70 protein-coding genes and 1 tRNA gene (2 of these 71 only partly in view) are annotated in these 55,519 nt (G+C 37.8%); 45 read left to right on the top strand and 26 right to left on the bottom strand.

What is annotated here, in order from left to right; all coding sequences use genetic code 11:
• Both AC27G3_RS06590 and AC27G3_RS06585 read right to left on the bottom strand, forming a co-directional pair.
• A protein-coding gene (locus tag AC27G3_RS06590; RefSeq protein ID WP_487119926.1) for a porin crosses the window boundary here: on the bottom strand, positions 1-1,103 show its 5' portion. The gene continues 7 nt to the left of window position 1, outside the view; only the first 1,103 of its 1,110 coding nucleotides appear in the window; it begins with the start codon at positions 1,101-1,103; the stop codon falls past the left edge of the window.
• Between the two features lie 178 nt (positions 1,104-1,281).
• Entirely contained in the window at positions 1,282-1,737 is a 456-nt protein-coding gene (locus tag AC27G3_RS06585; RefSeq protein WP_487119924.1) for a methylglyoxal synthase, read from the bottom strand.
• Positions 1,738-1,863: 126 nt separating this feature from the next.
• Here AC27G3_RS06585 and AC27G3_RS06580 point away from each other — a divergent pair, with 126 nt between their 5' ends.
• On the top strand, positions 1,864-2,799 hold the full coding sequence (locus AC27G3_RS06580; RefSeq protein ID WP_487119922.1) for a glucosaminidase domain-containing protein: 936 nt from the start codon (positions 1,864-1,866) through the stop codon (positions 2,797-2,799).
• Positions 2,800-2,885: 86 nt separating this feature from the next.
• Positions 2,886-3,941 carry a zinc-binding dehydrogenase gene (locus tag AC27G3_RS06575; protein WP_487119920.1) on the top strand — a complete coding sequence of 352 codons (1,056 nt, stop codon included), beginning with the start codon at positions 2,886-2,888 and terminating at the stop codon, positions 3,939-3,941.
• Positions 3,942-3,994: 53 nt separating this feature from the next.
• Here the strand turns inward: AC27G3_RS06575 and ybaK are convergent, their stop codons facing one another.
• A complete protein-coding gene (gene ybaK / locus AC27G3_RS06570; RefSeq protein ID WP_487119918.1) occupies positions 3,995-4,471 on the bottom strand; it encodes a Cys-tRNA(Pro) deacylase in 477 nt (158 codons plus the stop codon).
• A 39-nt stretch (positions 4,472-4,510) separates the two neighbouring features.
• Positions 4,511-4,726 carry a dodecin gene (locus AC27G3_RS06565; RefSeq protein WP_487119916.1) on the bottom strand — a complete coding sequence of 72 codons (216 nt, stop codon included), beginning with the start codon at positions 4,724-4,726 and terminating at the stop codon, positions 4,511-4,513.
• A gap of 148 nt (positions 4,727-4,874) precedes the next feature.
• On the opposite strand from AC27G3_RS06565, the gene sbcD reads away from it, so the two are divergent.
• The 8 genes from sbcD to AC27G3_RS06525 all read left to right on the top strand — a co-directional run bounded on the left by sbcD (position 4,875) and on the right by AC27G3_RS06525 (position 13,667).
• Positions 4,875-6,182, top strand: coding sequence for an exonuclease subunit SbcD (gene sbcD / locus AC27G3_RS06560; RefSeq protein ID WP_487119914.1), 1,308 nt, complete (start codon positions 4,875-4,877; stop codon positions 6,180-6,182).
• Positions 6,179-9,937 (top strand): AAA family ATPase, encoded by a 3,759-nt coding sequence (locus tag AC27G3_RS06555; RefSeq protein WP_487119912.1) that lies wholly within the window; start codon positions 6,179-6,181, stop codon positions 9,935-9,937. Before sbcD ends, AC27G3_RS06555 begins: the two co-directional genes overlap by 4 nt.
• Before the next feature lie 88 nt (positions 9,938-10,025).
• Positions 10,026-11,423, top strand: coding sequence for an alanine/glycine:cation symporter family protein (locus tag AC27G3_RS06550; RefSeq protein WP_487119910.1), 1,398 nt, complete (start codon positions 10,026-10,028; stop codon positions 11,421-11,423).
• Between the two features lie 163 nt (positions 11,424-11,586).
• Positions 11,587-12,027 (top strand): SRPBCC family protein, encoded by a 441-nt coding sequence (locus tag AC27G3_RS06545; protein ID WP_487119908.1) that lies wholly within the window; start codon positions 11,587-11,589, stop codon positions 12,025-12,027.
• 16 nt (positions 12,028-12,043) lie between these two features.
• Entirely contained in the window at positions 12,044-12,583 is a 540-nt protein-coding gene (locus AC27G3_RS06540) for an isochorismatase family protein (protein ID WP_487119907.1), read from the top strand.
• A 3-nt stretch (positions 12,584-12,586) separates the two neighbouring features.
• A complete protein-coding gene (locus AC27G3_RS06535) occupies positions 12,587-12,964 on the top strand; it encodes a PAS domain-containing protein (protein ID WP_487119906.1) in 378 nt (125 codons plus the stop codon).
• A 124-nt stretch (positions 12,965-13,088) separates the two neighbouring features.
• The gene (locus tag AC27G3_RS06530) at positions 13,089-13,337 is read left to right on the top strand and encodes a DUF3297 family protein (protein ID WP_487119904.1); all 249 of its coding nucleotides are present in this window, start codon (positions 13,089-13,091) and stop codon (positions 13,335-13,337) included.
• Positions 13,338-13,418: 81 nt separating this feature from the next.
• Positions 13,419-13,667, top strand: coding sequence for a DUF1272 domain-containing protein (locus AC27G3_RS06525; protein WP_487119902.1), 249 nt, complete (start codon positions 13,419-13,421; stop codon positions 13,665-13,667).
• A gap of 661 nt (positions 13,668-14,328) precedes the next feature.
• On the opposite strand, the gene AC27G3_RS06520 is transcribed toward AC27G3_RS06525, so the two are convergent.
• From AC27G3_RS06520 to AC27G3_RS06505, 4 genes are all read right to left on the bottom strand, one after another.
• Positions 14,329-14,405: transfer RNA gene (locus AC27G3_RS06520), tRNA-Val, on the bottom strand.
• A gap of 171 nt (positions 14,406-14,576) precedes the next feature.
• Positions 14,577-15,944 carry an MATE family efflux transporter gene (locus AC27G3_RS06515; protein ID WP_487119900.1) on the bottom strand — a complete coding sequence of 456 codons (1,368 nt, stop codon included), beginning with the start codon at positions 15,942-15,944 and terminating at the stop codon, positions 14,577-14,579.
• 148 nt (positions 15,945-16,092) lie between these two features.
• Positions 16,093-16,299 (bottom strand): CPXCG motif-containing cysteine-rich protein, encoded by a 207-nt coding sequence (locus tag AC27G3_RS06510; RefSeq protein WP_487119899.1) that lies wholly within the window; start codon positions 16,297-16,299, stop codon positions 16,093-16,095.
• 154 nt (positions 16,300-16,453) lie between these two features.
• Positions 16,454-17,188: an SRPBCC family protein gene (locus tag AC27G3_RS06505; RefSeq protein WP_487119897.1), complete on the bottom strand. Its 735-nt coding sequence runs from the start codon at positions 17,186-17,188 to the stop codon at positions 16,454-16,456.
• A 343-nt stretch (positions 17,189-17,531) separates the two neighbouring features.
• On the opposite strand from AC27G3_RS06505, the gene AC27G3_RS06500 reads away from it, so the two are divergent.
• Entirely contained in the window at positions 17,532-18,749 is a 1,218-nt protein-coding gene (locus AC27G3_RS06500) for a tyrosine-type recombinase/integrase (RefSeq protein ID WP_487119895.1), read from the top strand.
• Here the strand turns inward: AC27G3_RS06500 and AC27G3_RS06495 are convergent.
• The 17 genes from AC27G3_RS06495 to AC27G3_RS06415 form a co-directional block, all read right to left on the bottom strand.
• Positions 18,746-18,937 (bottom strand): hypothetical protein, encoded by a 192-nt coding sequence (locus tag AC27G3_RS06495; protein ID WP_487119894.1) that lies wholly within the window; start codon positions 18,935-18,937, stop codon positions 18,746-18,748. The two genes, AC27G3_RS06500 and AC27G3_RS06495, sit on opposite strands and share 4 nt — an antisense overlap.
• A gap of 176 nt (positions 18,938-19,113) precedes the next feature.
• Positions 19,114-19,851 (bottom strand): hypothetical protein, encoded by a 738-nt coding sequence (locus AC27G3_RS06490; protein WP_487119892.1) that lies wholly within the window; start codon positions 19,849-19,851, stop codon positions 19,114-19,116.
• A 124-nt stretch (positions 19,852-19,975) separates the two neighbouring features.
• On the bottom strand, positions 19,976-20,314 hold the full coding sequence (locus AC27G3_RS06485) for a hypothetical protein (RefSeq protein ID WP_487119890.1): 339 nt from the start codon (positions 20,312-20,314) through the stop codon (positions 19,976-19,978).
• A 140-nt stretch (positions 20,315-20,454) separates the two neighbouring features.
• A complete protein-coding gene (locus tag AC27G3_RS06480; protein WP_487119888.1) occupies positions 20,455-20,697 on the bottom strand; it encodes a hypothetical protein in 243 nt (80 codons plus the stop codon).
• A 121-nt stretch (positions 20,698-20,818) separates the two neighbouring features.
• The gene (locus AC27G3_RS06475) at positions 20,819-21,112 is read right to left on the bottom strand and encodes a hypothetical protein (protein ID WP_487119886.1); all 294 of its coding nucleotides are present in this window, start codon (positions 21,110-21,112) and stop codon (positions 20,819-20,821) included.
• 96 nt (positions 21,113-21,208) lie between these two features.
• On the bottom strand, positions 21,209-21,388 hold the full coding sequence (locus AC27G3_RS06470; protein ID WP_487119884.1) for a hypothetical protein: 180 nt from the start codon (positions 21,386-21,388) through the stop codon (positions 21,209-21,211).
• A 70-nt stretch (positions 21,389-21,458) separates the two neighbouring features.
• Positions 21,459-21,728 carry a hypothetical protein gene (locus tag AC27G3_RS06465; protein WP_487119882.1) on the bottom strand — a complete coding sequence of 90 codons (270 nt, stop codon included), beginning with the start codon at positions 21,726-21,728 and terminating at the stop codon, positions 21,459-21,461.
• A 14-nt stretch (positions 21,729-21,742) separates the two neighbouring features.
• Positions 21,743-21,982 (bottom strand): hypothetical protein, encoded by a 240-nt coding sequence (locus AC27G3_RS06460; RefSeq protein ID WP_487119880.1) that lies wholly within the window; start codon positions 21,980-21,982, stop codon positions 21,743-21,745.
• A 19-nt stretch (positions 21,983-22,001) separates the two neighbouring features.
• Positions 22,002-22,562, bottom strand: a complete 561-nt coding sequence (locus AC27G3_RS06455; protein ID WP_487119878.1) for a 3'-5' exonuclease — start codon at positions 22,560-22,562, stop codon at positions 22,002-22,004.
• 119 nt (positions 22,563-22,681) lie between these two features.
• Complete coding sequence (locus AC27G3_RS06450; protein ID WP_487119876.1) at positions 22,682-23,023, bottom strand: hypothetical protein; 342 nt, start codon at positions 23,021-23,023, stop codon at positions 22,682-22,684.
• Between the two features lie 44 nt (positions 23,024-23,067).
• The gene (locus tag AC27G3_RS06445; protein WP_487119875.1) at positions 23,068-23,292 is read right to left on the bottom strand and encodes a hypothetical protein; all 225 of its coding nucleotides are present in this window, start codon (positions 23,290-23,292) and stop codon (positions 23,068-23,070) included.
• 9 nt (positions 23,293-23,301) lie between these two features.
• Positions 23,302-23,895, bottom strand: a complete 594-nt coding sequence (gene ssb, locus AC27G3_RS06440; RefSeq protein ID WP_487119873.1) for a single-stranded DNA-binding protein — start codon at positions 23,893-23,895, stop codon at positions 23,302-23,304.
• 34 nt (positions 23,896-23,929) lie between these two features.
• Positions 23,930-24,193: a hypothetical protein gene (locus AC27G3_RS06435; protein WP_487119871.1), complete on the bottom strand. Its 264-nt coding sequence runs from the start codon at positions 24,191-24,193 to the stop codon at positions 23,930-23,932.
• Positions 24,193-25,224 carry a hypothetical protein gene (locus AC27G3_RS06430; RefSeq protein ID WP_487119870.1) on the bottom strand — a complete coding sequence of 344 codons (1,032 nt, stop codon included), beginning with the start codon at positions 25,222-25,224 and terminating at the stop codon, positions 24,193-24,195. The genes AC27G3_RS06435 and AC27G3_RS06430 overlap by 1 nt, the downstream gene beginning before the upstream one ends.
• Positions 25,224-25,817, bottom strand: coding sequence for a DNA N-6-adenine-methyltransferase (locus AC27G3_RS06425; protein ID WP_487119868.1), 594 nt, complete (start codon positions 25,815-25,817; stop codon positions 25,224-25,226). Before AC27G3_RS06425 ends, AC27G3_RS06430 begins: the two co-directional genes overlap by 1 nt.
• Before the next feature lies 1 nt (position 25,818).
• Complete coding sequence (gene rdgC, locus AC27G3_RS06420; protein WP_487119866.1) at positions 25,819-26,745, bottom strand: recombination-associated protein RdgC; 927 nt, start codon at positions 26,743-26,745, stop codon at positions 25,819-25,821.
• Positions 26,746-26,772: 27 nt separating this feature from the next.
• A complete protein-coding gene (locus tag AC27G3_RS06415; RefSeq protein ID WP_487119864.1) occupies positions 26,773-27,009 on the bottom strand; it encodes a hypothetical protein in 237 nt (78 codons plus the stop codon).
• A gap of 240 nt (positions 27,010-27,249) precedes the next feature.
• On the opposite strand from AC27G3_RS06415, the gene AC27G3_RS06410 reads away from it, so the two are divergent.
• Both AC27G3_RS06410 and AC27G3_RS06405 read left to right on the top strand, forming a co-directional pair.
• Positions 27,250-27,468, top strand: coding sequence for a hypothetical protein (locus AC27G3_RS06410; protein ID WP_487119863.1), 219 nt, complete (start codon positions 27,250-27,252; stop codon positions 27,466-27,468).
• A gap of 15 nt (positions 27,469-27,483) precedes the next feature.
• Positions 27,484-28,062, top strand: coding sequence for a hypothetical protein (locus AC27G3_RS06405; RefSeq protein WP_487119861.1), 579 nt, complete (start codon positions 27,484-27,486; stop codon positions 28,060-28,062).
• A 308-nt stretch (positions 28,063-28,370) separates the two neighbouring features.
• Here the strand turns inward: AC27G3_RS06405 and AC27G3_RS06400 are convergent, their stop codons facing one another.
• Positions 28,371-28,871 (bottom strand): hypothetical protein, encoded by a 501-nt coding sequence (locus tag AC27G3_RS06400; RefSeq protein WP_487119859.1) that lies wholly within the window; start codon positions 28,869-28,871, stop codon positions 28,371-28,373.
• A gap of 86 nt (positions 28,872-28,957) precedes the next feature.
• Here AC27G3_RS06400 and AC27G3_RS06395 point away from each other — a divergent pair, with 86 nt between their 5' ends.
• From AC27G3_RS06395 to AC27G3_RS06240, 32 genes are all read left to right on the top strand, one after another.
• Complete coding sequence (locus AC27G3_RS06395; protein ID WP_487119857.1) at positions 28,958-29,173, top strand: hypothetical protein; 216 nt, start codon at positions 28,958-28,960, stop codon at positions 29,171-29,173.
• A 280-nt stretch (positions 29,174-29,453) separates the two neighbouring features.
• The gene (locus tag AC27G3_RS06390) at positions 29,454-30,005 is read left to right on the top strand and encodes a hypothetical protein (protein WP_487119855.1); all 552 of its coding nucleotides are present in this window, start codon (positions 29,454-29,456) and stop codon (positions 30,003-30,005) included.
• The gene (locus tag AC27G3_RS06385) at positions 29,995-30,213 is read left to right on the top strand and encodes a hypothetical protein (protein ID WP_487119853.1); all 219 of its coding nucleotides are present in this window, start codon (positions 29,995-29,997) and stop codon (positions 30,211-30,213) included. Before AC27G3_RS06390 ends, AC27G3_RS06385 begins: the two co-directional genes overlap by 11 nt.
• A 93-nt stretch (positions 30,214-30,306) precedes the next feature.
• Positions 30,307-30,456, top strand: coding sequence for a hypothetical protein (locus AC27G3_RS06380; RefSeq protein WP_487119851.1), 150 nt, complete (start codon positions 30,307-30,309; stop codon positions 30,454-30,456).
• The gene (locus AC27G3_RS06375) at positions 30,453-31,268 is read left to right on the top strand and encodes a hypothetical protein (RefSeq protein WP_487119849.1); all 816 of its coding nucleotides are present in this window, start codon (positions 30,453-30,455) and stop codon (positions 31,266-31,268) included. The genes AC27G3_RS06380 and AC27G3_RS06375 overlap by 4 nt, the downstream gene beginning before the upstream one ends.
• A complete protein-coding gene (locus AC27G3_RS06370; protein WP_487119847.1) occupies positions 31,255-32,649 on the top strand; it encodes a replicative DNA helicase in 1,395 nt (464 codons plus the stop codon). The genes AC27G3_RS06375 and AC27G3_RS06370 overlap by 14 nt, the downstream gene beginning before the upstream one ends.
• A 75-nt stretch (positions 32,650-32,724) precedes the next feature.
• Entirely contained in the window at positions 32,725-32,949 is a 225-nt protein-coding gene (locus tag AC27G3_RS06365) for a hypothetical protein (RefSeq protein ID WP_487119845.1), read from the top strand.
• Positions 32,950-32,951: 2 nt separating this feature from the next.
• Positions 32,952-34,199, top strand: coding sequence for a tyrosine-type recombinase/integrase (locus tag AC27G3_RS06360; protein WP_487119843.1), 1,248 nt, complete (start codon positions 32,952-32,954; stop codon positions 34,197-34,199).
• 60 nt (positions 34,200-34,259) lie between these two features.
• On the top strand, positions 34,260-34,739 hold the full coding sequence (locus tag AC27G3_RS06355) for a phosphatase domain-containing protein (protein WP_487119842.1): 480 nt from the start codon (positions 34,260-34,262) through the stop codon (positions 34,737-34,739).
• Positions 34,740-35,147 (top strand): antiterminator Q family protein, encoded by a 408-nt coding sequence (locus AC27G3_RS06350; protein WP_487119840.1) that lies wholly within the window; start codon positions 34,740-34,742, stop codon positions 35,145-35,147. It abuts the gene before it with no gap.
• On the top strand, positions 35,144-35,377 hold the full coding sequence (locus AC27G3_RS06345) for a hypothetical protein (RefSeq protein WP_487119838.1): 234 nt from the start codon (positions 35,144-35,146) through the stop codon (positions 35,375-35,377). Before AC27G3_RS06350 ends, AC27G3_RS06345 begins: the two co-directional genes overlap by 4 nt.
• A 6-nt stretch (positions 35,378-35,383) precedes the next feature.
• Positions 35,384-35,689, top strand: a complete 306-nt coding sequence (locus AC27G3_RS06340; RefSeq protein WP_487119836.1) for a hypothetical protein — start codon at positions 35,384-35,386, stop codon at positions 35,687-35,689.
• Positions 35,690-35,826: 137 nt separating this feature from the next.
• Complete coding sequence (locus AC27G3_RS06335) at positions 35,827-36,300, top strand: hypothetical protein (RefSeq protein WP_487119834.1); 474 nt, start codon at positions 35,827-35,829, stop codon at positions 36,298-36,300.
• Positions 36,301-36,907: 607 nt separating this feature from the next.
• Positions 36,908-37,330 carry a hypothetical protein gene (locus AC27G3_RS06330; protein WP_487119832.1) on the top strand — a complete coding sequence of 141 codons (423 nt, stop codon included), beginning with the start codon at positions 36,908-36,910 and terminating at the stop codon, positions 37,328-37,330.
• Between the two features lie 68 nt (positions 37,331-37,398).
• The gene (locus AC27G3_RS06325) at positions 37,399-37,833 is read left to right on the top strand and encodes a M15 family metallopeptidase domain-containing protein (RefSeq protein ID WP_487119830.1); all 435 of its coding nucleotides are present in this window, start codon (positions 37,399-37,401) and stop codon (positions 37,831-37,833) included.
• A 2-nt stretch (positions 37,834-37,835) separates the two neighbouring features.
• Positions 37,836-38,102, top strand: coding sequence for a hypothetical protein (locus AC27G3_RS06320; protein ID WP_487119828.1), 267 nt, complete (start codon positions 37,836-37,838; stop codon positions 38,100-38,102).
• A complete protein-coding gene (locus AC27G3_RS06315; protein WP_487119826.1) occupies positions 38,095-38,679 on the top strand; it encodes a hypothetical protein in 585 nt (194 codons plus the stop codon). Before AC27G3_RS06320 ends, AC27G3_RS06315 begins: the two co-directional genes overlap by 8 nt.
• A 4-nt stretch (positions 38,680-38,683) precedes the next feature.
• Positions 38,684-39,001: a hypothetical protein gene (locus AC27G3_RS06310; RefSeq protein WP_487119824.1), complete on the top strand. Its 318-nt coding sequence runs from the start codon at positions 38,684-38,686 to the stop codon at positions 38,999-39,001.
• Between the two features lie 49 nt (positions 39,002-39,050).
• Positions 39,051-39,554, top strand: coding sequence for a DUF1441 family protein (locus AC27G3_RS06305; RefSeq protein ID WP_487119822.1), 504 nt, complete (start codon positions 39,051-39,053; stop codon positions 39,552-39,554).
• Positions 39,554-41,614 carry a phage terminase large subunit family protein gene (locus AC27G3_RS06300; RefSeq protein ID WP_487119820.1) on the top strand — a complete coding sequence of 687 codons (2,061 nt, stop codon included), beginning with the start codon at positions 39,554-39,556 and terminating at the stop codon, positions 41,612-41,614. The genes AC27G3_RS06305 and AC27G3_RS06300 overlap by 1 nt, the downstream gene beginning before the upstream one ends.
• A gap of 30 nt (positions 41,615-41,644) precedes the next feature.
• Positions 41,645-41,884 carry a hypothetical protein gene (locus AC27G3_RS06295; RefSeq protein ID WP_487119818.1) on the top strand — a complete coding sequence of 80 codons (240 nt, stop codon included), beginning with the start codon at positions 41,645-41,647 and terminating at the stop codon, positions 41,882-41,884.
• A complete protein-coding gene (locus AC27G3_RS06290) occupies positions 41,881-43,377 on the top strand; it encodes a phage portal protein (protein ID WP_487119816.1) in 1,497 nt (498 codons plus the stop codon). Before AC27G3_RS06295 ends, AC27G3_RS06290 begins: the two co-directional genes overlap by 4 nt.
• Before the next feature lie 74 nt (positions 43,378-43,451).
• On the top strand, positions 43,452-44,486 hold the full coding sequence (locus AC27G3_RS06285) for a head maturation protease, ClpP-related (RefSeq protein ID WP_487119814.1): 1,035 nt from the start codon (positions 43,452-43,454) through the stop codon (positions 44,484-44,486).
• Positions 44,480-44,836 carry a head decoration protein gene (locus tag AC27G3_RS06280; protein WP_487119812.1) on the top strand — a complete coding sequence of 119 codons (357 nt, stop codon included), beginning with the start codon at positions 44,480-44,482 and terminating at the stop codon, positions 44,834-44,836. The genes AC27G3_RS06285 and AC27G3_RS06280 overlap by 7 nt, the downstream gene beginning before the upstream one ends.
• A gap of 115 nt (positions 44,837-44,951) precedes the next feature.
• On the top strand, positions 44,952-45,944 hold the full coding sequence (locus AC27G3_RS06275; protein ID WP_487119811.1) for a major capsid protein: 993 nt from the start codon (positions 44,952-44,954) through the stop codon (positions 45,942-45,944).
• Between the two features lie 29 nt (positions 45,945-45,973).
• Entirely contained in the window at positions 45,974-46,276 is a 303-nt protein-coding gene (locus AC27G3_RS06270; protein WP_487119809.1) for a head-tail joining protein, read from the top strand.
• Positions 46,266-46,808: a phage tail protein gene (locus tag AC27G3_RS06265; RefSeq protein ID WP_487119807.1), complete on the top strand. Its 543-nt coding sequence runs from the start codon at positions 46,266-46,268 to the stop codon at positions 46,806-46,808. Before AC27G3_RS06270 ends, AC27G3_RS06265 begins: the two co-directional genes overlap by 11 nt.
• Positions 46,809-46,815: 7 nt before the next feature.
• The gene (locus tag AC27G3_RS06260; RefSeq protein WP_487119805.1) at positions 46,816-47,247 is read left to right on the top strand and encodes a hypothetical protein; all 432 of its coding nucleotides are present in this window, start codon (positions 46,816-46,818) and stop codon (positions 47,245-47,247) included.
• Positions 47,248-47,340: 93 nt separating this feature from the next.
• The gene (locus tag AC27G3_RS06255) at positions 47,341-48,060 is read left to right on the top strand and encodes a phage tail tube protein (protein WP_487119804.1); all 720 of its coding nucleotides are present in this window, start codon (positions 47,341-47,343) and stop codon (positions 48,058-48,060) included.
• Positions 48,061-48,164: 104 nt separating this feature from the next.
• The gene (locus tag AC27G3_RS06250) at positions 48,165-51,884 is read left to right on the top strand and encodes a tape measure protein (RefSeq protein WP_487119802.1); all 3,720 of its coding nucleotides are present in this window, start codon (positions 48,165-48,167) and stop codon (positions 51,882-51,884) included.
• Between the two features lie 25 nt (positions 51,885-51,909).
• A complete protein-coding gene (locus AC27G3_RS06245; RefSeq protein ID WP_487119800.1) occupies positions 51,910-52,302 on the top strand; it encodes a hypothetical protein in 393 nt (130 codons plus the stop codon).
• Positions 52,303-52,336: 34 nt separating this feature from the next.
• Positions 52,337-55,519, top strand: the 5' portion of a protein-coding gene (locus AC27G3_RS06240) for an autotransporter outer membrane beta-barrel domain-containing protein (protein WP_487119798.1). The gene runs 420 nt beyond the window's last position; 3,183 of the gene's 3,603 nt are visible here — the first part of the coding sequence; its start codon is at positions 52,337-52,339; its stop codon lies beyond the right edge, outside the window.

Raw genomic sequence — 55,519 nt, 5'->3', positions numbered from 1 at the left:
TAGCTACGAAAAGCTAACGTTACTCCCCAGCCATTATATTTTCCGCCATCATTTGCTGTGTCTTTCATTTGAGTATACTGCGCTCCTAAATGAACTTTAAGCTTGTGTTGGTTAATTAAGTAATTCATTCCGGCATAAATTTCACGGTAGTTATCGCCTTTTCCTGCGATATTTTGATTTTCATACTTTCCCAGTCTAATACCATTAAGGTGCTGACTATCTAGGTAGGTATATCGCATTACCCATTGTATTTCTTTGGTGTGTTGATAATAAGGCATGACGACAAGCCCCCATAAATCACTTTGTTCTAAATCGCCTTGACCATAAGAAGCATCGTTCCACATATGCCATTTGCCAAAGTTTAATTTGCTTGAAAAACTGACTACATGACTAAAATCACGGGTATTGCCTTGTTCATCTACATCGTTATATACATAATCTAGAGTCACTTGCGCTTTTTGCCATAACGGCGTTTTATTATAATTAGCCGTTAATGATAAAAGGGCAAAGTAACTAGCGCCTGTTAGGCCAATTTCGTTAGAATCATCACTCGAAAATATACCGCCTTTATACGACATATTGTTATCAAACCCGCCTTGTATACTAATACCAGTGAAGTACTCAGCGGTAAACCATAAATTATTCGTTAAGTTATTTCTTTGCGGTGTTAAAAGTTTTTTTGATGACGTCCTGCCATCTAAAGTAAAGCCAGCCGAGTGTTTTAGTACTGTTAACTTCATGTTTTTGTCGAGTAACCAGCTTAAATTTGCGTCGGTGAGGCGTTCATATTTTGCGCCATTATTAAGGTCTAAACTGGCTTCTAAATCTGCATTAATATGGCCATATTTTGCTTTAAAACCAAAACGAAAGCGTCGCCACAGTGTGTCGCCATAGTCATTGTTGTGATCATCAAAATATGCGGCATCGCCTTGAAGTCGTCCAGAGAGGTTTAAAAAATTACCTTGTTCATTTTTGTATAATTGCGCATAACGCCAATATTCATCTAAGTTATAGTCTTGAGCAAGTAATGGTGAAGATAATGCTAATGATAGTGTTGTTGTTGCAAAAAATTTAGGTAAAAATGCAGGCGTTTTATGGTTCATTTTTTGAATGATAAATACATGGTGGTATAAGTTATTAGTGAGTATAACAAAGACTTGGGGTATGTTAATAATAAAACCTTATTTGAGTCGATTTAGCGATTATCGAGATATAAAAGGTTTTATTATTTAAAGGCTGACTAGCGTTTTCTTCTTAAAAAAGGAGAGCGCTAGCAAATAGTTATTTCCTAGCTTCAAGGTAGTTATGGTAATCGGGTATCGATTTCTCAAACGTTTGATCAAATAAAGAAGAGTTAATAATAAAATCAGCGGTTGAATGGTTACACGCAACAGGGATATTCCAAACAGCGGCTAAACGCAGTAGGGCTTTTACATCGGGATCATGTGGTTGTGCTTCTAACGGATCCCAAAAGAAAATTAGCATATCTATTTTTTCTTCGGTAATTAATGCACCTATTTGTTGATCGCCGCCTAATGGACCGCTAATGAGTTTATTCACTCGTAATGTGGTTTCTTGCTCTATTAAAGCGCCTGTGGTGCCAGTTCCAAAGAGTTTATGGTTGAGTAATTTGTCTTGGTATTCTAAGCACCATGAAATTAAATCAGCCTTCATATTATCGTGCGCCACTAAAGCAATAGACTTTTGCTTAGCAGAAGTAATCGTTTTGTATTTCATGTTCGTTGTATCGTTAATTAAGAGTAATGTACTTTTTGCAGTTAATTTACAGTAAGTTTATTATTTGTAAAGGTGAATAAATTAAAGCAGTCAATTTAAAGCAATCAATTTTAATTAGGGGTTCTAGTGCTAAAATTATCAACAAAAATTTGGTGTCTAACTGGCGGTCTTGGCTTTTCAATGCTCGGCTTTGAAGCTCAAACAAATGAGCAAGTGGTTTCAAAAAGCTCGACCAGTGCTCATCAGACTAAAGGAAAAGTTCTTCATGTAAAAATTAATACCTTAGACGATATTAATGATTTGTTTCAATCACTCAATTACACTGATAAAGATTGGCAAGAAGGCAACAGAGAAGTACCAAGAATTACTTTTGACTCTGTTGGAGAACGATGGCACCACTCTTCAAAAAATCTACCAGTTAACGTTAAAAAAGAAATTTTTTTTCGTGTAATGGGACCATTAGTTTTAATGTCTAATGAAAATATCCTCAAAGAACGAGTATTGGTTCGTGAAGCAGAGCTTGACTCACCTGTACTTAAATTAACCGCTATAAAATATCATGTACTTAAAAGCGATAATCAAAAAATGACTGAAACTAAGCGAAAAGCATTATTGAACAGAGTTGATATAATGCCGCCTTCGTTAGTGTTAGCTCAGGCTGCTAAAGAAAGTGGTTGGGGAACATCTCGGTTTACGATTGAGGGTAATGCCTTTTTTGGACAATGGGATTTCAGTGGTAAAGGGATGAAGCCTAAGAGACAACGCAAAGCATTAGGTGATTATGGTTTGGCACGATTTGAAAGCCCGTTAGCGTCGGTAGAAGGGTATATGCTGAATATTAATACGACAGGGGCATATAAAAAGCTTCGTCAATTAAGAGAAAAGCTACGCGATAACAAAAAAGAAATAACCGGATTAGTGCTTGCAGATACCTTGGATAAATACTCAGAGCGTGGTCAAGCATATATTGACGAAATTAAATCTATGATTCGATATAATAAATTACAGTTGGTAGATAATGCTTACCTTTCAGATAATAATATTATTCATCTAATTCAATAGCTCATTCATTTTATTCACTTTAAAGTTAGCAACTAAGGCAATTATTTGTGTTAGTCTGAGGGCACTTGAATTTCTTGGAAGTAACTATGACTGCGATAATTAATAACGCAACTGAAATGGTAAATAAAGGTTTTTCACTCAAGCTTTTTGATGATGCCGAAGCCCCGTCTTCTGAGCGAATTAGCTTAATCAGCAAATCAATTCCGGCACTTAGAAAAGGTCAGGTATTGGTAAAAATGTTGTCTGCGCCTGTTAACCCATCCGACTTAGTTTATTTGTTAGGAAAATATGGTTTACCACCGCAAGATGGTGCTTTCGTTGGCTTTGAAGGCTGTGGTGTGGTTGTTAAAGCAAATGCTGGTATTTATGGAAAATACCTTGAAGGAAAACGTGTTGCACTTTCTGCTCAACCTGGAATAGATGGTGTTTGGGCTGAATACGCCATTACCAAAGCCAATTTCTGCTTACCTGTTAGAAAAGAGCTAACTGACGATCAAGCGGCAACTATTATCGTTAACCCTTGTACTTCAGTGTGTTTGATTGAACGGGCCATTGAGCTTAAAGCAAAAGCCATCGTTATTAATGCCGCAGCGAGTCAAGTCGGAAAAGGTGTAATTCGTTACGCTAAAATGAAAGGCATTAAAACTATAGCAACAGTACGAAGTGCAACAAATGTTCAACCGTTAAAGTCTTTAGGGGCTGATGCTGTGTTGTTAACGACCGATGAAGAATACAAAGCTAAATTGAAAGAAGTTTGCTATCAATTTAATGCAACGGTTTTACTTGATGCCGTTGCTGATAAAGACACCCCAGAAGTATTAAATGCGATGCCGAATAACTCCACCGCGATTGTTTATGGTCGATTAACCGACACTCATAATCCTATTGGCGGCATGTTTGGTGTGGCGGATGTTATTTTTCGAAATGTAAAAGTAGAGGGCTTTTGGTTGGCTAAATACATTGGAGATGCTACTCCTTGGCAAGTATTATCGTTAAGCCGAAAGGTGCAAAAATTATTTGCTCAAGGGATTTTTCAAACAGATATATATGCCAGTGTTGGCTTTGATGATTTTGCTAAAGCCATTGATCATTACGCGAATAATAAAAGTGATGGCAAGGTGATATTAAAACCTAATGGCTAAATTATATTGAACTAACTAACAGTATTTATTGATTGAACAGTTAACTGTCTCGGTTAACTTGCTAAGTCGGCAAATGTCGCTTGAGTTACTTTTGCTAAATCATTTGCCGATAATTCGATCTCTAAACCGCGTTTTCCACCACTAACAAAAACAGTGTTAAATGATGTACTGCTTCGATCTATGATAGTTGTTAATCGCTTTTTTTGTCCCAAAGGGCTAACACCACCAAGTACGTACCCTGTAGTGGTTTCAACCCGTTTAGCATCGGCCATTTTCACTTTTTTAGCCTTTAACGCTTTAGCCATTGCCTTTAAATTCAATTGATTTTCAACAGGAACAATAGCAACAGCAAGTTGTTCGCCATGGTTTGTTACCGCATTAACGACTAAGGTTTTAAATACTCTACTTGCATCAACGGCTAATTTTTCAGCTGCTTCTAGTCCAAAAGAACTCGCGTTGACATCGTGAATATAACTATGAAGTTCAAAAGCAATTTTTTGCTTTTTTGCTTGGTTAACCGCAGGCGTCATCTATTTTCCTTAATACAATGTATTGGCAAGTTAATCTTGTTAACTTGCCTCAACTCTAAAACCAATTTTTAATGTTACTTGAAAATGTGCCACCGTATCATTAACGATATGACCACGTGTTTCAACTACTTCGAACCAATCCATGTTTTTAATGGTAATTGCACACTCTGAAATTGCACTTTGAATAGCCTCCTCAATACTATTAGGAGAAGTACCAACAATTTCTAATTTTTTATAGGTGCGATGATTAGACATATTTTATTCCTTACTGAGTAATTATTGTATTTTTTAAAGATAGTTGAGTGCACTGTTTTAGCCAGTAAATAAATATAAAAGTCATTATTATTCAGTTAGAATAGCCGGCAATATAAAAAATAAAATAGCTTAGGTTTTAGTGGTCAATATGCGCATTATTCATACTTCTGATTGGCACCTTGGTCAAAATTTCTATGGAAAAAGTAGAGCAAAAGAACATCAACAGTTTCTAACATGGCTGTTAGAGCAAGTTAAAACTCATCGTGTTGACTGCGTTATTGTGGCTGGAGATATATTTGATACAGGGACACCGCCAAGTTACGCAAGAGAAATGTATTTTGATTTCGTTGTTAGTATTCATCAACTCAACTGTCAGTTAGTTGTTTTAGCGGGTAATCATGATTCTGTTGCTATGTTAGCAGAGTCTAAAAAACTGTTGAAAAATTTATCAACTACTGTAATTCCTAATGCACAATCTATTGATAGTCATACGAGTAGTACCCTAGACGAACAAGTTTTTTATTTAACAGATCACTTAGGTAAGGCACAAGCTGTTATTTGTGCTATTCCGTTTATCAGACCTCGTGATATTTTAAAAAGCCAAGCGGGGCAGTCAGCAAATGATAAAAATCAATCGCTGCAACAAGCCATAAAAGATCATTACCAAGGCTTGTTTAAACATGCACAAAGACTTGCCAGTAAAGCAGGAGAAAAAGTATTACCCATAATTGCTACTGGGCACTTAACGACAGTAGGTGTTACCTTAAGTGAGTCTGTTCGCGATATTTACATTGGCACTCTTGAAGCATTTCCAGCGAATGCGTTTCCTGATGCTGACTATATTGCGTTAGGTCATATTCATCGCAGTCAAAAAATAGCTAAAACTGAGCACATTCGTTATTGCGGCTCACCAATCCCATTAAGTTTTGATGAAGCAACTCAAACGAAGAAAGTGTTAATGGTCGACTTTAACCATAACAAACTCGAGAAAGTAACCGAGCTTGAGATTCCAAGTTTTCAAGCCATCATGATGATAAAAACTCGTTTGAATGATTTGGTCGACACTGTAGTTGAACATATCAAACAATTTGAAATGCCAGTGAATGCTAAAACTGCTCAATCGCACGAAGCAAATAATAAACCAGAAGATCAACAAAAAATTTGGTTAGACATTGAAATTGAAAGTAGCGACTACTTGCAAGATCTACAAAATAGAATAACTCAGCTTATTAGTGATTTACCCGTTGAAATTTTGTTAGTAAGGCGCAGTAAAAAATCTCGTTCAGTGATGCCAAATAATCAGAAAAAAATCACGTTAAATGAGCTTACCCTTACCGATGTTTTTAATACCCGTCTCGAGCAGGAGAGCTGGCAAACAGAGGAGGAGTTGGCTCGTAAGTCTCGTTTAAAGGTTTTGTTTCAACAAGCTGTTTGCGATGTTGAGGGGCAATCATGAGAATTTTAAGCCTCAGATTTGAAAATATTAATTCTCTTAAAGGCCAATGGAAAATTGATTTTAGGCAATCGCCTTTTGATAATTCGGGTTTGTTCGCTATTACAGGTCCCACAGGCGCGGGTAAAACCACAATTTTAGACGCTATTTGTTTAGCGCTTTATCATCAAACGCCACGATTAACGATATCAGATAAACAAAATCAATTAATGACGCGCCATACTGCAAATTGTTTAGCGGAAGTTGAGTTTGAAGTTAAAGGACAAGCTTATCGTGCTTTTTGGAGCCAACGACGAGCAAAAAATCAATTAGAAGGTAACTTACAAAAACCAATTGCTGAGTTGGCCCTTATCAATGACGAAGATTGCGATCAAATTTTAGCAACTAAGGTTTCTCAAGTCCGCAGTGAAATTGCCCGCATTTCGGGTTTAGACTTTTCACGATTTACTAAATCGATGATGCTATCTCAAGGGCAGTTTTCAGCTTTTTTAAATGCGCCAGCTAATGAAAGAGCCGAGTTACTTGAAGAGTTAACAGGTAGTGAGATATATGGTTTAGTCTCACAACAAGTCTTTGAAAACCATAAACAAGCACAAAACCAGCTGAAGCTATTAGAAGCGCAAAGCCAAGGAGCAAGTTTATTATCCACTGCACAAGAAGAGCAGTTGAAGAATGAATTAGAGGCTGTATTAAAAGAGCAAAAAAGCCATCGTCTGTTACAAGAAAGTTGGCAAAAAACTCATGTATGGCAATCAAAAATGCATGAGCAGCAACAATTGGTTAAGCAAGCACAGCACAGAGTCAATGATGTTAAAGAGCAGTCGTTAGCAGCAAAAGATGAATTGTCTCAACTTGAGTTGTCTGAGCCAGCAGAAAATTTACGCATACCTTATCAAGAATATCAGCAACTGCTGAACCGGTATGAAGTGCAAAAAAAATCGTTAGTAGAGTTAGCTGCACAAATTAATACTAGCGAGCTAAAAGCCAAGAGCGCAAAAGAAAAACTTAATCATGTATTGCTTGAACAAGCAGCGAAAGAAAAAGAGTTTGTCGAAACGGAAAATTTAATTGCAGAAAAAATACTGCCACTCGATAGTCAAATTTCGCACCAACAGCAACAAGTCACACTTTTAGATACTGAGCATGCCGCTTGTCGTAATGAACTTGAGCAATATAGCAAAAAACAAAACGAACTCTTGAAGTTAAATCAACAAAGTTTAAAAACTTTGGCGGATATTGAACAGTTTTTTAAGGCGTATCCTTGGGTTAAACAGTTACCGGAAAAACTACCTTTATGGCAAAATCAGTTTACTGGTTTAATGCAAAGTAGCTCTGCGATTGAAAAACTTGAGCAACAGCATGGTGAATTGGTTAACGAGCTTAAGCAGCTCAATAACGATAAACAATCCCATGTAATCGAGTCAACCGGTAATGACAATGATGTAGAAAGTTTATCATCAGCAATCAAACAGCTACAAGATAACAAGTTAACTTTACTGGCTAACTACACAAACGAAAAGGCTAATCAATCAAACCATCTTAATGAGCAAGCTCTACAGAGCCAGCTTCAATTGATGCAAAGCCGACAATCTCTTACAACTCAGTTAGTATTTAATGCTCGACGGTTTTCACAACTCGTTGAAGAAGCCGAAAAAAACCAACAACAAATTCAGCTAACTGAACAGCAAACTTTAGCAGTGTCAGACGAGTTGACTGCTTGTAGAAATAGTTACCGAGCTGAAAAGCAACAATATGATGATGTAAAATTAATTGTCACTCAACAGCAAACTATTATGGCGCTTAGCGAGCATAGAGACAATTTACAAGCAGGACAGTCTTGTCCGTTATGTGGCTCAACTGAACATCCATTAATCGAAAGCTATCAACCAATTAAAGATAGTCAAATGCAAGAAAGATTGAATGACTTTGAGAAAGCGTTATCGGCATTAGAGCTAAAAGGCAATGACTGTAAACTCCAACTAAGTCAATTAGCATTAACGACTGCCACTTTAAAAGAAAGCCAGATAAAAAATAATAATGAGCAATCAGAACTGTCAGCCCATTGGCAAGAACATGCCGTTTCCCTTGAGCTAAATTACCCTATAGCGCGGTTAAATTTTATTGAACAATGGTGTAGTGAAACTGAGGTAAGGTATCAAAAACTATTGTTGTTAAACGACTCGTTAATGAAAATAAATGAGCAGATTAATACCAAACAACAACAGTTAGCGACTATTGAAAAACAACAATTAAACCAAAAAAATCAATTACAAATTTTTGTTAATCACATTGAACAAAAATCGCTGTTGTCTGCTCAAGTTTTGGAGCAATTAACAATAAAAAGGGCAGAGCTTGAAGATAACTGGTTGTTAGTAGTTACCGATATTAAACAAGTACAAAATAATGATGAAGTGCCATGTCCTACCAAGGCGACTTTTGAGCATTGGTGGCAGGAGCAACAAACCTTAGTTGAGCGTTTTCACCATGCAATGAAAAATCAGGTGGTTGAACAAGAAAAGCAAAGCCAATTCGCTCATCAAGGTGATTTTAATAACCAAAACATTGAGAAAATTGAAGCACAATTAGAAAAAATTATCACAGAGTACACGCAATGTAATGAAACCATGCAGGCCATTAAGAATGAACGCTTTAAATTGTTTACTGATAAAAAAGTGGCACAAGTTCGTCAACAAATATCATCGTCAAGAGACAATGCAAAAGCGGTTATAACCACAGAACAAAATGTCGTTAATAATCTGACTGATCAACTTAATATTTTACAAGGCCAACATCAAGCAAACAGTAATCAGTTAAGTGAGTTAGACACGCATTTGCAACGAATAAAAGAAGATTGGTTAATTTGTTTAACGCAGAGTATTTTTACCGATGAGGCGCATTTTTTATCCGCTTTACTTCCAATTGAAAAACGTGACAATTTAAAACGATTACAACAAGAGTTGAACAGTAATAAACAACAAGCTGAAGCAGTGCTAGATCAATATAATCAGCAACTTAGTTTATTAACACAAGAAAAAGGTACTTTACCTCAAAATCTTGTTGATAAATCTTTAATCGATTTAACTCAAGGGTTAGAAGAGTTGCAAACACAGCATGATCAATGGCAACTCAAACAAGGTGAGCTTAATCAAACTTTGAGTCAAAATAACAGTAAACGAGAGCAACAACAGTTATTGCTGCAACAAATTGATGCACAGCAACAATCATTAGACGATTTAGCTCACTTAACGGCATTAATTGGCTCTGCACAGGGAGATAAATTTAGACGTTTTGCTCAAGGTTTAACGCTAGAGCACCTTGTTTATTTAGCGAATCAACAATTGTTAAGGTTACATGCTCGTTACCAACTGCAATGTCAAAATAGCGATGCACTCACACTTGAAGTGCTTGATACTTGGCAAGCTGATACAGTAAGAGATACTAAAACCTTGTCAGGTGGGGAGAGCTTTTTGGTTAGTTTGGCTTTGGCGTTGGCGTTATCAGATCTGGTTAGTGCTAAAACGAGTATTGATTCTCTGTTTTTAGATGAAGGCTTTGGTACATTGGATAATGATACACTGGAAATCGCATTAGATGCATTAGATAACTTAAACGCCAGTGGTAAAATGATTGGTGTTATTAGTCATGTTGATACGTTAAAAGAGCGTATAGCAGTTCAAATTAAAGTAAAAAAACGTAGTGGTCTTGGCATCAGCTGTTTAGATAAACAATTTGAATTTACACCTCAAGAATCGCTATAGATCGCCCTAAATTATAACAATAAATGTCGACTCATTTGCCCTTAGAGTTCGATTATGATGTAAGTTAACCGTAAAAAAAGGATAAAGTTTGAGTCAGTTTATTAATTTTGCTAATGGTATTTTGTGGAATCATCTACTTATTTATTTGTTACTCGCTGGCGGGATTTGGTTTAGCTTTCGATTAAAGCTTATTCAGTTTCGACACTTTACTCATATGTTTCAATTAATGAAAACAAGTAATGGAAGTGACAAAGCGGGGATTTCTTCTTTCCAAGCATTAATGACAAGTCTAGCTGCACGAGTAGGAACGGGTAATTTAGCCGGTGTTGCTATTGCTATTTCTTTGGGTGGACCTGGTGCAATTTTTTGGATGTGGGTGATTGCTTTACTCGGCATGGTAACCGGTTATTCCGAAAGTTTACTGGGGCAAGTCTACAAAGTAAAAGATGCTAATGGCGAATATCGAGGCGGCCCAGCTTATTACATTAACATGGGCTTAAACCAACCTTGGTTAGCCGTATTGTTTTCTGTGTGTTTATTTGTCGGTTATGGCTTTGTTTTTAGCTCTGTTCAAGCCAATACGATGGCGGATGCGTTAAATAACGTTTATCACATTGATCCTTTCGTTTCTGGCTCTATTATTGTTTTGATAGCTTTACCGATTGTTATGGGAGGCGTTAGATCTATAGCAAAAGTGTCAGGCATTTTAGTCCCTTTAATGGGACTTGTTTACTTGTTAATTGCATTGGTAATTTGTGGGATAAATTTTGACAAAATACCAGCTATTTTTGCTTTGATTTTTAATTCAGCATTTGGCTTACAAGAAGCTGGAAGCGGAGCTATTGGCGCGGCTATTATTAATGGCATAAAACGTGGCTTGTATTCTAATGAAGCAGGATCTGGTTCTGTTCCACATGCTGCAGCATGTGCAACACCAAACCCGAACCATCCAGCCGTTCAAGGCTACGTGCAAATGTTAGGTGTATTTATTGATACTATTGTTATTTGTAGCGCGACAGCCATGATGATTTTACTTGTTGTGGGCCCTGAAACGGCAGATCTTACAGGCATACGCTTAACACAATTTGCAATGACAGAGCATGTAGGTAGTTGGGGGAATCACTTTGTTTCAATTGCAATTTGTTTATTTTCATTTACCTCTATTATTGCCAATTATGTTTATGCTGAAAATAATTTGCATTATTTTAAACTTGATAATAAAGCAGGTCGTTGGGGATATACCGCAATATTTCTTACTTTTACTTTTTGGGGAACCGTAGCTGCTTTACCAGATGTTTGGGCACTTGCCGATTTATCGCTAGGGCTAATGACTGTGATTAATGTTGGGGTGATTTTAGTGTTAACACCGACTATCGTGGCTGTTACCAAAGATTATAATAATCAACGTAAATTAAAATCTGATATTTCGTTTAGTGAAAATACGCCCATTCAAGGACATCTTGAAAAAGGGATATGGACAAAGTGATTTATGATACTTATGTCAAGCTAGCGCTATATTAAAGCTAAGTTAAAACTAAAAAGCGTCATAATTAATCTTTAAGTGATTAACAGTCCCTGAGAGAAAACTCGTTAATTGAAACAATTTATGTTATCACTATTTAACGATTAATTGATTAAAGCCGTTTGTAATGATTGATATGCACCACAGAATAGGAATTAACGCATCAGTAGAAGCCGTCTATGTCGCTTTAACAACTGATGAAGGGCTAACAAAGTGGTGGACTAACGACGTTTCAGGAGCCGGAGAAGTAGGATCCACCATTAAGTTTCGATTCAACGGTGGCGGGCCCGATTTTACGGTGACAAAATTAATCACTAATAAAACAGTGTGCTGGAAACATTCAGGGAGTATTCTTGAGGCATGGTCTGGTACAGAGATTAAGTTTCAATTAGCAACTGAAGATAACCAAACGTATGTTAACTTTACCCATGCTAATTGGGCAGAACCAACGAATTTTATGGCACATTGTAATATGAAGTGGGCTGTTTTCTTATTGAGCCTTAAAGATGCACTTGAAACAGGCACTGGAAATCCTTTTCCAAATGATATTCAAATAGATCACACTTAATTGGCTGTTAATTGATATGCTCACTAAAAATAACACCGGACTTATAATTGTTGATATACAAGGCAAACTTGCTCGTATGGTACACGAGAGTGAACAATTAATTGCTCATTGTAAACAGCTTATTACTGGGGCAAACATTCTTGATTTACCTATTATATGGCTAGAACAAAACCCCGAAAAAATTGGCAAAACAATTAATGATATTAGCATGTTATTAACAGACCAAACGCCTATCACTAAGTATACATTTGATGCGTGTGAAAACCCTTCATTTATGAAAGCCGTAAGTGACGCTAATATTAATCATTGGCTTATTTGCGGTATTGAAGCGCATATTTGTGTTTATCAAAGCGCATTGCACCTACAACAATCTGGTTATAACGTCCAACTTGTCAGCGATTGCATTTCTTCTCGTTCATTGAATAATAAAGAGTTAGCTGTCAATAAACTCATCAATAGAGGCGTTGATATTACCAATGTTGAAATGTGTTTATTTGAATTAGTTAAAGATTGTCGAGCAAACGAATTTAAAGAAATACTACAGTTAATTAGGTGATGAATGTTTACAGAAAACCCAGAAGACTTCATTAATAACTCATCAATAGGTATTCATGCTGTTTCACCAGAAGGAGTAATTGTCTATGCAAATGAGTGTGAGTTAGAGGTGTTAGGTTATACAAAAAATGAATATCTCGGACATCATGTTTCAGAATTTCAAATAGATAAACACTGTTTATCTGATATGTTAAAGCGACTAAGCCGATTTGACATACTGAAGAATTATCCATCTAGAGTGCAAGGGAAAAAAGAAATTAAATATTTAATCTATAACTCAAGTGTTTATGAAGAAAATGGGGAGTTTAAACATACACGCTGTTATGGGACCGAAGTTGATAAACATATTTATGATGTGTTTTTAAAGCATTATCAATTTTAACCAATTAACCATACGACTAAATATTTCCCTCGTAATTTATTCTTGGTAGAGAAACTTCAGTTCTTGAGCACTAAGCCTATATTGACTACAATAGCGCACTTTCTATTTTACTTAGGTAACACCCATGAACGATACTAAATCGCTGCCTGATTTGCCCGATCGCCTTTCAGGCAATCCTCGTAGTCCACATCATATTGAGGAAGTTTTTGAGCATAACATTGGTATTAAATTAAACGGTAAAGAGCACACTAATGTAGAAGAATATTGTATTAGTGAAAGTTGGATTAAAGTCCCATCACCTAAAGCTTTAGACCGTCGTGGTCAACCATTGTTGATTACACTTAAAGGTAGTGTTGAAGCGTTTTATAAATAAATGCTTCTTCAACCATTGAAGTCGTTAACTAAAAAATTATTTATTTAGCTAACGACTTTCAAAGTCCACAGGAGTTACATTATGTTAGCGTTAAAGCCCAATTGTGAGTGTTGTGATAAAGACTTACCGCCTGAATCGTCCGACGCTGTTATTTGTTCATTCGAATGTACATTTTGTCGAAATTGCTCTGAGAACATCTTAAATAATCAATGTCCTAACTGCGGTGGTAACTTTGTCAGCAGACCTATTAGACCCGCTAAGGCTTTAGTAAATAATCCAGCATCAACAACTCGCGTATTAAAAGACATCCCTTGTATAAAAAGCATCTAACATGCTGTTTGTTTATTTAACTTGATTAAGTTTTTTTTTAGAAAATATCGGGTTAGTTACACTAAAACTAATGTTTAAAACCACCAAATAACCAACCTAAATAAAGTACCGCTAACACAAAAGCTGCGCTTGGGTACGTTAAACATAATATTAAAAAAATAATAAACTCCATCTACAGCCTCCTTTTATCTCAACGCTAAATAACCTGATCTGGGCTTAACAAATACTTCTCTAGCAGCTATTTTTCCTTACTTCTTCGTTAAATTTCTTGCAATAGGCCAGCTATTGACGCGAAATTTTCCTGAATTAAGAAAAACTATCAACTAGAGTGTAGTAAAATAATTATTTACCTATTTTTCAAACTGTTAACCATCACTTAAACCGAGTTCAGGTTAAATAATATTTTTACCACGACTCTTGTTATAAAGCTTATCTTTTGAATTTAATTACTTATGTTTGAATGGGCAATTTGGATTAGCGTTTATCTTTTTGAGCTCTAGGTTGTATTTTAACAGGTACAACTAAAAATACTCCTAAAAAACGCAGATGTCACTAGGTGTTATGAAGTTATCGAAGACATAAAAAAACCCGTAAACCTTGTATTGTAAGGTATTACGGGTCTCTATAGGTTTGACTCTTTTTATCGAGAATAACCTGAATATGGTGCTCGCTACTGGACTCGAACCAGTGACACCTTGCATGTCATGCAAGTACTCTAACCAACTGAGCTAAGCGAGCAGTTTTGGTAATCACGTAACGTGAGGCCAAATATCATTGAATGTTTCAACGAGGCGCTATGTTAGCTATCTGTTTCTTTAGTTGCAAGCAGTTTTAACGCTTGAACTAAAAAAGCGTGTTTGTTTGTAGATAAAATCATCAAAGAGTCGCTAATTTAGCCAAAGGTTAAAGTTACTGAATTAATTGCCGTTCAAACCTTTGTTGTATCACTTTTAATCGCCAAGCAAGTAAAATGGCTGCGACGGTTAATCCTGTGATAAAACCTATCCAAAAGCCAAAAGGACCAATGCGCGGTATTACCCAATCGGTGGTTCCTAAAATTAAACCCACCGTTAGTCCAACCAGCCAATAAGAGATAAAGGTGATAATTAAAATAGACTGTGTATCTTTATAACCCCTAAGCGCACCAGCAGAAATAACTTGTACGGTATCAGAAAATTGATATAACGCAGCTAAAAACATTAAACTTGCCGCAAGGTTTATTACTTCAATTTCTGTTGTATAGATACTAGCAATTTGATATCTAAAGGCGAGGGTAATTAAAGCAGTAAATACAGCGAGTATTAAACCTAGCACAATCGCGTGTAAACAATAGTCTTTTGCTTGCTGAAAATTTTTGTCGCCCACGGCAAAACCAACTTTAATAGTTATTGCCATTGCGATAGATAAAGGCACCATGAAAATTAAGCTGGTAAAATTTAGAGCGACTTGATGGCTTGCAACTATTTCGGCGCCAAAGGGGATCAGCAAAATTGCAACAACAGCAAATAAGCTCACCTCAAATAAAAGCGATAAAGCAATGGGAACGCCTAATAGTAAAATATTTTTAATTTTCGCGTAATTAGGCCAGTAAAATTTTGTGAACAAATTCACTTGTTTTAAATAGTCAGATTTCCAGCAATAAATTGCCATTGATATAAACATTGCCCAATATACAATGGCGGTAGCAACTCCACAACCAGCGCCTCCTAAAGCAGGTATACCAAAGGCTCCATAAATAAATATATAATTAGCGGGTACATTAACGATTAGTCCAATAATACTAATTATCATTGTTGGTTTTGTGTGTGAAAGACCTTCAGAGTAATTTCTTAGCACCAAATATAAACAAAACCCTGGAGCGCCCCAAACGATATACCTTAAGTAATCAAACATCAGGGTTTTTAGTTGAGTTTCCATTTCCATTGAGTTGAAAAAAAGTGGTGCTAACAAGTAATAAAGTACAATAAGTGAACAACCTAAGGTTAACGCTATCCAAGCGGTTTGATACGTTTCATCAGTAATATCTACATACTTTTTGGCCCCTGCTAATTGGGAAACAATAGCAGCAAGCGCCATAATTAAACCGTAAACCGTTAAAATTAAGGGTAACCAAATACTATTAGCTACGGCAACCGCTGCCATATCGATTGAACTTACACGTCCAGCCATAACCGTATCAAAAAAGCCCATTAAATTTTGAATTAGCTGTGCAATTAAAATAGGGTAAGCAAGCTTCATTATGCTTTTAGTATTTGCTTGAAAATTGTTAAAGTTCATCAAGGGTCTTCATTAAAAAAAAACAAAGCGGTAGCTTCATCTTAGGAGTGAATTTCATGTATTAAGGGCATGATAACGTTTTATACATCGAGTGCAATAACAAGATGCTGATATCGAGACTTTTATTTGGCTCATCCAATTGAAGGATTTAAAATACTTGTTCGTCGTCGCTATCGATCGCCAGCTGAATTTTTTGTTGGTATTCATCTATATGCATATTTAAATGAATATCTTTGCAACAAGCAGGGCATTCTTCGTAATAATCTTGATCTCCAGCTGAAGAATCTAAAGCAATTCTTGAGTGATGCCCACAATGAGGACAATGTATACGCATAACTGTTAAATCTTGGGGCATGTTGCCTCCTTAGAAATAAAGATGGAGTATGACTAATTTCTAATTATGGCTTGTTTTAACTAAAGTGCTAATCAATAAGTGAGCAATTGTTGATTAAAAAGCTATGTCTTTGTTTTAGGTCAAAAGTTAAAATAAAAAGGAACATAAAAATTGATTATCGATTTGCTGACAGCTCTTTAATTGTGTTGAGGGTTTGCTGTTGAAATGATGACACGGTTAATTGCTCTGTAACATTGAGCATTGATCGCCACATTGACTTTAATGCCATTCGATTTGTTATCCAACTAGGAATTGAACCGTTAGGATCAGCAATAACTACATGTTCAATGGTAATCGTATTATTGATGTGAGGTGTCACTTTCCAGTGAGCAAATACAATCGTTATTGGTAGTGCATCTTCTGTGATTAAATGACGATAATTCAAGCTTTGATCTTCAATACTAACTTCCACGGATAAATCTTCGTTTTGCCAATACCTTGAGCGAACAATAATCTCACGATTTTTAATTGGCCAAAAACTATCAAAAGCCGTTTTTGAGATGTTTTCTTGTGCAGAAATGTTTTCTATTACCTTGCTATAATTTACGTTTTCAAGCCAACGGGTAATATTAGTGGTGTCTTGTAGAAAGAGTAACGCACCAGAAAGTGATGAAGTAACTGTTACTTGCGCCTTTATTTCAATTAATACTGTATTAGGGACTTCTCTGAATTTTACACTGACATTTTCATTTTTTTCCCACATTGTCCAAGGTTGAACGTTTGCAGGAGAGTTTGATGTATTATAGTCTTTAGAATCAATGGGTAAGGCGATTGATAAGGTGCTAAAAAGAAAAAATAAAACAAGCGTATTAATTTTAAGAGCAGAAAAATGGCTAAAGTGAGTAAACATAATGGCTCTAGTTATTGCAATAAGGTTGTATTTCACCTATATTGCCGTGCTTATATTTTGGTTCTCAGTTAATTTTACCCTAGAACCTTGCGAAACAAAACAACAAAGTCATGTGACACTACGTGTAAGCCACGCCCCTAGTTCAAGACTATTTAAATTCAATCATTAATCATCTTTTTAGCCTTATATTATCAGTGACTTACCGCTGTAATCTTTCACTTTTATTCTTTTTATTTTCCATGTGTTTTTTTTGTTATTTGTGTCGGTGTGTACCAAATTTGTACCAAATTACTTTTATGTATATTATATTAGCCTAATTACGTTAAATAATTTTTAGGCAACCATGGCATTAAGTGACACGAAACTAAGAAAGCTCGAAGGGAAAAAAGATCATGAATGCGAGCTTAGTGATCGTGATGGTTTATCTGCTAGAGTTTCTCCCTTGGGTAAAATTTCATTTCAACAGCGCTTTAGGTGGAAAAACACACCAGTGAGAATGAAGCTAGGGAATTATCCTGATTTAACTATAGCGAATGCCAGAAAGCTAGTTTTAGCTAATAAGCAGCTCGTTGAAGACGGTTATGATCCAAGAAATTATAGAAAACCCATATCTGAAACATTAGATGATGGACCAGTAACTGTAAAGTCTGGTTTGAAATATTGGGTTGATGAATACGCAAGTAAAAACCGTTCAGATATAAATAAACTTGAGCGCTTGTTTGAAATGTATGTTTATCCTGAAATAGGTGGCATGGCATTAGATCACACTGATAAAAAAGATTGGCTTAGAGTGTTCAATGGTATGAGTAAATACCCAACGCAAGCAGGTCGATTATTATCAATTATAAAGCAAGCGTTACGGTATTTAGCTGTAAGGGATATTGCTACTTGTTTAGTTCTTGAGGTTTTCAGGGTTAAAGATGTAGGTAAAAACACTGCGGTTAAAGAGCGTTTTTTAATGGACCATGAATGTGCAATGTTGTGGCGATATTTAAATGATGAAAGTTATCACAGCAAAAGAAAAGTAGGGAAGCGCAACTTATTAATTATGAAGTTGTTGCTTGTGTTTGGTTGTCGTACCGTCGAACTGCGCACAGCATCTAAAGCTGACTTTGATTTGAAGCATAATGTTTGGGAGGTTAAAAAATCTAAAGCAGGGCATGCTATCAGGCGTCCAATTCATCATTTGATTAAGAATGATATTCAACTACTTATTGATATGTGCCCTGGTACACCAATATTATTGCCACCAGAAAATAATTTAGATTCACAAACTCCTGCTTCAGGTCAAACACTGGCTTCAATTGCCACTAGAATAATTAGTGATATTGGAGGGGCAGAGTGGAGCGCCCACGATTTACGAAGAACAGTAGATACTAAGATGGCCGAACTTGGTGTAATGCCCCATGTTACAGAAAAAATATTAGGGCATAAAATGCAAGGGGTGATGGCTGTTTATAATAAGCACGATTATTTCGAAGACCAATTGAAAGCTTATGATCTTTGGATTGGTCATTTAATTGAAATTTCAAAAGATAATTATTTCTCATTGAAGAATTAATTTACCCTTGGGAAGCGATAGGATATATAAGAGCGGCCACATTGATTAATTACCTTTTTTACTGGCATACCTAAATCATTAGCAACTTCATCTATTGGTTTTGTACCAGCAATCTTTAATAATTTTTTTAGATCATCATCAGCCCACTGTTCCTTTTTGGTCTTTTTTGAATGCGTTTGAATATTCATTTTTCCTCTTTAATTTTTCAATTTGTTTATCAAAACAACTAGTGTATTTAACTTAATGTTAACAAAACACACTTTCACGCGTAGAAAGTGTGCTTAATTCTACAATCGCAATTAAATCAAACATGTAAAATAATATACAATTGTAGAAAGAAGGGTTTTACCTTACTAATACAGTGTTAGCAAGCAAGTTCAATCTGCGGTTCACTTTGCCAAACTGCTGAACTGTTGTGTTGCTCAATACGAGCTGCTATAACGCTAGCGCATTGTGATCTTGTTGGTGGCTTGTACATTCCAAATCTATCAGTTGAACCGCTATTTACCGCAGCGTTAGTGCTATCAGCACTTGATAAAGGTAATCTTGTGAAAACCTTCGGGTTTAGCATTCTTAAACCATGTAATTTGCAGCGCGGTCTGCCGTATTTATCACAAGCAACTTGCATGGCTTCACTCATTCTCTGCCACCACGCCCTTGTGTTTGGCGTACCCCATTCTCCTGAACTTCCGAATGCTACCCACTCAAAATTACTAACTAAATAATCAAGGTATTCTAAAGATTCGTGCAAATGCCAAACAGGTACACCTTTAGCCCTAAAGCCCGAGCGAACCCACCGAACAACCAAGTCTTGATTTTCTCTTTCTGTTCCATCAATTTTATCTGGTATTAAGCACCAATCGAAATTAGGGTGCTGGCAATACTCATGCACCCACTGAGCATAAGCTGTAAAATCTATTTCACCCTTACCAGCTCGCCAGTGACTAAATGCCCCATTATCTAAAACGAAACTTTGGCAACATTCTAATACTGCCGATAAATCATCAGGTCTGTAAAAACTAACGAGCGCGTGTCTACCCATTAAAAAATTAGGTCTATCATGCGCTTTACCGCCAAGCGGTGTACCGTGGTAATGAATCATATTTACTCTCATTGCTTGCTAACAACCCGATCAAACGGAAAATTAACAGTTGGTCATTTGTTGTAAGTTTAGTTAAATAAGCGGTTCAGCATTTGTTGCCGTTAATTTCCGCTTATCGAAAAGGTTAGTTTGCTTTTGGTTCGCTTGGTAATCGCATCCAATACTTAGGTGTATTAAGTACGTTTCCATCGTCATTCATTGGCAAAAAGCATTTTTCTTTTACGCAATACCATTCAACAGAAATAGCTTTATTGCCTAGCGTTTCAAAAAAACATAATACCTCACCGCTTTCTTTTGGTAGATAATATTCCGTTTGTTGCCATTGCCGATACTGAGAAACTTGAGGAGACATCTTTATGGCGTGTACACATTCTTTGATCTGGTTTTCAACATCAATAATCATGTGCGATAATTTACTTGTAGATATTGTCTTCTGCTTTTCACATAAGTTGTCAATCTTCACCAGTTCAGACAGCCTCAACAGCCAAACCATCGGTTTTGTTATGTTCATTTTTAAATCTCCATTTAATGTCATCAGCAAAACTAACAACGTAAATAACTGTGACGCTTACAGCGCACGTTTTTACAAAAGGTTAACTGGAATTACTCCCAACCCATTAAGTACTCCGCCTTTTCTACTTTCTTCATATATTCACCAAGTGTAGTTAGAAAATTACCTTCTTCGTCTTGCAGCTTCATTTCTAGCGGCAACTCTGTTACATCAAGTTCGTCATCTTCCAACTCCGTACAGCAATACTCTTTTAGTATCTGTCGCGCTTCATCTTCTGTAAACGCTGCTACAATATCATTTTCACCAACTTGGTAAGGCTTTAATTTATTAATCATATTCTTATCCATTTCGTTCAGTTATCGCGTATTTCCAGTTAACAACACGCATAATCAGGACAAACAACAGCTTGCTCGCTCCTCACAATCTCAAAGGCGTTGCTTGCCTATTTGCTACAGGTTAGCGCGCAAAACCCATGTACTCTGCAAATGTCTCACTTAGCTCTAGCCGTAAAAATTTTTGGTAGTTTTGCTGTGCGCGAGTTGGCTTCCTTATTTTCTTACGCTTACCTGTGAATATAAGTAAATTATCGGCAGGGTGAATGTTTGATACAGTACCCACTTTGTCTTTGTCGAATGTAACGCCAATATAATGACCTCTATCATCCGTAACCACTCCATATTCACCATCGAAAACAACTTCCATTCCCAAACCAACTTCAATTCCATAATGATTTTTTATATATTCAAACATGATTAACTCCTGTGTATTATTTTTCGCGCTAACAACTCACTAAAGTCGGATTTATAACAGTTCGTTCCTCACGTTATAAACCGCTTAGCTTCAAGGTTAGTTTGCCATGTATTTATCTATCGAATAATTGATAACGCACATATTAGCTATCATTAAAGTAAGCAATAGCGGGAACCCGTACCAATCACTAAAAGGTGTCGGCATAATAAATGTCCATCCTACATAATAACTACACCAAAAAAACAAAACAGGAAGTAGTAACCAATTTCTTTTCATAATATTCTCCAGTTAATTAAACAGCTCACAACATAACAATCAAATCAATCGGACTAGGCAAGCTAGCCGCTTATTTCATAAGGTTTGAGGAATTAATTCCCCATTCTTTTCCGAGTCCGTCTATCCATGTCTGCGTTATTTTTGCTGCACCGAACAATTCAGCATCATGGATCAACTTTGGAGCAAGCTTTTTTAAATATGCTGCATTTGAAATCATTAACTCTTTCATCTCGCCCAGCTGTCTAATGAGCTTTTTTCTTTCTTTGATCGTGATTAATTCGCTGCTAGCAGCTGACTTACTGGTTTGGTTTTCTTCTTTAATCTCAGTATTCGTTGTCATTTTGTGTCCTTATTTTAATGTGGCGAATTATCTGCTAGTAACTCGTTAACACAAGAGGGGCAGCAATTGGGGATAAACTCATCCTTTGTTGTTACCGCATTCCATCCTAAATCAGTTAATTGGCTTGCAAGAGCGTCACCGCGCTCTGTAGTAATAACCAATATATCGTTCCAACAACTACCGCAAGTCACTAGCGTTACGGGCTTAACGTCAGGGTCGCCTAATCCTGTAGATGTTATTTTTCCTGTTTGCATTTTTTACTTCCAATTTCGTTTATAAGATTGCTAGAGCTTGATAAATAGCACTGACATATTTAGCCTGGTGCTTTGCATCATCGAGCGCATCATGCTGAACTCCAACAAATCCCATTGTCGCCTTCGGATCAATCTTTTTGATTGAACGACCTAAATCAACGATTGTTCTAACGTCACGGTCATTCCAATGCTTCCACGGAACAGGCAAACCAGTTGCTTTATAAGCATTTGATAAAATGACATTGTCAAACCCTGAGCCATTACCCCAAACTTTTACGTATTTCTCGTCAAAGTTTTCGGTGATCCACTTTAAAAACAAAGCTAGAACGGTTTCTAAGCTATATACGCTTTCGTTGAAAACTTGCTGAGCTTTATCTGACTGTCTAAACCACCATTTGATTGTTGATGCATCCATTTCACCAAACTGAGTTGAGCTTTCAATATCAATTTTCATATTGAATTCTGCGCCTAGCTCGCCACTTGATAAATCAAATCCCACGGCACCTATTGAAACTAAAGCAGCATTAGAACTAGTGCTAATTGTTTCAATATCTAACATTATGTCATTCATTATCTTCATTTCATTATCCCCAATATGTGGTGGCAGTCGGCCGCGAACGCGCAACCCTTATTTATTATCCTTTCGGAACTGCCTTAATTTGCTTTGTTTATGGTTGGTTAAATTCTGTTTTGTAAAGGCTACAAGTAAAAAGAGTTTTCAAGCTCCCTTTCCATTTTTATGTTTTCAATTCGCTCTCTAGAACTAAGCTTTCTGTCTTTGTACTCAGGTATGATCTCGTCAACTTCAGGTTTGGATTTTATTAGCACAATGGCTGAGCTTGGCTTGTAATTTCTGTTAGGGTTTGCCTTTGGTTGTACTTTGATGGATTTTTCCACTGGCTTTATGCTTTGAGCTTTATGGCCCTTTGGCGATTTATTTGTTTGTTCATGATAAGCATCACGCTTTTGCTGTTTTATTTTTTCAGCATTTGCCGCGTAATAAGCTCGAGCTTTAATTTGTTTTTCAGTTAATAAACCCATAATCCACCTCAGTTAACTCGTTTTTGTATAGTTAATTGGCTTATTTAAGCAACAAGCTGTTGCTGTTTAGCCTCTCTAATTTTTACTAATTCAAGCTCCCAATTTGAAAGCGTTTGTTCAAACCATCTGTTGGGGTTACCTGGCAAATCGCTTAACGGGAAAGGGTTGATTTTGCAGCGCTGCTTGTTAAACATAGTTGCTGCGCTTTTCCATCCGTATCGATCCATAACTTGCTTGGTTGTTAATATTGTACTTTTAACTTCAGCCATGATATTTCCTTAAATACAGTGTATGAATGAGTTGCTGTAAGGCAGTCCAACAGGTGCGAACGGAATATCATCATCAAAGTCTATTGACGGACCTTGTTGAGTCGGTGCTTGCTGATTAATCCGAGCGTTTCTATCGGGTTGTGAACTTTGTTGGTTTTGTTGTTGCTGAAAACCATTGCTTTGGTGTTGTGCCGGTTGTTGATAACCACCGTTTTGTTGTGCAGGAGCTTGTTGATATTGGCCTTGTTGCTGCTTTGGTTTTCCGTCAAGCATTTGCATTACACCATTAAAGCCTTGTACTACCACTTCGGTGGTGTATTGATCTTGCCCTTGTTGGTTTTGCCACTTTCGTGTTTGCAATGCACCTTCAAAGTAAGCTTTAGAACCTTTTTTAAGGTATTCCCCTGCAATTTCTGCAAGCTTTCCGAACACAACAATACGGTGCCATTCGGTTTTTTCTTTTGGTTCGCCCGTTTGCTTGTCTTTCCAACTTTCAGACGTTGCAATGGTGAGGTTTGCTACAGCTCCGCCATTTGGCAAAAATCGTACTTCAGGATCTTTACCTAAATTACCTAAAATGATTACTTTGTTAACACCAGCCATGTTCGTTTTCCTTTTTTAAAAATTAATTAGTTATTTATTTAATGCCGACCATTTTCTTTAGTCTTATTTCTGTTTGGTAGAGGTTTTCGTCGCTCCAGCCGTAAGCTTGTCTCATGTTTAGTATTTGAATAAAAAACCGCTGATTTTGTGCGTCAAGCTGATTAAATAAACGTAAATCAATTGGGCTTTTTCGGCCTCTGTAACATGATATAAACGCTTTGGCTAAATACTTACCAACCCAATGATCTTTTAGTTCGTTAACTGCTTTTAATAATTCGTTTAAATTTAAATTGTCCATTATGCAGATTCCTGAAAAATAGGTTTTACCGTTAAGTCAGATTGAGTTCTGTAATAAACAACCTCGGACTCAGTATATTTACCTGCATCTATTGAATTATTGGTGTAACCGCTTCCGTTTGGACCATAAAAAATCCCATCTTTTAATACATGGTAAAGTGGTTCATCACCAAATAATTGGGCTTTAATTGCTTTCGCCTTGTCAAAATCCATACGCTTGATAGCTTTGCTCATTTCACCTTCTAATGCGCGCCTACGAATATGACTATTTTGTTTAACTCGAAGGTTTTGTGGTTTGTTAACATAGATTGAACGGTTTGATATGCATGAAAAGTCATATTTACCAGTAATAATGTTCCAGTTCATATTTAAATCATAATAGGCAACCCCTTTAATAAATTGCCCCCTATAATCTAAGGCGTAAACAGGCATACCATGTTCAATGTTCTTTCCGTCAGCAGATTCTCTACATGAATTAGTTATTCGTGCATGACCAAGTTCAGGGTCGTAATGACCGCTTGATTCTATTCTTTTTTGAACTCGTGAAGATGCTGTTTGTCGCTTGTTAGGGAATGGCATAGAGTTACTACCAATAACAACGTCATAATGCTTAAGTATGTGTTTTACTATTTGCATTCTTACCAGGTGAGTTCTTATACGTAACAAGTAAGGCATCTTACTTTCTTTATCAAAAATATAGCGCCCGCCACTTTGATTTTCGATCTTATGATCAGTTACATCTTCCCAAAAAGAAAACTCAAGGCATCTACCGCTTGCGGATGATTCAAACTCAAGACCTGAGTGATATCCACATCTAAAACGCTCCGACCACCTCTTATTAAATGCTTTTCCATAATTGTTATTTGTGTCTTTTTCACCGTATGGGACTTTAATTTTCCACCCATAAACCTTAAGCATTGCAGTGATACTCAACATTACTGCTTTAAGAAAGGATTCATCACAATTATCAATCCATATACCTAACTTACCATCACTAATGTTCACTGTTATTTTGTGGTTTGATTCACTCATCACGCAGCCACCCCTAATTGAATTTTTTTATCTAAATTAGCGCGTTCAAAATCTACATACTCGGTAATATTAAAAAACCTTGGTGAAAATTCTACAAAGCAGCTCGCAAAGTTAACGCCTGTTTTTTGAGTTTTTCCGTCAGTTTCATAAAACGGGTAGCGGCCATCTGGCACAAACACTCTGTTTGCTTTGTTTGTAATTAAGTCTCTCCACCAATTACTGGTACGTTCAAATGGGATTAACATCACTATGGTTAGCCCTAGTTGACTGTAGCGATAACACTCTTTTATAAACTCAAATTTGTTATCAAAGGGTGGGTTACACCAAATAGCCGTTGGCTTAGTTGGTAAACGAGTAGACTGTATTTGTGCTATTCGTTTTTCGATGCTCGATAATCGATTAACCCAGTCAACATCAAACGCGTTTTCACATGGGCCAATAAAGTTAGCGCACTTAGCTGTTGGTTGTTCAGCACAAGCATCAAGAATAAACGCGTAACCCGTTAGTTTTGATGCATGATTAAAGCACCGCCATGTGGTCGCCCATCGGTTTTTGTCGCTTGTTGGTGTGCTGCTTTTTACTAAATGCGCCATTTTATTGCTCAGACTCTAAATAATCAGTTGCGTAAACATTGAACAAGCCAAATAAATTTATCGACAATCGGTTAATTTCACCTGCCATCAATATAAAATCTGCGTCTAAGCGGGCTTTTACATCTTCACTATCTACATCATCATTCTGTTCTTGTATTACATCGAAGAATTTTAAACGTTTGATTGAGAGATCATCACAAAGGGTAAATGACAGGGAATTATCAAACTCGAGCTCTACTTTACTAACGAACTTGTCGGCGTCTAAGTGACCTTTAACTTCTTCGCTAGATAAGTCTTGATTTTTAACTTTTGCGATAGCAGCTGCATCACCAAGTGCCATAAATTCTGCTTCCATGCCAAGTATGAAGTTTTTATTTATATTATTGTTGACTAGCCAATTGGTCATAGTTTCATCTGGTGGTGTTTCAGGGGTTATACTGATAACTGTCAATGTACCTAGGCTTTTTCTGAGTAATGCAAGGAGGTCTTCAGCTTTACCTCTACTGCTTGCTTCAATAACAATAATGTTGTTTTTAGGGTTTATATACGCCCGAGTGTTTATTGTTCTTGAAAAGGCTCTTGGTAGTAATTCAAATAAAATATCTTCTTTGAATTGCGACACCTCTTTTTTAGTGGCGCCTCGTCCTTGATCAACTTTAAGCTGTTCAATTCTTTCTTCAACCAGGTCTTTAATTACTGCGGAAGGTAGTATTTTTTCTTCTCGTTGAGCGCAAATAAGAAGGTTGTTATTGCCCTGATGAACAGTTGATGTATCGAACTTACCCATAGGTGGCACCCATCCAAAATGAGAAAGTTCAGTCGATGCGCACGGAGTAAAAAGGTGCTCAGATAATTGTTGTTCAAGCTGTTCTTTTGACCAGGCGAACTGTTTGGTAAAAGCAAATATAAATAAATTTTTAAACCACATAATGATGTTCCTTTAATTTTTATTGAATTAAGCTACCGCTTCTAACCCATAAACCAAGCACTCTTTTTGCAGTGTTAAATGCAGAGCGGTTAAATTGGCAATAGCTGTAGGTTGATTTAAGTCAACGGTAAATTCTTGGTTGTTATCTATTAGCTTTAAGTAAAAAGAGCTATTAGATTGCGTATAAGCAATGCGAGGACATTTGCTTGCGATTGTTTTTATTTGCTCAAGCAAGCTAGTTTTGTTACTTTCAATAATGCACATATGATTAATCCCTTCTTTATTTTAATATTAACGTTCGGTTAACAACGTTGCTAAATCCGATAAGATTAAATATAGATTAATTGAATCATATGTGCAACAATTAATTGAATCATATGTGATCTATTTTGTTTTTTGTGAATCTCTTGTGGAGTATGTCGCTTTCATTTAGTAATATGTGATTTGATTTATTTGTATTTTTTATTTTGTTAGCTCTTTGTTTTTTTAAGTTAAGGAATTGATATGAATATCTCAAACGAACAGCCTCAATTGGTCGGTGAAAACAATAAAGTGGTTCCGGCTAAATTAAACAACACTGATAAGAAGGAAGAAGAAGTGAAAGAAACAATAAGCACAACAACAGACCGAGTTACATTGTCTGAAGAAGCTATCAATCTTAATTTAAAGTCTCAAACAGGTGGTGATGGAAACGGCGAAAAACCTCCTAAACCTTCGAGTTAAATGGAATTAATATAAATGAATAATAATCTATATAATTTACTAGGGTACGCATTAGACAATTGGATGCTTTGTTTTTGTATACTAGCCTGTATGCTAACAGCTCATATACCAAGAGACAGGGTGATTGTTTGGATTGTGACGCTTTGGGCTTTCATAGGACATTATATATCACCCATTATATTTGCAATGGAGGGCTCTTGGAAATTCTGGGAGCTTTTTGGCGTGACGGTGGGATTTGTAAAGCTAGCATCTGTAATCGGTTTGATCTTAATCAATCCTCTTTATAGGACAAAGCTTGCAGAATGGTTATGTTTTATTTTTATATTTCAAATGGGGTTTCACGCTATTCAGCACTTAGACTGGGCAATTATTGAATCAGAGTTTTTGTCTGTAGTGCTTTTTAGCTTCACAATTAACCAAGAAGTTATACAATATGATGCGTACAAATTAATAGCACAAGCGCTGAATATTGCTGCTTTACTCTCAATTTATGGGAACTGGTTAATTAAACTGTTAAGACACGGAGAAAATAATGGAATACATAAGTCTGGTGGTGATAACGATTCTTTTTATGCTAGGGTTCGTGGCATATAAAAGAGTTGTAATTACTCCCAAGAAAAAAGAAACGGAATTATTAGGCAAGCTTCACAATTGGATTAAGAGTTTTGATAGTTTAGATTCTATTTCTGATAAAAAAGCGCGAGCAATATGCTTGAATAATATTTTAATGGAAAGAAGAATATTGCTAAGTGAAATAGAGAGAGACATTCACTTTAATCAAATAGCTAACACGGCAGTTTTTAAGTCATTACAAACTGGGAAGCCAGTTAGTTGTTAGTTTTTATCTCCCATTAAAAAAGGCCAAACTAAACAGTTGGCCTTTGTTTTTTAGTGGGTTTGCACTAACTTAGATCTTTTTTTCTCCTTGCTATAGTTCTGTATCCAGATATAGCCATAAGAACAAAATGTTCAACATCAAAGTTACCTTGCTGATCAGCCAGTGCTGTGTATGCATCTTGTGCGCAATCATTTAAAACATCTTGATCGATATCATAAAATTTAGCAATTGGCTTTCCCTCAAAATCAAACCCTTGAGGACTGTAAAGATAAAAAAAATCCTCTGAAGAAAGCCCTAACCCAGCTGCCAATTTAATCAGCGTACTACCTGAAGCGTCCGAAGATGCAATTTCAACTCGCCTTATTTGAGCCTTACTTAACGCTAAACCGCAATCGCTAATTCTCAAACTTAAAGCTAACGAGTTCTTTATCTTATGGATCAGCATTAATTGCTCGACATTCCTTTGTAAAATTAATTTAGGGAGGTTGTCAATGATATTGCTTTTATTTTCTAACGTGTATTTTTTCGGTAACACCGAGAAAATACTATCAATCCAATTTTTCATGCTTGCATATATGACCGTTTTGTATTAAATTGAATCACATGTGATTCATTAGGTAATGTTGTTGGGTTAAGGAAATAGTAGCACATATGAAACAAAAGTCACTAATTAAAGAAAGGGCAAATAAAGAAATCAACCAGTTAAGGGAGAAATTAAACATCTTACCTTATGGCGGCATATCTACACTCAGCAAAAGTACAGGACTGAATAGAACAGTTTTGAGTAGATTTAAAAACGGCAAAGAAATTAAGTGCACAACTTTCAAAATAATAGAGTTGGGAATATTAGAAATGAATTCTATTTAAAGCTTTAAATCACAACACGGACGATGTGTGGCAGGTTGCTGGCCTATTTTACCTCAGTACTCAACGAGGACTTAGCAATATTGAGTAAGGCGTTAGATATTGGGGGTTCGCCCCCAATCTTCTAAATTAACCTGTTGAAAATTGATTTTATTGAAACGGAATGTTTGTGAACAACATGAAACTTAACAACGATATAAAGAATCAGACCAATAACAATCAACCTAATGGTTAATAAATATTTCAATTGTTCAAGTGACACATTAAACAGGGTTAATTAAATATGAGTCTTTCATTAAAAGAGATAACGGTAATGAATGCGATTGGGGCGGTATATCCTCAACAGTCGAGTGTAAGTAAGTTGGTTTCTGCAACTGGGTATGAACGCTCAGTTATTAAAAATACTTTAGTTGGTTTAAAGCGATTGGTTTTTTTGAATACAACAGAAAAGCGAGAGGTTTATTTGCTGTTGGCAGGTAAAAATTATTTAGGGCTCGCTGTTTCTGCCGAAAAACCAATAAGTACAAGGGTAGCTAAAGTAAAGCCGCAAGCAGCTCTAAAAACTAACCTGCCTGCTCGAGATGAGCTAGAAGTTAAAGAGGCTATTGAGCAAAATAAAAATTTAGTAAGCAATAAAGTTGATGCAAACCATCCAGCGTTAACCGCTATTGATCAGTTGGCAGTAAATATGAATAAGCCACCACTGATTATTAATGATCACAATATTAAGGGCTTAGCATTAAGTAAGTTGGCTGAATTAATGTCTGACGATATTGCTGAATTACTGCTAGATATAAAAGCTGATTTAGACCGAGCAATGCCTAATGCTACCTAAAAAACTTAAGTGCGCACTAAAGCATCTTGCTATTGGTGATCGTTTTGTTGTTTCAAGGAATGGTGAGGAGGGCTGCGTAACAGGCTTGGCTTTTCATCAACAAGTGCCAGTTAAGTTAAGTGATCAAGCGCGTTCTAACATTAAACATTTAAGTGAAAGACTGTTGGTTGAACGAACCAAGGCGATTAATCACAAACAAGAAAGTTAAAGGTGTCTGGTGTTTTACCACCAGACGAGCATAAAAAAACCGCATATATCCGTGGAAAGATAATCAATGCGGTTTAATCACAACGAGGTAATTATGACGAATAACCATCATATTGTCAACGCAGAGAAAACAGGGGGGTTAGTGCCCTTCGCTAAAACTGCGAACGACAAACAAATAATAATCAAGCAATGGGCTATTGAAATGCGCAAAGCTATTCGTTATCAAAACGGAGTAGCATTATGAGTGTGTTGCAGTTTAAACGCCCTTTAAAAGTTAAAAGCGAAGGCTTTGCAATGAATGATAGAAATATCCGTAAGGCGGCTTGGTATAAAAATATAAATGCGCGTTTAGTTTATTTAGAACTTAGCTTGTGTGTTTCTCACTCAGACCATCAAACAACTTTTAATGGTCATAACATAATGCTTACAAGAGGCCAGTTCGTTACTAAGCTGGATAACCTGGCAAAGGTTATTGATGGTAATAAAGGGCAGGCAGATTATGCATTAAAAGTGTTAGAAAAAAATGGCGTTATCAGTCGCAAAACTATCGGTAAATTAAGTAAAAAATGCACAATAATTACGCTAAATTTAGGCGGAAAAGTGTCAACACAGGATTCAACAGCTTGTCAACACGCAGAGCCGCAAAAGCAAAGGGCTGATAGCGAGGTTGTCAACAGCCTGTCAACACGCGATTCAACACTTAAACAAGAAGTAACTAAAACAATAAAAGATATATATGTCAAAAACGATAAATCGTTATTGGTATGTGACATTGTAAAACTTTATAACGAGAGCTTTCCAGAATTAGCTTCGGTAGCAAAGATTACAACTGCTAGAAAATCTAAGTTAATAAAAATTATCAACGACAAGTTTACATTACCAGACGGTAGTGTAGGAACGTTTAAAACGTTAGATGATTGGGGGAGTTTTTTTAATTACTTACAAACGAGTAATTTTTTAATGGGCCGTAGTAGTGATTGGCAAATGACATTCGACTTTATGGTTAACCCTACAAATTTTATTAAGATTATTGAGGGTAATTATGATAACAAATAATGAGCCTCCTCATAATTTAGACGCTGAACAAGCGGTAATTGGTGCGTTGATCAAAGATGTTAACAACTCGTCTTGCAGACAAGCATTAGATTTACTTAACGATAAATCGTTTTATTCAATGTCGAACCGCACAATTTTTAACGCGATTTTGTTATTACAATCAAATGGTTCAACGGTTGATTTATTAACACTGGAAAGAGCGTTAGAGCAAAAAGGTGATTTAGAAAAATCAGGTGGATTTGTTTATATCGCAGGCTTAATGCGTAATTTTATCAGTGCTGGTAATGTTTTGGCTCATGTTGATTTAATGAATAAATCAGCACAAGCGCGTGAAATATTATTTATGGCGCGTACTTTGGTTGAGCAATCTTACACAGCAGAGCCAGAGGAACTGGTCGGTTACATTGAAGGACAATTAAAGGCTTTAGGGCAACAGCAATCTGGAAAAGAGATTAGCCACATTTCAGACTTTGGTGAGAGCTGGGTAGATCAAATTGAAGAACGCACAAAAAATAGAGGCGGTTTTACAGGGTTAGCAACAGGCATTGTTGATTTGGATGCTCGATTGGCAGGTTTTGATGACGAGGCGCTAGTTGTATTGGTTGGTAGACCTAGCCACGGTAAAACTTTACTCGCTCAAGATATTTTAGCTAACGTTGGTATTACTCAAAACAAGTGTTGTATGTTTTTTTCGATGGAAATGTCAGACAAGCAAGTTTATGAGCGTTTTGTGTCGGGGTTGTCTAATGTTAGCGCGAATAAAATTAGAACGGCTGATTTAAATAACGAAGACTGGGGGCGAATATCTCAAGGAATGGGTGAGCTAAACAACAGTAAAATTTATGTTGATTCTGATCCCCGATTATCAGTAGCGCAAATTAGAGCAAGAGTGCGCAGACAGATAGCTATTAATGGGAAACAAGCGTTAATTGTTGTTGATTACTTAGGGTTAATGAAACTACCAATTTCAGCCAGACACGACTTGGCCGTTGGTGAAGTTACTAGTTCACTAAAAAATTTAGCGAAAGAAGTTCAAACGCCAATATTACTTCTTGTGCAAGCCAACCGTGCTACAGACCAAGCAAGCCGCCCAACAATGAGCAACATTAAAGATTCAAGCGCAATTGAAGCTGATGCTGATGTCGTTTTATTCGTTCACCGTGAAGAAGTTGCCGATCCTGACACTGAGCTAAAAGGGGTGACTGAGTTAATTGTCGCAAAAGACCGACATAACGATGGTAACGGAACGGTTTATTTAGTTAAGAAAAACGGTGGGTTTTTCCCGATGGATCAACAGTCTATAGCGGAAGTTTATCACAATGAGGAATTAAGAAAACAACCACAAAAAAAACACCGAGGTTATGCTAAAAGCACTGCATAGCTGATTGGCAGGCAATATTACTTTGTGGGTTAGGCTACGTTATTTTTAAAGTTACAGATTGAAAAAGGGGGTTACATGTTAGTTGAAACAGGTCTTTTTATTTTATATACGGTTTTTGTGTATTGGTTTGCTCGCAGAAAAACTTTGGCGATATTCGACCAGAAGCTATTGCTGCGTGGCGATCATCGTCGTAAAAGTTATGAAGAAAACAGAATAGCCACTAAGGTGTTTTTTCTTCAATTGTTGGTCGGCTTTTTAATTGCCTGCCTCTGCTTAGTTTTATCAAGATTACCGGCTTAACTATGAATAGAGTTAACGTAAAAATAACGGATAAAACACTGTCAGCCAACATGGTGTTACCTACTATTCTTGAAGTTCGTGATACAGAAATGCCTTTGCTTAAGGTGAAGTTTCATAAAAACCGAAATAAGGCAAGTTGGTGTTTGTTGCATAAAAATAGTTGGTACAAGGTAGGTGAATGGCCTGAAACTAAAACACGTACATTACGCAATAATTTACCTGTTTTGCTTGAGTCTATTAGAAATAAACGCGAAGCAACGGTTTTAAATGATTGCTTTGTTCGTGTTGAACAACTGCTTGATTGGTACGGTGATCGCTCTGCTAACGATGCAAATTTGAGTGTGCAACGACAAAAAGATATTCAAAGCGCGATTAAATGCCATTTAAAACCTTGTTTAGAAAACGTTGAAATACTTGATGTTGACAGGTTTTTACTTGATAAAAAATTGATTTGGCCTATTCAAAAGGTGTTAGCTAAAAGCTCTGTTACCAAGGTGTTTCATACACTGAAAGCGGCTTTTAATTGTGCTATTGAGTTAAGAGTTTTGCCTAATCATGATATTCAGAATATGAAAATAACTGATTTTGGTGATTTTTTTACTAAGCCTAAAGAGTCTCAGCTTAAGCCTAGCTTGGTTTGTGCGTTGTTGGATGAAATGCGCGACCAGGTGTTTATTATTAAGATGCTTTGCATGGTGATGTTAACGCTTGGTACTCGCATTGGTGAAACTCGCAAGGCCCGATGGTTGCATTTTAATTTGGGTGAAACACCTTCTTGGGATATCCCTCAAAAAGATACTAAAACCCGAGCTGCACACACTATTCATTTACCAGCACCAATTGTAATGATGCTTAAAGAGTGGAAGCTGTATTTAAAATCACGCCATTATTCTGGCCCTTTTGTTTTCCCTAATAGTTCAATGAAAAGCCATCTTGAAAATTGGGAGGCATCTACTATGTTACATAATTTTAGTGCAGGACAATGGACTTTCCATGATTTACGCAAGTGTGCGAGATTGTCGTGGACTCATCAAGGTGTCGATTATTTAGTTGCTGAAAGAATGCTTAACCATAAGTTGAGTAAAGAGGTTGAGCCGTATGTTGATAAAGCTGATGGCCCTCGATTGAAAGCTTTGGTTAACCATTGCGATTGGTTGTTATCTCAAAATAACGAGTGTTTTTTTCTCAGCCCCAAATCAGTCTCTTGTAATTCTGACTTGGGCGATAATATTAATAATGATGCGGCTTAAAGATTGGTTTTGTTATCTCTTTAGGTGGAATATTTTAAAAAGGGTTTTATAGGGATTTTTATGTTAATTAGTGATATTGATGGTTGTATACTTAATAACTTGCACCGAGCGCATTTGATACCAGAGGTGAAAGATTGCACACAAAATTGGTATGAATACACTGCGGCTTGTGGTGATGACATACCCGTGATTGAGGTAATTGATTTTATTAAACACATGGCCAAGACACATGATAATAAAATTACCTTTGTTACATCACGACCAGAAGCATTTAGAGAATTAACATTGAATCAATTGTTTCCCTACTTTTCAGAGTTTAAGTGTAAATTAATAATGCGTAGAGAGTTTGATCATAGAAGCCCGGTAGATTTTAAGCGTAATGTTTTCCGCGAATTAAGACCTAACTTTAATTCAAATTCAATTATTGTTGATGATCACCCAGGTATTATTGAGATGGTGAGAATAACTTATCCAGAAGTAAGTGGACTATTGGTGCCTAGCTTTGATTGCACCGTTCTTAACGATAAAAAGGTGGCATAGATGAGCGTTGAAAATTGGGACATTGATTATGATCTTAAAGCTTGGGCTGAATGGTCGCGTTATCAATCAGGTGTTAAAATTGGTTATCCAACAGCTCAGCCTTTTACTCAGATGAAACCTGACAATATAGGGTATGTTTCTGATCGCTGGATTGATGAAGAATATGCTTTAGTGGTTGATCGTGTTGTCGCTAATTTAAAGCCATTACATTACGATTTATATTGTGTGCTGAAGCTATATTACTGCGTTCGTCTTAATCAAGGTGATATTGCTAAGCAGCTGCAATGGTCCAAGCCAAAAGTTAAACAAAAATTATCCGTTGGCCGTGATGTTGTTAAAGGTATGATTCACATGTTTCGTACTGTTGCTGCTAATGATGATAAGTATGATACCAAGGGGGTTTTGTGAGTAAGTTCATAAGTAGCAATTATTCGGTGAGCGTTACTGATGATAACGGTGTGCTTACTGAGATTCTTGCGACAACAAACACTGGCGACCTTCGAGAGGAGGTAGGAAGTATAATCTTTAAGTTCAAAGCATTTCCGAGAGATTCTGTTGATCTTCAAACAATAGAAGCCAAGCAAGGTGGCACTTATCGACAATTTGAAAAGCGTGATAAACGCAAGAACTTTAGGTAGGGAATCATGGTTAAAGCTGAGGACATATTAAAACAAATAACTGATGCTAAGGTTTTGCTCGAAGAACATAGACTAAAAATGCAAAATTCTGCACAAGAGTTATTTAAGGAATGTTTTGGTGCTGATTATAAACGTGGTGACATTGTTATTTTCCCGCGAACCAGAAGATCAACTTATGATGCATTGGTAGTTAGATTACCAGAACAATTGTTAAAGCAAATTCGGATAGATGAAACAGGGGCGATAAAAGAACCAATGGTTTTAAATGGAGGGAAACTTCCTTTTCAATATAATTACCAGCATTGTTTATAGATAATTTTATATAATGGTAAGTGTAGGAGTATATGAAAATACTTAATGTGGGTGCAAATAAAGTTCATTTGGTGTCTTGATGGCAAAGATTACAGTTCTTTGATATATTTAATTATCAACTTAAGCAAGGAACAGCTATGTACAAACTACTCTTATTATTATTCTTTATCATATCCCCATTACATGCCAACAGTGTTTATAAGTGTGAGGTAGATGGAGTACTAACCTTTAGCCAAAAGCCTTGTGATGAAAACCTAACGCCCATAGTCATAGAGATTAAGTCAGGCAGCAATTCAAAGGTTGAAGCTCAACCAGCATCAAGTAATGCCAAAGCAGCCAGTCAACAAATGAATGAGGTAAGGGCGTATCAAATAGAACGAGAGATCAAAAGGAATAATATATCTATTGGCCGTTATGAAAAGAAGATGAACAAAGAGCTTGATATACTTAAGGAGCGTAGTTATTACGCAACCAACAACTTAGCCGGTGCGACATATCAAGAAGCATTATCAAGTGAGATGATAGCTGTTACTAATAAATACTCTACACTTATTGATGGCATCAAGGATAAGAACCAAAAACTAAAAGATAAACAATCATCATTGAAGTAGCTGGACGTACAAAGCTTAACTATAAACTTTGCTCTAAACCAATAGCTAGTCGTACAGGTTACGTTATCAGTTCTAATTATCTCCCCTGTAAATCCCCACCTACCAATTAAAACGCTCGCTCACATAAATATCGAGGGACCCTGCCTACAGCCCATACACCACGGGGGCACGTGGACCTCGGTGAAAGAGAATTTTTTGGATTTTTTTAGTAGACAGCAGCATAATGTTAGTTTCTGCGGTTTTAAAGGCTTCCGATGCTGTTCGTTCTGTCTTCTATTCGATCCTTTACGATCTTTAATTTAGGTATATTTATAAAATAGTTTGTTGACAAAGGTATATCCCTAAAGTATCTTGTTTATCTTAGCTTGGATTTTTGCGTTTACTGCAAGATTTAAGTTTTATAAAAGCCGACTTCTATGTCGGTTTTTTGCGTTTTAACGCTTCAATATGTGATAGCAACGTTCTCCGCATAAGGCCTTTTGGCAGGAGTTAGTTTTGGGTGGCAACCAATTAATGCATAAATAGGCCTCACTTACTTACTACGGAATAATTTTACTGCCTCGTTTAATCACGGGGCTTTTTTGTTTTTACAACTTGGATATTTATTATGAAATTTAGAAAAGGGTTATTTGTTGGTTTAGTGATATCGATAATGTCGGTAGCAGCCGTTCATGCATCTGATGTTTCTCAAGCGGTTACTTTAGAAAATTCAATGCCGATTAATTCCTCAACACCCAACCAGGCGATTAACATTAACAAGGTTGAGTTATCAGCTTCGTTAGTTGATGATTTTTCCAAAGCATTAACAATTACATCAAGTCAGCACGGTTTCGTAAAAGCTGAACTTTATGATGTAGAAGGTTTGCAAAAAATTAATTTTGTTGGTTTGCAGATTAATAAATTGGCTGTTGATGAAGGGAATATTCATTATCGAACCCGAACGCCCAAATACACATCTAAACAAATAATTGATACTGATTACGCTGCTCATTTGAATCGCGCACTAATGCGGAATCATCGAACAAGTTAACTTTCCCATTTAAATCACCTTTCATTTTTATGCCCGCTTTATGCGGGTTTTTTTATAGAAGAAACAAAATGGCTCTTTATTCTCCCGTTTCAGCAAAGCGTTTATTTACTTGTCATGTAGATCTGCAATTAATTTTTAACACGGTAGCTGAATCTTTTGATAATTCTATTCTTTGTGGTTATCGAGGCGAGGCAGAGCAAAACAAAGCATTTGTTGAAGGGTTATCACAAGTGGTATTCCCAAACTCTCGCCACAATGTTTTTCCATCGATGGCAGTAGATGCTGGACCCTATTTTATTGATCTTAGAAACACGGACTGGAAGGACCATAAAGCCTTCGCTTATTTTGCCGGTTACGTAAAACGAGTTGCCGAAGATTTACTTAAACAAGGGTTAATTAAGCATTCTCTTCGTTGGGGTGGTGATTGGGATGGTGACAACAGAACTTCAGACGAGCAATTTTTAGATTTAGTTCATTTTGAACTGGTTAACATTAAGGGATAACAATGAAAGCATTAATTTTACTGATTTGTTTGTTTTTAATTACTAGCTGTTCGCAAATATCACCATATCTTGATAAGGCCGCTGAAGTTTCAGTTGAGTCGAGCACGAAAACACTAGAAGCATCAGTTTTCTATTTGTGTGATCGCTCACGTTCTGGAGACTTAATTCGTCGCTACCCGAACAAAAAAGAATTACAACGTCATTTTGAGTGGTGCTTAGATCAAAAAAGCGAAAACCACTCTGCAGCACCCAAGGATATCAATGAATAACTGTCATTTAGCCCACGGATTTAATGTTCGTGACGGTGGTAAAAATACCACTGACAAGTTAATACCTTCACTTGAACAAATTGGCGTGAATGTTATTCAACACGATTATGGTTTTTTAGACTTTATTGGTGTCTTAAGAAAAAACAAGGCTATTGCCGCCAAAATCAAAGAAGTCATGCAAGAAGGTGATGTTGCAATTGGCCATTCAAACGGATGCGCCATATTAGTTAAAGCGCTATACCAAGGCGCGGTAATCGACAAGCTTATTTTAATAAACCCTGCTTTAGACAAGCACTATAAATTCCCTAAAGGGGTTAAAGAAATTCATGTATTCCACAACAAACATGACAAAGCTGTCGTTGCTGCCAAATGGCTTAGAAAAATAGTTTTCTGGCGCAACAACTTTCTTTGGGGAGAAATGGGCAACACTGGCTATAAAGGTAATGATAAAAGAGTTACCAATTATCAGTTGGCAAAAGGGCATTCTGCATTATTCAATAAAAAGAACCTTGCCAAACTTACAAAAATTATTACAGCCGTATTAACAGCAAAGCAAAACTTACCCAAGGCTAGTTAAAGTAATGGAACATAATAACGAACAGTACATTCCGCACAGATTAAGTGGATTTGAAAAAGTAACCACCGCAATTGTAGTGCTACTGATGGGAACATTACTTACATGGGTTGGTTCAGGTGTTCAGAAGAGCCAAGTTCAGTACGGCCAAATTCAAGAAAGATTGCTAAGTCAATCAACACTTTTATTAAAGCTACAAGTTACTGTTGAGGATGCAGCCGCAGGAAGAATTGGTTTAATAAAAAATGATGCCGTTCTTATTCAGCGTGTAGATAAGCACGACGATGAAATAAGAGAGATTAAATCAAGGTTAAACACCCCATGAATAACTCAAATAAAACAATATTTGGGCTAACTGCCAGAATTTAAAATTCATGGCAGTCGCTTCAATCAAAGATGCCAATCATTTCTCTATCAGCCGATTATCGGCAATGTTTGGACATACTCGGGAAACCATTGGTAGAAAGTTAAAAGAAACAGGGGTAAAGCCATGCGGTAAAAATGGTGGTTATCCTGTTTACGATTTACGTGATGTAGCAGAATTTACAGGCGGTTCCTACGTAGCAGATCAAACGCCCTTTGAGAAATGCGATCCTGACAAGCTACCACCTAAAGACAGGGATTCGTGGTACAGCTCAGAAAACAAAAGGCTAACTTTCCAAGAAAAAGAAAAATCACTACTTGATAAAAATGATACTCAACAAAAAGTAGCGGAATTATTAAAAAAAGTAGCCCTAACCTTTGACACGCTTGCCGATGTAATGGAGCGTGATGTGGGATTATCTCCTGAACAAATAGAAAAAGTTAATGAAGTTGCCGACAATATTCGCGAAGAACTCGCCAATAATATTGTTAACGACATTACAGGTGAAAACTAATGCTAGGTGATGTTAACGAAGTAATAGTTGATGTAGCCGAAATTCTTAGAGCACCAAGAAGGTTAACAGTTGCACAAGCGGCAGAAAAACACATTTGGTTAGACATACCTGGGGGCTATAACGGACCTTGGAAAAATGACCTACCGTATTACATGGTTGAACCTGCCGCCTGTTTAACTGACAGAAAATTTCAAGCCACAATATTTGCAGGACCCGCTCAAAGTGGTAAAACACAGATGTTAGTTGACAACTGGGCTGCTCATACTGTTATTTGTGACCCTTGTGACATGACCATAGTGCAAACATCTAAAGATACTGCGCGAGATTTTTCAAAAAGAAGAATTGATAGGCTAATAGCCTCAACACCAGATTTAAAGAGTCGTTTACGTGGTGGCGGCAGTGATGACAACACCCACGATAAAATATTTAAAGCAGGTAACATTTTAAGTATTGGTTGGCCTACAAAAAACCAACTAGCCGGTAAAGCCATTCCCAAAATGTGCATTACTGATTACGACCGAATGGAAGACAAAATTGACGGTGAAGCATCAGCGTTCATTTTAGCCTTTAACCGTACAAAAACATTTTTAAGCCGTGGCATGACCATGGCAGAAAGCTCTCCTTCTAAACCAATAGTAGATCCAAAGTGGAAACCTTCAACAGCACACGAAGCACCACCAACAGCAGGAATACTCGGGTTATATAACACAGGAGACAGGCGCAGACTTTATGGTCACTGCCCACATTGCGGCGAGTTTTTTACACCAGTAATTTCTATTGACGCTTTTTATATTCCTGACATTCCAGACCTAGCAGAAGCGGCAGGGCTTGCCGAGTTAATTTGCACAAATTGTGGCACTGGCATTAGCCAAGTGAACAACGATGATAGAAAATTTAAAAAAACAGGTATTTGGCTAAAAGAAGGGCAAAAACTTAACCAACATGGCGACAAATTGGGCGAAGGGTTAAAAAGTCGCCGCGCATCATTTTGGATGCCTGGTTGGTTTGCAGGGTTTCAACCTTGGGATGCCATTATTTATAACTACCTTACTGCAAAACAAGATTACGACCGAACAGGCGAAGAAACAGACCTACAAGGCGTAGTTAATACCGACATTGGTGGTGCTTACCTACCATTAGCCTTTAAAGGTGCAGGTATTGATGCAGATGATTTAGCTGACAGAGCTGTTGAATTAGAGAAATACTTAGTGCCCGAAGGTGTTAGGTTTCTCGTTGGTACAGCTGATGTTCAAAAAAACCGATTTGTTGTTCAAGTTATCGGATATGGAGTTGGCTTAGAAAGTTGGCTTGTTGACCGATACTCCATTGCAATTAGCGATCGCTTAGACGATAGCGGAGAAGGTGAGCCACTAAACCCAGCAGGCTATTTAGAAGACTGGGATATTTTAGAGAAAAAATTAATCATTCGCACTTACGAACTAGGTGATGGAAGTGGCAGATTAATGCCATTAAAAATAACCATGTGCGACTCTGGTGGTAATAAAGACGATCACACCAACTCAACAGTAACTAAAAACGCTTATGAGTTTTGGCGAAAACTAAAGAAAAAAGGCAAACACAAAAACTTTCATTTAATAAAAGGTAGGGCAACGGGCCCAAGTGTAGAGCGTACTTTTCCAGACTCAAGTAACCGTAAAGACCGAAATTCAGGCGCTCGCGGTGACATACCTGTGCAAATGCTCCACTCCAATTTATTAAAAGACATGGTTGCCGCTGATTTAGAGCGCTCAGTTGCAGGACCAGGTTACTTAAACTTTCCTCAGTGGTTAAAAAAATGGTTTTTCCAAGAATTAACTGCCGAAATAAGAACAGCTAAAGGCTGGATAAACAAAGCAAAAAAAAGAAACGAAGCACTCGACTTATATTGCTATGGCAGAGCAGCTTGCAAAGTGTTGAAAGCCGATGTTATTGATTGGGAAAACCCACCCGCATGGGCAAGAGACTGGGACAACAATCCCGACATTATAGATCCTAACGACAAAGAAGAAGCAAAACCAACTGTAGCCACAAGGGGGCGAGGTACACGTTTTCGTTTCTAACATTTAACTTAAAAATTCAGGAGTAGTCAGGTGGCATCATCACTGACCCAATCAGTCATTCAAACGCAAATTGATAAGTTAAACAACGCACTTGCCAACGACGAGTTAGAAATTGAAGACGCTGATGGCTATAAAATAAAATACAAAAGTAATAGCGATATTTTAAAGGCGATTAAACACCTTAAAAGCGAATTATCAATGGTTACTCAGGCAGCTACAGGTAAACGTAGAGGTATGGGTTTTAGAATTAGTGGGGGCAAAGGGTTATGAGAATATCAAACATTATTGATCCCTCAACTGGTTCGGGCTTTGTTAACCAAGCCTACGAAGCGGCAAGCACAGGTGCCAGATCACAAAGTTGGGGCGCTGTAGATATAGCGCCAAATAATGCACTAGCAAGTTACCTTGGCAGTCTTCGCAGACAATCAAGAAGCGCATACCGCAACAACCCTTATATTTCCAAAGGTGTAGACAACCAAGTTAGCACTGAAATTGGTACAGGTATCACGGTTCGCTCAACAACAAGTAACGAAGCCTTTAAACTGGCGGCAGACAACTTATTTAGCTTATTTATTAACGATATTGACCCTGAAGGCAATTTAAACCTATATGGTCAACAAGCACAATGTTCGCGAGCAAGACGAGTAAGCGGTGAAGTATTTGTACGAAAACGCAGAAGATCATTAAGCTCAGGGCACGTATTGCCCATTCAATGCCAAGTGCTTGAAAGTGAATACGTACCCGAAAGCCTACATCGCGTTTTAAAAAACAAAAACACCATTATTAGCGGTATAGAGTTCAATCGCCAAGGCAAACGTGTTGCTTACTGGATGCACCGTTTTCACCCTGGTGAAAAAAGTAACCATGGCAACTACAACAACCTAGTTCGTGTAAACGCTAACGATGTTATTCACCACTTTTTACCAACCCGACCAGGACAAGTACGTGGTGAACCGGTAACCGTACAAAGTTTAGTTAAAGCTAATACCTTTGATCAATACGACGATGCTGAATTAGTACGTAAACAGTCAAACGCAAAATTCACAGGCTTTTTAACTCGTGAAGAGTTTACTGAAGATGATTATAAATACGACCCCTTCACAGGCGAACCATATGAAGGCCATGGCTCAATGATGGGTGCCACCGTAGAGCCTGGCACAATATTGCAAGGTTTACCTGGTGAAAAATTAGAAATGTTTAAAGGCGAAGACCCTGGTGGAAACTATGGCTCGTTTATGCGCTGGCAATCACTGTCTACTGCCGCGGGAATGAAAATACCCTATGAAATTTTAACCGGTGACTGGGAAAAAGTGAACGATCGCATAATGCGCACCGTTTTGCATGAATATCGCCGACAAATAGAAATGGATTGCGATCACCTAATGAAATTCCAAATATGCCGCAGAGTTTGGCATTGGGCAATGGATGCAGGGGTGATGGCAGGCTTGTTGCCCGTGGGTAACTATTTAAAAGAACGTGACGAATTATTAAAACATGAATGGCGCGCACAAGGTCACCCATACATGCACCCAGAGCAAGACATTAATGCCAAAACCAAAGGCATTAAAAACAATGTATTTAGCATTAAAGAAACCGTTAGTTCAACAGGTAAAGATGCTAATACCATAATGGATGAAAACCTTGAAATGGAAAAACGATGGTACGACAAACGCAAAGCTAATGGCTTGCCAGAAATACCATTCCCACCATTACAAGATTTAAGTGAAACAGTCCCGTTACAGCCAGAACAAGTAACGGTTTAATTTTTTAGCATGCCGTGAGGCATCCTAGTAGCACGTTGTGAAATGTCCTACTTCCCTTTGATGGAGAATAACCAATGACTTGGTTCAATATTCGTAATGTAGATTCAGAAAAGAAAACAGCCGAGCTGATGATCAGCGGCAAAATTGGCAAATCTCTATGGGATGACGACACCGTAGCAGCAAATGAATTTATTGCCACTGTTAATGCGCTCGGTGAAATTGACACCCTTGACATATTGCTTAACTCACCTGGCGGTAGTGTTAACGATGGTATTGCTATCTACAACTTTTTAAAACGTCATAAAGCCGCTGTTAATATTGAAGTGCTTGCAGAAGCAAGCTCAATTGCTTCGGTTATTTTGCAAGCGGCTGATATCAGAAACGTACCATCAAACGCCTTAGTGATGATCCATGATCCTATGGCGCCATTAATGGGTATGTTCAATTCTGATGAGCTTCGAGCAATGGCAGGTCGCTTAGACGTAGTTCGAGACTCAATATTGCCATCGTACTCTGAAAATAACACCGCCAACCAATCAAGTGCCGATATTCAAGCGCTAATGAAAGGTGACGGCACCTACATGACAGGTGCGCAAGCGGTAGAGCTAGGGTTTGCTGATAACCTGCTCGAAGAAAATAAAGAAGCGGCTTGCACCGACAAAGAAGCGATGGCGTTAATGATGGCAGAAATGACAAACACATCGTTCGACTCAATCAAACAGCATTTAAAAGAACACCCTCCAGAGTCGGCACCAATAAATATGCATGAAATTACCATGACAGCTTGTAACAAAGCAGGCTTTAGTGCATTAGCGGTAGATCTAGTAAATCGTTGCTCAACTGAAGAAGAAGTAATTAATCAGTTAGCAATGGCAACAGAGATTCAAAACATTTGCGTAGCCAGTGAAATGGCTGAACACACAAGCACTTTATTGGCTCACTTAAACGATCCAGTAAACATGGTTAAAGAAGCGATTAGTCTTTGCCAAGCCGCAAATGAAAACGAAGAAGTGACTTTGCCTGATGGTGAAGTAGAAGCCCAAGGCAAAGTGATTAACTATGCTGAAATTTATAAAAATCGAAATAATAGAGGTAAAAAATCATGTTAAAACAAGGTAACCAAGCCCTTGAGTTTTTGCTTTCACAAGCAAATGGCGAACGTAGCCGTGATGTAGTTGTGATCACTGGTGGTGAGAAATACACAGCAGGCACAGTGCTAGGTAAAATTACCGCTAGTGGTAAATATACAGAGCATAACCCTGCGGCATCTACAGGTGTTGAAGATGCCGTTGGTGTTCTAGGTTATGACGTAGATGCTACAACAGATCATACGGGCGTTGTATTCTTGCGCGACTGCGAAGTATCTGATGAATTGCTTGTTTTCAAAACGGGCATGTCAGAAGGAGATCGTGGCGATGCTATCGACTCGTTAGCAGCTAGCGGTATTAAAGCGCGCTAATTCTTAAACTACTTAATAGTTAATTTTAATCGCTCCCTGTCGAATGATGGCGAGCAACTTAACTTAATCGTAAAAATTGCGATTAAGTTAATTCCCATTGAAGGAAATAATAATCATGGCTTCATTTGACGTCTTTAAAGGTGATGGTTTTTCATTATCATCATTAACCGCCGCAATTAATACTGGTCCTCATGTGCCAACATTGATCGGCGATTCTGGTTTATTCTCAGAAGAAGGTGTAACCACCACTACAGTACAAATTGAAAAACAAGGCTCTAAATTAATTTTAGTGCCATCACAAGAACGTGGTGGTAACGGTGTTGTTATTAACGCTGATAAACCCGAGTTAATCCCGTTTAATACGATTCACTTACCAGAACGTGCCACCATTTTGGCTGATGAAGTACAAGGTTTACGTGCGTTTGGCACAGAAACCGAAGCGGAAGCAGTTGAAAACTACGTAAACACTCGTTTTGCTAAACTGCGTAAAAATATTGAAGTAACGCTTGAGTATCATCGTATTGGTGCTATTCAAGGCAAGGTTCTTGATGCTGATGGCTCAACAACCTTGGTAGATTTGTATGCTAAATTTGGCTTAACCAAACAAACTAAATCGCTAGTTTTAGGCACTCCCACAACAGATGTGCTTAGTAAAGTGATTGAAGCGGTTGAAATGCTCGAAGAAACTTTAGGGGCAGAAATGTACACGGGGTTAACGTGTTATTGCTCAACTAGTTTCTTTAAAAAGCTAGTTGGCCACACCAAAGTAAAAGAAGCTTATGCGCGTTGGATGAATGGTGCAGCGCTTCGTGATGATATGCGTAAAGGTTTCGTTTTCGGCGATGTTACTTTTAAAGTGTATCGCGGCAAAGTTAACGGTGTTGATTTTATCACAACAGATAAAGCGTACTTGGTGCCAGAAGGCGTTCAAGGTATGTTCATGACTAACTTTGCTCCTGCAGATTACATGGACACAGTTAACACCATGGGCTTACCGTTTTACGCTAACCAAGAGTTACTGCCCATGAACAAAGGCGTAGCCCTTGAAGCGCAATCTAACCCATTGTGTATTAATACACGTCCTGATTGTGTTATCGAACTCTCTTAAGTTTAATTAACACCTAAAGGATAAAAAACATGTCTGATTTTCGGCAAGCCATACAAAACCGATTGCACAACCGTTTTTCGGTAGATGCGCTCTACATTCCATTACAAGGCACACCCAAACCTGTAAAAGTAAAATTACGCATTGGTGTTGCGGTATACGGTGAAGAGTTGGAGTTTGTTGGTGACGAAGATCAGATAGTGTTTTTATTAACTGATATTCAAAACGCTAAGAAAAAAGCAATCATGGTAATTAACGATAAAAAGTACCAGTTAATAAAAGCATTACAAAACGATGGCAATCGTGCTGTTTGGTCGGTGCGCAGTGACGATTGAAGCAACAGGGCTAGATGAAGCAGAACGCTTTCTAAGAAGTCTTGGCACAACAACCAAAAAAGCATTCTCAGAAACTATAAACGCGTTAGCGGTAAAAGGTAAAAGCAAAGCCACTTCAATTATCACTGGCGATTTAAACCTGAGTAAAAGCTTTGTAAGCGATAAAATAACAATAGAAAAGTCAACACCTAAAAGCTTAATGGCTATGGTTAGAGCTCAAAATAAAGGCTTGCTGCTCAGTCATTTTGGTGCAACTCAGCAATGGGAGAGCGCTAAAGGAAAGCGCAAAAGAGCAGGTGTTAAAGTCTCCGTTAAACGCAGAGCCCGCATTATAAAAAAAGCATTCATGCTTAAAGGTAAAAACGGTAAAGCATTAGTTGCTATTCGCAAAGGTAAAGAAAAAGGCAATTACGACATACTGTATGGACCATCAACCAGTCAGGCGTTTAATACCATTCAAGACCCACTAGAAACACATATAAACGACGAGTTCACTGATGTATTTCTTCAAGAATTAGACAGGTTAATTTAGGTGAATTATGAGTAAAAGTGATGAAATAGTTAATGAATTAGTTACTCGATTAAATACCGTAGCAAACAGCAAGCTTGAACAAGGGTTTTACTCGCAATACCAAGACGAATCATTAGGTAATAAACGTTTGTTAGTTTTACAGGTTCGCTCAGATGGTCCCTTTGATCATAAATCGATGGGAGGGAAAACATTCCTCAACGTGTTGGTTTTTGGCGCCATAAAGTTTGACGAAAACGCTAATGTGCTGCTAAGAGCACTATTAAAAGATGTTCGCGAGGCTATTTTTAACAAAAGTGATCGCCATAAAAACTTTGATAAAAAAGCACTAAGTATAAAAGAAACCGAAGCAACCCCATTTCAAGATCCAAAAGAAGGGCAAGACAATGCCTTTCTTGTATTGCCTTTAACGTTTGAATATATCGAAAACCCACAGAGTTAACCGTAAATAAGTATTTTTACTTTATTTATTTAATTGCACCTAATTTTTACAACAACACGCCGAGCGGCGTTAATCCTATGATGGAGTCCTATAATGGAAACAGTACAAGAGAACTATATTGGTAGCGGTATCTGCTACCTAAACGGCCGCGATATCGGAAACGTAACAGCGGCAAACTTTTCAATTGATCAAGAAACTAAAGAAAAACCAAACTTACGTGGTGGTGGTGGCAATATCGCGTCACTTACTCGTATTTCAAGCATTAAGCTAGCTATTACTTTAGACAGCTTTAACAACTCTAACTTAGCTGTTGCATTGCGTGGCCAAGTAGATGTTGAAGCATCAGAAGCCATTGCTGACGAATTAGTAACTGCCGTAGTACCTGGCTTAGGTCAAACCCTTAAAATGATTGATACAGCAGAAGCCTACTCAGTAAAAACCAATGCTGACGTTGCTTTAGTTGAAGGTACTGATTATGAAGTTACCGCTGCAGGTATTTTGGCTATTGAAGGTGGTGCGATTACTGATGAAGACATAATCAAAGTAACGTATCAATCGAAAGCCGCAACAGCGCTAGAAGCAATGGTAAGTTCGGGTAAAGAATTTCGCTTTGTGCTTGATGGCTTAAACGATCATAACGGCAAGCGTGGCGTTGTTACGGCCTACCGCTTTAAGCCTTCACCAACAAGTGGTTTAGATTTAATTGGTGACGATTATGCCGACTTCCAAATTGAAGGTGAATTACTAGCCGATACAACTATTGTTGCAGCGGGTAAGTCTCAATTCTTCCGTCGAGCGTATGCAAACAGCTAATTTTTTAGCTCAGTATAACTAAGGTTATTCTCCCTTTAGGCGCAACTTCGGTTGCGCCTTTTTTTATTCCCGTATTTATTTAATTATCAAGGCTGTTAGTTTTAATGGGTAAATTTATTGATCTGATCATTCGCGGTAAAGATTTGCTTAGCGGTAAATCTGATAAGGCGGCTGACTCAATTGGTGCGTTAAAAACTGAGATAAAAGCCTTAGACAAAGAGTTAAAACAAGTAGAGGCGGCACAAGAAAACGTACAAATTTTCAAAGAACTGTCACAAGAAAGCGAACAATTATCGGCAGCACTCGACGAGTCGAAAGTCAGTTTAACTGGCTACACTCAAGAACAAGCTAAAGCCTCACAAACCGTTGATAAATCGGCTGTATCGGTAGAGCAGCTAAAAATAAAAACCAAAGAACTAACAGCTAGCTATAAAACACAAAGCAGCGAGTTAGCAAAAACAGAAACCAGTTTAACCAAAGCTAACGTTAAAATGCGCGAGCACTCGCAAGCGTTAGACTCAAGCAAGCAAGCCATTAGCGAAACTAATGCGCAATACAAAAAACAAAAAGACAATCTTGAGCAATTATCAACGCAATTTAAAGGCAGCAAAAAGCCCGTTGACGATCTTAATTCAAGTTACAAAGTGGCTCAAGCGCAATTAGTCGCTTTAGAACAAGTACAAAAAAGCCAAGTAAAAGAGCTTGAAAAAGCAAAGGTTAATTACCAGCAAAGTGCTGATCAAGTATTACGTCTTACGCAATCGCAACAACAATTTAAAGAATCGGTACTTGGCACTACTGTATCCCTTAACCGTGTTAATAGTGAATTATCTGAGCTTAAAACTACGCAATTAGAAGCTAATCAATCTTTAGATGTAGCCACCAGAAATTACAAAGCATCAGCCAAAGCCACAGACCAACTAGAGAAAGAATTACAAAAAGTTAACGTACAGCTAGGCAAGTCTAAAAGTAAACTTGAACAAGCATCAGTCGACACTAAAAATTTAGAAGGCGCCACTAGCCAATTAGCTGCCAAACAAAAGAAACTGGTTACAGAAACTAAAAGCGCTTTTACTGCATTAGCTAAAATGTCTGCGCAGTTAACGGGCATGAAAAAAGGGCTAAACACCTTTGGCACAAATGTTGGCAGTGTAACCACACAGTTAACCGCAATGGCTGGTACTTATCTTGGTATTAGAGAACTGTGGAATTCGTTAAAAAACTTTATCAGTGTTGGCGCTAAGTTCGACACATTTCGTAAGCAGTTCGAAGGCATCATGGGGAGCGTTGCCGAAGGCGAAATGGCTTTTCAATGGGTAAAAGACTTTGCCCGAGACACACCGCTTGATATGGAACAAGTAACCCAATCCTTTATTATGCTTAAAGGGGCAGGGTTAGATCCTATGGCAGGATCGCTACAAGCATTAACCGACTCAACCGCTAAGTATACGGGTGGCACTTCTAAACTTGAAGGCATTACAAGGCAGCTTTCTCAAGCGTGGGCCAAAGGGCGTATTAATGCCGAAGACATGCAAAATGCTGTTGATAATGGCTTACCTGCATGGAAACTATTAGAGCAAGCGACAGGCAAAAACGTTGGCGAATTAAGAAAGCTTTCTGAACAAGGCAAATTAGGCCGTTACGAGTTAAGGTTATTATTTGCAGAAATGCAAAACGATGCCCCAGGTGCTGCCGCCAAGTTAATGCAAACGTTTAGCGGACAAGTAGCGGTTGCTAAACATAACGTCGATGTGTTTTTAGATACTGTTGCACAAAGTGGTGCGTTAGATTTTTTACAAGAAAAGCTCACAGCCTTTAACAAACAAATTCGTGAAATGGCGGCTGACGGTTCGCTTAAAATATTTGCTCAAGAGCTTTCAGATAGATTTGTTCAAATGTCTACCGACATATCAACCGCTGTTACTAGTGTGGCAGGAGATTTAAAAACTTTTACAGGTCAAATTTCCACTGCGTTTACTGTGGTGACTATTCCACTAAACATATTTACTGCAGGAGTTCGATCGATAATTGCTGTTGCTGCAGGTGCCTTTGAAGTATTACTACTAGGGTTGTCAAAAGTACATAGTGCGTTTGGCCTTTTAGAAAATCCAATAAGCAAGGCTGAAGAGAGCCTAAGTGATTTTTTCGCGCAAATGCGAAAAGAAGCATTAAAACAAGCCACAAAAGATGCCTTTGAATTAAAAGACGCGTTCGCAAGACTTGACGAGAATACAAAAAAAGTCAACGAAAGTTCAGAGAAACTAAGTGCTAATTTAAGAAAAACAGCAGAAGAAGCCAAGCCGCTCGGCAATGCCCTAAGCGCTACCGCGATTGAAGCATTAAATATGGCTGAAAACATGCTTACAGCCAGTGGCAAGCTTGATGAATCAAAATTACCCATGGACAGGGTAAAAGCAACGGTTAATGCGTTAATAGATAAGTTAAAAGAAGATCCATCCCCTTATGTTCAACAAATAGTTGCTCGATTAAAAGCGCAATACATTTCTTTAGGCACCACCGTAGAAGGCTCAACCGACAAAGCAATAAAAAGCCTAGAAGAATTAGAAGATCAATTTAGAAACACAGGCGGTGAAACGCTTGTTCAGTTAAAAGAAAATGTAGCAACTACAGTAGAAGTTTTTCAGCGATTCACTGAAGCTAAAAAACCTGTTAACGAATTAAGGCAAGCATTTCTTAACCAGCTTGAGGCGCAGGTAGCATTATCTAAAGCGACAGGCGCTAGCTTATCAGTAACTTTATCGGCAACAGCTGCACAATTAGGGTTGTCTGATGCGTTCAATACTTCAAGCGCAGAGGTTGATCGCCATAATGCACAAATGAATGGCACCGTTGAGGTTTATGATCGCTTAATTGCTCGTCAAAAATCTTTAGGCCAATCTAGCCAAGCCACCGCTAATACAACTGAAAGACAAACGCTAAGCCAGTTATTATTAAACAAAGCAAATGCTGCTGCAGAATCAAGAGCAGGTTCAAACATAGCTTTTCAAAAACTATGGAATGAAGCTAAAGAGCGATCGCTTAAACTCTACGATTTATTATCACTTTCTACTGAACAATTATCTGAAAAAACAAAAGAGTTAGGGCAATCGTTAAGTAATGCTTTTAGAACGCAGTCGTGGTCTAACATTATGGCGCCTATTAATGCGCTAAATAATGCCGCGAAAAGAAACGAGCTACAAGCCATTGAGCAAACCAAAGCCTACAAAGCGCTTTTTGAACGACTCGAAAATGGCACCGTTTCAGTAAAAGAGCTTGATTACCACACCCGTAATGCCAACGACAGCTTTAACAAGCTTGATAAAACCAATTTAAGCGCCTTACATTCTCAAATTGAAAGAGCAAGGCAAGCCACTGCAGAGTTAAAAGACGAATTAACCGACACCGTTCACGATTTAAAAAACGAGCTGGACCAACTTCAAGGTAACGAAGCCAAAATACTTGAGCGAGATTATCAGGTAGCTCAACTTGAATTAAAAGAAAAATTGAAAAAAGCGCAAGAGTCTAACGATCGCGCAAGTGTTGATGACGCTAAACAAGCGTTAGATATAGCAAGGCAAATTTACGAACTTAAATCTAAAAACATTAAAACAGAAGATGTAACTACCACCAAAAACATTCAAGAAAACAACAGCAATAAAACCACCACCAATGTTAAACAAACAACACAAGTTCAAGAAATTCGCTACACCGTAACTTTTAACGTAAATGGTGCTAACGCAACGTTTAGCGGCACTAGCGGTAACAGCATTGAAAACTTTATGCGCCAATTGGCCGAATCTGGTTTTACCGTAACCCGTAGTTAATAACAAATTATACAAGTGAAAACCTATGATCTTAGACGATGGTACCACCCAAATTACTTTTACTGATCAGCTTGTTTGGTCTGATGAATTTTCTTGGTCTCCTGTGGTGCAAAGTAAAAAACACGCCATTGGTGGCACGTTAGTTATTCAAGAGGCAAAAAAGCTAACCGGCAGGCCCGTAACGTTATCAAGCAGCGGAAAAGCATGGGGCACACGCGCAGAAGTTTCAGCATTGCATGCAGCAAGTTTATTAACGTATCAAGAATTTACCCTCACGCTATTTAATGGCGCAACCATGAACGTAATGTTTGATAAAAGCCAAACCAACCCTGTAGACGTTAAAGCGGTGTTCGATGGCCAAGACACGCAAGACAGCGACGAATATGAAATTAATGCCTTGCACTTTATTGAAGTGTAAATAAGCAACCCATTAGATTTTACGAGAATTAGCAATGACAATTTCAAGCAAAGACATAGTTTTATATCAATCTCAAGACAATACCGACAACGACAGCGGTGGCGGATCTCGAACCGCAGTTGAAGTGGTAGACGGTAACGTTAACAATTTATTCCCTGATATTTCTCGTATCGACACCGTGGCTGGGCGCGTTAATTTAAGAAAACTATTCCCTACAGTAACCACTGAAAACCGTGATGTTTACTATGGTGCGCATTCAATTATTCGCAAACCACCAACCGACCCAAAAGTAAGCTCATTACTTTTTTATACGGACGATCCACACGACACGCGATTGCAAGCTCAAGATAAAATCGAAAGTTATGTGGTGGCAAGTTACCTGGCTGATTTTTGGCTGTACGGTAACCATGTAGCAGGAGCAAGAAGCGTTACCTTTTTACAAATTTTAGAAACACAAACCCCAGATGTTGGCAGTGTTTATTTATTAAAAGAAGGTATAGAAGAACAATACATTCGTGTTACTGCAATAGAAGTTCAAGAAATTCCTATCACTTATTCAAGCGGTGCGTCTAGTGTTGTTTATACGAGAAAACGCGTTATTGTGACGATTGATCAACCGTTAGAGTTCGCTTTTTCTGGCTCTCCATTTCACCCTTCTGGTTATGTTGAAGGTAATGCACAAACGTGGGAAACCCAAGTGGCTGATGCAGCAAAATTTCATGCGACAAAAGAATTAAGCGAAGCAAGTACGGCGGGCGATTTAACAATAAAAGTTGACTCTATTTATGAGCAGCTCGTTCCTGCCACTAAATCCCAAACCGCTTTAGTGAATAAAAACGCCATGACACAAGGTTTTAGCTTAATACCAACAGGAAATGTGACAACGCAAGTTTTTTCTGGTTCAAACGCTGCAGGTGCGGTGTTGCAACTTAATAATGCGGTATCACCTAATTCTATATCGCGTGTTTATTACAGTAACTGGAAAGATGATGGTAATGGAAATATTGTTGACACCAATGCTGCTAACTCAGTTAAAGGTAGTGTTGATTATAAAAATGGTGTACTTATTCTAGACAGTGCTTTAACAAACATAACTGTTGATTATGAAATTGCTAATGTTGCTCCTAGTAACATACAGTTTACCGACGAGATAAAAATAACTACCGAAAATAGTGGTTATGTATTTGTAAGAAACCTATCTCCCGCCCCGTCAATTGGCGATTTAACTATTGATTATCGCTCTCAAGGGAAGTGGTATCGCATTACGGCAACCGGTAACAGAAACGATACGCAAGAATCGATAGGTATTGATCCAACAATTGGCGCAGGTAACCTTGCTTTAAATGCTGATGGTACAGCCACAGCAAACATCACGCTAGCTTCACTGCCTGATTTAGACAGTGCGGTAATATTTAGTTGGGGTAGTGCGGAAGGGTTAAGTAATCGAGCGGCACAAATAAGTAATGGCACAACGGCAACAATTGAAATTGAATTAGGCCAAACCAATATTGACCCTACTAGCTTTGTTATGCAAGCGTGGTCTCCTAGTTATTCATCGTTATACAATATAACAGCCGATGCAGGCGGTGTTTTATCTGATGCGGCACCAAATGGTGATGTGTCAGGCTTTCTTGATTGCATTAATGGAAAAGTGATCATTAGCGGTATTGGTAGCAACCGATTAGACGAAGCCGATACTGGCCGCAATGTTATTATTGATTTTGACTATTCTGATGCATCAACAGGCGAAGCAGGAGAAATTAAAACGGTTATTGCTAGCCGAACAAACACTGTAGAGCAGCTTCCTTTTGGTGCTGAAAACACAACAACAGGCGCGTTAGTGATTGATCTCGGTGAGACCGTATTGCCAGAGTCAGTAAAGTTGAGCTTATTTGTTTACCATAGCGCAGACTCTCAATACCAAGGTGATGCGGGTTCATTTCCCATCAGCCTGTACGCCAAAGCAAACGGAGATTTGGTAAGGTCGGGGAGTACAGATATTTACGGTAATGTGAGTGCGTCTGGTGTAATAACTATGACATTCCCCGCTACTGTAAGCAGGGTAAGATCAACCAATTTTAATGGATTTTCAACAGTACCCACTTATACAAATGCTAATAGCTACATGCGGGTTTCTAGTGACCACAGCAGAAATAAAGATGAAGTCACCATAAAATATCAAACGTCTATTGATGCCTCTCCTGCTTTATCTCATAACATAACGGATAAAATTGAAAATATTGCCAATACCATTATTGATACTTTACCTAATGTTGCTGGTGAAGTAGCGCTAAACTATCCTTCATCTTCAGATAAGCTTTTTTCAAAAGAGGGCTTGGTTTATCAAGATGGTGGCATATTAATTGGTGATATTGATTACGCGAAAGGAACTATTCGATTAAACCAAAAAGAACGCCCTGTTGATCTTTCGGTTGAAGTTACCAAGTTATTTACCGATGAAATAGGCACAGACAACACTATTCAAGCCTACACCTTTAGAGCGGCATCAACCAAATTAACAACTAGCAGTTTTCAATTGCGCTATGAAACGGCAACTGGCAATTACACTGCAACCGCTGACGGTAACGGCGTAATTACAGGCACTGATATTGACAGCGTTGAATCTTATGTAGATACGTTAACAGGTATGGCGCATATTTTATTTACCGAACAAGTAACACCAGACAGCCTTGTTTATGATGCGGTTGCTGAAACTTCACTACCGCTTGACCCCGAACTATTAGGGTTAAACCCTGTGCGTTTACCTGCCGATGGCAGAGTACCAGTATTTAGTAACGGTAAGTTTTTAGTGATTTTCAACGAAGTAACTACGCCTGTGACTAATGGTGGGGTTCCCGTTGCTGATCAATTAAACACTTTGGCACGTTCTGGTCAATCTTATATTGAAGTACTCGATGCTAATGGTAAAAGACTGGACCCTGATCAATACGTTGCTGACAGAAGTGCAGGCACCCTTATATTTGCCAACCCACTAACACTGGTTGATAAATACGGCGCATCGTTAACAGGTCCATTTGTTATTGTGGATCGCGTTGAAGATATGGTGCTTGCCACTGATGTGCAAATAAACGGCTTGATTAACTTGTCAGCCCCGTTAGTTCACGATTATGCCATTGGAAGTAAGGTGGCTAGCACATTGGTATGGGGAGACTCTGGCGCAAGAGTTTACAACTTGTTTAGCCAAGAAATATGGAGT

The organism is Colwellia sp. SU-HH01217 (assembly GCF_057543495.1).
This window is presented reverse-complemented; position numbering and strand designations above follow the sequence as displayed.

Coding starts and splice junctions, on each gene's coding strand:
- AC27G3_RS06585 (WP_487119924.1), bottom strand. CDS start 1,737: ATGAAATACAAAACGATTACTTCTGCTAAGCAAAAGTCTATTGCTTTA.
- AC27G3_RS06575 (WP_487119920.1), top strand. CDS start 2,886: ATGACTGCGATAATTAATAACGCAACTGAAATGGTAAATAAAGGTTTT.
- ybaK (WP_487119918.1), bottom strand. CDS start 4,471: ATGACGCCTGCGGTTAACCAAGCAAAAAAGCAAAAAATTGCTTTTGAA.
- AC27G3_RS06565 (WP_487119916.1), bottom strand. CDS start 4,726: ATGTCTAATCATCGCACCTATAAAAAATTAGAAATTGTTGGTACTTCT.
- sbcD (WP_487119914.1), top strand. CDS start 4,875: ATGCGCATTATTCATACTTCTGATTGGCACCTTGGTCAAAATTTCTAT.
- AC27G3_RS06555 (WP_487119912.1), top strand. CDS start 6,179: ATGAGAATTTTAAGCCTCAGATTTGAAAATATTAATTCTCTTAAAGGC.
- AC27G3_RS06545 (WP_487119908.1), top strand. CDS start 11,587: ATGATTGATATGCACCACAGAATAGGAATTAACGCATCAGTAGAAGCC.
- AC27G3_RS06540 (WP_487119907.1), top strand. CDS start 12,044: ATGCTCACTAAAAATAACACCGGACTTATAATTGTTGATATACAAGGC.
- AC27G3_RS06535 (WP_487119906.1), top strand. CDS start 12,587: ATGTTTACAGAAAACCCAGAAGACTTCATTAATAACTCATCAATAGGT.
- AC27G3_RS06530 (WP_487119904.1), top strand. CDS start 13,089: ATGAACGATACTAAATCGCTGCCTGATTTGCCCGATCGCCTTTCAGGC.
- AC27G3_RS06525 (WP_487119902.1), top strand. CDS start 13,419: ATGTTAGCGTTAAAGCCCAATTGTGAGTGTTGTGATAAAGACTTACCG.
- AC27G3_RS06515 (WP_487119900.1), bottom strand. CDS start 15,944: ATGAACTTTAACAATTTTCAAGCAAATACTAAAAGCATAATGAAGCTT.
- AC27G3_RS06510 (WP_487119899.1), bottom strand. CDS start 16,299: ATGCCCCAAGATTTAACAGTTATGCGTATACATTGTCCTCATTGTGGG.
- AC27G3_RS06505 (WP_487119897.1), bottom strand. CDS start 17,188: ATGTTTACTCACTTTAGCCATTTTTCTGCTCTTAAAATTAATACGCTT.
- AC27G3_RS06500 (WP_487119895.1), top strand. CDS start 17,532: ATGGCATTAAGTGACACGAAACTAAGAAAGCTCGAAGGGAAAAAAGAT.
- AC27G3_RS06495 (WP_487119894.1), bottom strand. CDS start 18,937: ATGAATATTCAAACGCATTCAAAAAAGACCAAAAAGGAACAGTGGGCT.
- AC27G3_RS06490 (WP_487119892.1), bottom strand. CDS start 19,851: ATGATTCATTACCACGGTACACCGCTTGGCGGTAAAGCGCATGATAGA.
- AC27G3_RS06480 (WP_487119888.1), bottom strand. CDS start 20,697: ATGATTAATAAATTAAAGCCTTACCAAGTTGGTGAAAATGATATTGTA.
- AC27G3_RS06475 (WP_487119886.1), bottom strand. CDS start 21,112: ATGTTTGAATATATAAAAAATCATTATGGAATTGAAGTTGGTTTGGGA.
- AC27G3_RS06470 (WP_487119884.1), bottom strand. CDS start 21,388: ATGAAAAGAAATTGGTTACTACTTCCTGTTTTGTTTTTTTGGTGTAGT.
- AC27G3_RS06465 (WP_487119882.1), bottom strand. CDS start 21,728: ATGACAACGAATACTGAGATTAAAGAAGAAAACCAAACCAGTAAGTCA.
- AC27G3_RS06460 (WP_487119880.1), bottom strand. CDS start 21,982: ATGCAAACAGGAAAAATAACATCTACAGGATTAGGCGACCCTGACGTT.
- AC27G3_RS06455 (WP_487119878.1), bottom strand. CDS start 22,562: ATGAAGATAATGAATGACATAATGTTAGATATTGAAACAATTAGCACT.
- AC27G3_RS06450 (WP_487119876.1), bottom strand. CDS start 23,023: ATGGGTTTATTAACTGAAAAACAAATTAAAGCTCGAGCTTATTACGCG.
- AC27G3_RS06445 (WP_487119875.1), bottom strand. CDS start 23,292: ATGGCTGAAGTTAAAAGTACAATATTAACAACCAAGCAAGTTATGGAT.
- ssb (WP_487119873.1), bottom strand. CDS start 23,895: ATGGCTGGTGTTAACAAAGTAATCATTTTAGGTAATTTAGGTAAAGAT.
- AC27G3_RS06435 (WP_487119871.1), bottom strand. CDS start 24,193: ATGGACAATTTAAATTTAAACGAATTATTAAAAGCAGTTAACGAACTA.
- AC27G3_RS06430 (WP_487119870.1), bottom strand. CDS start 25,224: ATGAGTGAATCAAACCACAAAATAACAGTGAACATTAGTGATGGTAAG.
- AC27G3_RS06425 (WP_487119868.1), bottom strand. CDS start 25,817: ATGGCGCATTTAGTAAAAAGCAGCACACCAACAAGCGACAAAAACCGA.
- rdgC (WP_487119866.1), bottom strand. CDS start 26,745: ATGTGGTTTAAAAATTTATTTATATTTGCTTTTACCAAACAGTTCGCC.
- AC27G3_RS06415 (WP_487119864.1), bottom strand. CDS start 27,009: ATGTGCATTATTGAAAGTAACAAAACTAGCTTGCTTGAGCAAATAAAA.
- AC27G3_RS06410 (WP_487119863.1), top strand. CDS start 27,250: ATGAATATCTCAAACGAACAGCCTCAATTGGTCGGTGAAAACAATAAA.
- AC27G3_RS06405 (WP_487119861.1), top strand. CDS start 27,484: ATGAATAATAATCTATATAATTTACTAGGGTACGCATTAGACAATTGG.
- AC27G3_RS06400 (WP_487119859.1), bottom strand. CDS start 28,871: ATGAAAAATTGGATTGATAGTATTTTCTCGGTGTTACCGAAAAAATAC.
- AC27G3_RS06395 (WP_487119857.1), top strand. CDS start 28,958: ATGAAACAAAAGTCACTAATTAAAGAAAGGGCAAATAAAGAAATCAAC.
- AC27G3_RS06390 (WP_487119855.1), top strand. CDS start 29,454: ATGAGTCTTTCATTAAAAGAGATAACGGTAATGAATGCGATTGGGGCG.
- AC27G3_RS06385 (WP_487119853.1), top strand. CDS start 29,995: ATGCTACCTAAAAAACTTAAGTGCGCACTAAAGCATCTTGCTATTGGT.
- AC27G3_RS06380 (WP_487119851.1), top strand. CDS start 30,307: ATGACGAATAACCATCATATTGTCAACGCAGAGAAAACAGGGGGGTTA.
- AC27G3_RS06375 (WP_487119849.1), top strand. CDS start 30,453: ATGAGTGTGTTGCAGTTTAAACGCCCTTTAAAAGTTAAAAGCGAAGGC.
- AC27G3_RS06370 (WP_487119847.1), top strand. CDS start 31,255: ATGATAACAAATAATGAGCCTCCTCATAATTTAGACGCTGAACAAGCG.
- AC27G3_RS06365 (WP_487119845.1), top strand. CDS start 32,725: ATGTTAGTTGAAACAGGTCTTTTTATTTTATATACGGTTTTTGTGTAT.
- AC27G3_RS06360 (WP_487119843.1), top strand. CDS start 32,952: ATGAATAGAGTTAACGTAAAAATAACGGATAAAACACTGTCAGCCAAC.
- AC27G3_RS06355 (WP_487119842.1), top strand. CDS start 34,260: ATGTTAATTAGTGATATTGATGGTTGTATACTTAATAACTTGCACCGA.
- AC27G3_RS06350 (WP_487119840.1), top strand. CDS start 34,740: ATGAGCGTTGAAAATTGGGACATTGATTATGATCTTAAAGCTTGGGCT.
- AC27G3_RS06340 (WP_487119836.1), top strand. CDS start 35,384: ATGGTTAAAGCTGAGGACATATTAAAACAAATAACTGATGCTAAGGTT.
- AC27G3_RS06335 (WP_487119834.1), top strand. CDS start 35,827: ATGTACAAACTACTCTTATTATTATTCTTTATCATATCCCCATTACAT.
- AC27G3_RS06330 (WP_487119832.1), top strand. CDS start 36,908: ATGAAATTTAGAAAAGGGTTATTTGTTGGTTTAGTGATATCGATAATG.
- AC27G3_RS06325 (WP_487119830.1), top strand. CDS start 37,399: ATGGCTCTTTATTCTCCCGTTTCAGCAAAGCGTTTATTTACTTGTCAT.
- AC27G3_RS06320 (WP_487119828.1), top strand. CDS start 37,836: ATGAAAGCATTAATTTTACTGATTTGTTTGTTTTTAATTACTAGCTGT.
- AC27G3_RS06315 (WP_487119826.1), top strand. CDS start 38,095: ATGAATAACTGTCATTTAGCCCACGGATTTAATGTTCGTGACGGTGGT.
- AC27G3_RS06310 (WP_487119824.1), top strand. CDS start 38,684: ATGGAACATAATAACGAACAGTACATTCCGCACAGATTAAGTGGATTT.
- AC27G3_RS06305 (WP_487119822.1), top strand. CDS start 39,051: ATGGCAGTCGCTTCAATCAAAGATGCCAATCATTTCTCTATCAGCCGA.
- AC27G3_RS06300 (WP_487119820.1), top strand. CDS start 39,554: ATGCTAGGTGATGTTAACGAAGTAATAGTTGATGTAGCCGAAATTCTT.
- AC27G3_RS06290 (WP_487119816.1), top strand. CDS start 41,881: ATGAGAATATCAAACATTATTGATCCCTCAACTGGTTCGGGCTTTGTT.
- AC27G3_RS06285 (WP_487119814.1), top strand. CDS start 43,452: ATGACTTGGTTCAATATTCGTAATGTAGATTCAGAAAAGAAAACAGCC.
- AC27G3_RS06280 (WP_487119812.1), top strand. CDS start 44,480: ATGTTAAAACAAGGTAACCAAGCCCTTGAGTTTTTGCTTTCACAAGCA.
- AC27G3_RS06275 (WP_487119811.1), top strand. CDS start 44,952: ATGGCTTCATTTGACGTCTTTAAAGGTGATGGTTTTTCATTATCATCA.
- AC27G3_RS06270 (WP_487119809.1), top strand. CDS start 45,974: ATGTCTGATTTTCGGCAAGCCATACAAAACCGATTGCACAACCGTTTT.
- AC27G3_RS06260 (WP_487119805.1), top strand. CDS start 46,816: ATGAGTAAAAGTGATGAAATAGTTAATGAATTAGTTACTCGATTAAAT.
- AC27G3_RS06255 (WP_487119804.1), top strand. CDS start 47,341: ATGGAAACAGTACAAGAGAACTATATTGGTAGCGGTATCTGCTACCTA.
- AC27G3_RS06250 (WP_487119802.1), top strand. CDS start 48,165: ATGGGTAAATTTATTGATCTGATCATTCGCGGTAAAGATTTGCTTAGC.
- AC27G3_RS06245 (WP_487119800.1), top strand. CDS start 51,910: ATGATCTTAGACGATGGTACCACCCAAATTACTTTTACTGATCAGCTT.